Origin of the sequence: Flavobacterium flavipallidum (assembly GCF_038289905.1) — a bacterium.
Taxonomy (GTDB): Bacteria; Bacteroidota; Bacteroidia; order Flavobacteriales; family Flavobacteriaceae; genus Flavobacterium; species Flavobacterium flavipallidum.
Map to the genome: position 1 here is coordinate 1 of NZ_JBBYHU010000016.1, position 57671 is coordinate 57671.

50 protein-coding genes and 1 tRNA gene (1 of these 51 running past the window's edge) are annotated in these 57671 nt (G+C 33.3%); 19 read left to right on the plus strand and 32 right to left on the minus strand.

Going from position 1 to position 57671, the window contains the following annotated elements; translation table 11 throughout:
• Positions 1-41: 41 nt before the first annotated feature.
• From AAEO59_RS09135 to pdxA, 8 genes are all read right to left on the minus strand, one after another.
• Positions 42-344, minus strand: a complete 303-nt coding sequence (locus AAEO59_RS09135) for a hypothetical protein (RefSeq protein ID WP_341700431.1) — start codon at positions 342-344, stop codon at positions 42-44.
• A 35-nt stretch (positions 345-379) separates the two neighbouring features.
• Positions 380-682 carry a hypothetical protein gene (locus AAEO59_RS09140; RefSeq protein ID WP_341700432.1) on the minus strand — a complete coding sequence of 101 codons (303 nt, stop codon included), beginning with the start codon at positions 680-682 and terminating at the stop codon, positions 380-382.
• Between the two features lie 246 nt (positions 683-928).
• A complete protein-coding gene (accC, locus tag AAEO59_RS09145) occupies positions 929-2275 on the minus strand; it encodes an acetyl-CoA carboxylase biotin carboxylase subunit (protein WP_341700433.1) in 1347 nt (448 codons plus the stop codon).
• An 86-nt stretch (positions 2276-2361) separates the two neighbouring features.
• Positions 2362-2847, minus strand: a complete 486-nt coding sequence (gene accB, locus AAEO59_RS09150) for an acetyl-CoA carboxylase biotin carboxyl carrier protein (protein ID WP_341700434.1) — start codon at positions 2845-2847, stop codon at positions 2362-2364.
• Positions 2848-2871: 24 nt separating this feature from the next.
• Positions 2872-3870 (minus strand): beta-ketoacyl-ACP synthase III, encoded by a 999-nt coding sequence (locus AAEO59_RS09155; protein ID WP_341700435.1) that lies wholly within the window; start codon positions 3868-3870, stop codon positions 2872-2874.
• A 175-nt stretch (positions 3871-4045) separates the two neighbouring features.
• On the minus strand, positions 4046-4243 hold the full coding sequence (gene rpmF, locus AAEO59_RS09160) for a 50S ribosomal protein L32 (protein ID WP_026715365.1): 198 nt from the start codon (positions 4241-4243) through the stop codon (positions 4046-4048).
• Positions 4244-4252: 9 nt separating this feature from the next.
• Entirely contained in the window at positions 4253-4795 is a 543-nt protein-coding gene (locus tag AAEO59_RS09165) for a YceD family protein (protein WP_341700436.1), read from the minus strand.
• A 90-nt stretch (positions 4796-4885) separates the two neighbouring features.
• Positions 4886-5929, minus strand: coding sequence for a 4-hydroxythreonine-4-phosphate dehydrogenase PdxA (gene pdxA, locus AAEO59_RS09170; RefSeq protein WP_341700437.1), 1044 nt, complete (start codon positions 5927-5929; stop codon positions 4886-4888).
• Between the two features lie 56 nt (positions 5930-5985).
• Between pdxA and AAEO59_RS09175 the strand changes: the two genes are divergently transcribed.
• Entirely contained in the window at positions 5986-6573 is a 588-nt protein-coding gene (locus tag AAEO59_RS09175) for a riboflavin synthase (RefSeq protein WP_341700438.1), read from the plus strand.
• Between the two features lie 19 nt (positions 6574-6592).
• On the opposite strand, the gene AAEO59_RS09180 is transcribed toward AAEO59_RS09175, so the two are convergent.
• From AAEO59_RS09180 to AAEO59_RS09200, 5 genes are all read right to left on the minus strand, one after another.
• On the minus strand, positions 6593-6886 hold the full coding sequence (locus tag AAEO59_RS09180) for a hypothetical protein (RefSeq protein ID WP_341700439.1): 294 nt from the start codon (positions 6884-6886) through the stop codon (positions 6593-6595).
• 195 nt (positions 6887-7081) lie between these two features.
• Positions 7082-7155 (minus strand) — tRNA-Ile (locus AAEO59_RS09185).
• 118 nt (positions 7156-7273) lie between these two features.
• Positions 7274-7672, minus strand: a complete 399-nt coding sequence (gene mce, locus AAEO59_RS09190; RefSeq protein ID WP_341700440.1) for a methylmalonyl-CoA epimerase — start codon at positions 7670-7672, stop codon at positions 7274-7276.
• Between the two features lie 30 nt (positions 7673-7702).
• On the minus strand, positions 7703-9994 hold the full coding sequence (locus AAEO59_RS09195; protein ID WP_341700441.1) for a hypothetical protein: 2292 nt from the start codon (positions 9992-9994) through the stop codon (positions 7703-7705).
• On the minus strand, positions 9954-10958 hold the full coding sequence (locus tag AAEO59_RS09200) for a hypothetical protein (protein ID WP_341700442.1): 1005 nt from the start codon (positions 10956-10958) through the stop codon (positions 9954-9956). The genes AAEO59_RS09195 and AAEO59_RS09200 overlap by 41 nt, the downstream gene beginning before the upstream one ends.
• A 177-nt stretch (positions 10959-11135) precedes the next feature.
• On the opposite strand from AAEO59_RS09200, the gene AAEO59_RS09205 reads away from it, so the two are divergent.
• Entirely contained in the window at positions 11136-12812 is a 1677-nt protein-coding gene (locus AAEO59_RS09205; protein WP_341700443.1) for an Ig-like domain-containing protein, read from the plus strand.
• Between the two features lies 1 nt (position 12813).
• On the opposite strand, the gene AAEO59_RS09210 is transcribed toward AAEO59_RS09205, so the two are convergent.
• From AAEO59_RS09210 to AAEO59_RS09225, 4 genes are all read right to left on the minus strand, one after another.
• The gene (locus AAEO59_RS09210) at positions 12814-13578 is read right to left on the minus strand and encodes an amidohydrolase (protein ID WP_341700444.1); all 765 of its coding nucleotides are present in this window, start codon (positions 13576-13578) and stop codon (positions 12814-12816) included.
• A 134-nt stretch (positions 13579-13712) separates the two neighbouring features.
• Positions 13713-14459, minus strand: a complete 747-nt coding sequence (locus tag AAEO59_RS09215) for a succinate dehydrogenase/fumarate reductase iron-sulfur subunit (RefSeq protein WP_278034628.1) — start codon at positions 14457-14459, stop codon at positions 13713-13715.
• A 52-nt stretch (positions 14460-14511) separates the two neighbouring features.
• Positions 14512-16512, minus strand: a complete 2001-nt coding sequence (locus AAEO59_RS09220) for a fumarate reductase/succinate dehydrogenase flavoprotein subunit (protein ID WP_341700445.1) — start codon at positions 16510-16512, stop codon at positions 14512-14514.
• Positions 16513-16524: 12 nt separating this feature from the next.
• Positions 16525-17190 carry a succinate dehydrogenase cytochrome b subunit gene (locus tag AAEO59_RS09225; protein ID WP_341700446.1) on the minus strand — a complete coding sequence of 222 codons (666 nt, stop codon included), beginning with the start codon at positions 17188-17190 and terminating at the stop codon, positions 16525-16527.
• A gap of 370 nt (positions 17191-17560) precedes the next feature.
• Between AAEO59_RS09225 and AAEO59_RS09230 the strand changes: the two genes are divergently transcribed.
• The 3 genes from AAEO59_RS09230 (at position 17561) to AAEO59_RS09240 (ending at position 21472) form a co-directional block, all read left to right on the plus strand.
• Complete coding sequence (locus tag AAEO59_RS09230; RefSeq protein WP_341700447.1) at positions 17561-18922, plus strand: hydroxymethylglutaryl-CoA synthase family protein; 1362 nt, start codon at positions 17561-17563, stop codon at positions 18920-18922.
• A gap of 140 nt (positions 18923-19062) precedes the next feature.
• Positions 19063-20355, plus strand: a complete 1293-nt coding sequence (locus AAEO59_RS09235) for an aminopeptidase P family protein (protein WP_341700448.1) — start codon at positions 19063-19065, stop codon at positions 20353-20355.
• Positions 20356-20671: 316 nt separating this feature from the next.
• Positions 20672-21472 carry a TIGR00266 family protein gene (locus AAEO59_RS09240; RefSeq protein WP_341700449.1) on the plus strand — a complete coding sequence of 267 codons (801 nt, stop codon included), beginning with the start codon at positions 20672-20674 and terminating at the stop codon, positions 21470-21472.
• A 124-nt stretch (positions 21473-21596) separates the two neighbouring features.
• On the opposite strand, the gene AAEO59_RS09245 is transcribed toward AAEO59_RS09240, so the two are convergent.
• Positions 21597-22793, minus strand: coding sequence for an AbiH family protein (locus AAEO59_RS09245; RefSeq protein WP_341700450.1), 1197 nt, complete (start codon positions 22791-22793; stop codon positions 21597-21599).
• Between the two features lie 133 nt (positions 22794-22926).
• Here AAEO59_RS09245 and AAEO59_RS09250 point away from each other — a divergent pair, with 133 nt between their 5' ends.
• Positions 22927-23709: an alpha/beta fold hydrolase gene (locus AAEO59_RS09250; RefSeq protein ID WP_341700451.1), complete on the plus strand. Its 783-nt coding sequence runs from the start codon at positions 22927-22929 to the stop codon at positions 23707-23709.
• A gap of 99 nt (positions 23710-23808) precedes the next feature.
• Here the strand turns inward: AAEO59_RS09250 and AAEO59_RS09255 are convergent, their stop codons facing one another.
• The 3 genes from AAEO59_RS09255 to AAEO59_RS09265 all read right to left on the minus strand — a co-directional run bounded on the left by AAEO59_RS09255 (position 23809) and on the right by AAEO59_RS09265 (position 31438).
• Positions 23809-26571, minus strand: a complete 2763-nt coding sequence (locus AAEO59_RS09255) for a PD-(D/E)XK nuclease family protein (protein ID WP_341700452.1) — start codon at positions 26569-26571, stop codon at positions 23809-23811.
• Between the two features lie 63 nt (positions 26572-26634).
• Complete coding sequence (locus tag AAEO59_RS09260) at positions 26635-28038, minus strand: OmpA family protein (protein ID WP_341700453.1); 1404 nt, start codon at positions 28036-28038, stop codon at positions 26635-26637.
• A gap of 232 nt (positions 28039-28270) precedes the next feature.
• Positions 28271-31438, minus strand: coding sequence for a UvrD-helicase domain-containing protein (locus AAEO59_RS09265; RefSeq protein ID WP_341700454.1), 3168 nt, complete (start codon positions 31436-31438; stop codon positions 28271-28273).
• 159 nt (positions 31439-31597) lie between these two features.
• Here AAEO59_RS09265 and rbfA point away from each other — a divergent pair, with 159 nt between their 5' ends.
• The 3 genes from rbfA (at position 31598) to AAEO59_RS09280 (ending at position 34744) form a co-directional block, all read left to right on the plus strand.
• Entirely contained in the window at positions 31598-31990 is a 393-nt protein-coding gene (rbfA, locus tag AAEO59_RS09270) for a 30S ribosome-binding factor RbfA (RefSeq protein WP_341700455.1), read from the plus strand.
• Between the two features lie 4 nt (positions 31991-31994).
• Positions 31995-33194, plus strand: a complete 1200-nt coding sequence (locus AAEO59_RS09275; protein ID WP_341700456.1) for an ABC transporter permease — start codon at positions 31995-31997, stop codon at positions 33192-33194.
• Positions 33195-33628: 434 nt separating this feature from the next.
• On the plus strand, positions 33629-34744 hold the full coding sequence (locus AAEO59_RS09280) for a TlpA family protein disulfide reductase (protein WP_341700457.1): 1116 nt from the start codon (positions 33629-33631) through the stop codon (positions 34742-34744).
• A gap of 19 nt (positions 34745-34763) precedes the next feature.
• Here the strand turns inward: AAEO59_RS09280 and dusB are convergent, their stop codons facing one another.
• Positions 34764-35756, minus strand: a complete 993-nt coding sequence (dusB, locus tag AAEO59_RS09285) for a tRNA dihydrouridine synthase DusB (RefSeq protein ID WP_341700458.1) — start codon at positions 35754-35756, stop codon at positions 34764-34766.
• 326 nt (positions 35757-36082) lie between these two features.
• On the opposite strand from dusB, the gene lepA reads away from it, so the two are divergent.
• Entirely contained in the window at positions 36083-37879 is a 1797-nt protein-coding gene (lepA, locus tag AAEO59_RS09290; RefSeq protein ID WP_341700459.1) for a translation elongation factor 4, read from the plus strand.
• Between the two features lie 68 nt (positions 37880-37947).
• On the opposite strand, the gene AAEO59_RS09295 is transcribed toward lepA, so the two are convergent.
• Positions 37948-38880 carry a 1-phosphofructokinase family hexose kinase gene (locus AAEO59_RS09295; RefSeq protein WP_341700460.1) on the minus strand — a complete coding sequence of 311 codons (933 nt, stop codon included), beginning with the start codon at positions 38878-38880 and terminating at the stop codon, positions 37948-37950.
• Positions 38881-39026: 146 nt separating this feature from the next.
• On the opposite strand from AAEO59_RS09295, the gene thiL reads away from it, so the two are divergent.
• Positions 39027-40073 carry a thiamine-phosphate kinase gene (gene thiL, locus AAEO59_RS09300; protein WP_341700461.1) on the plus strand — a complete coding sequence of 349 codons (1047 nt, stop codon included), beginning with the start codon at positions 39027-39029 and terminating at the stop codon, positions 40071-40073.
• 74 nt (positions 40074-40147) lie between these two features.
• On the opposite strand, the gene AAEO59_RS09305 is transcribed toward thiL, so the two are convergent.
• The 5 genes from AAEO59_RS09305 to AAEO59_RS09325 all read right to left on the minus strand — a co-directional run bounded on the left by AAEO59_RS09305 (position 40148) and on the right by AAEO59_RS09325 (position 46374).
• Positions 40148-40837 (minus strand): response regulator, encoded by a 690-nt coding sequence (locus tag AAEO59_RS09305; RefSeq protein WP_341700462.1) that lies wholly within the window; start codon positions 40835-40837, stop codon positions 40148-40150.
• Positions 40838-40844: 7 nt separating this feature from the next.
• A complete protein-coding gene (locus AAEO59_RS09310) occupies positions 40845-42896 on the minus strand; it encodes a tetratricopeptide repeat-containing sensor histidine kinase (RefSeq protein WP_341700463.1) in 2052 nt (683 codons plus the stop codon).
• A 114-nt stretch (positions 42897-43010) separates the two neighbouring features.
• On the minus strand, positions 43011-43298 hold the full coding sequence (locus AAEO59_RS09315; RefSeq protein WP_341700464.1) for a 3-oxoacyl-ACP reductase: 288 nt from the start codon (positions 43296-43298) through the stop codon (positions 43011-43013).
• Positions 43299-43643: 345 nt separating this feature from the next.
• On the minus strand, positions 43644-44480 hold the full coding sequence (locus AAEO59_RS09320) for a LytR/AlgR family response regulator transcription factor (RefSeq protein WP_341700465.1): 837 nt from the start codon (positions 44478-44480) through the stop codon (positions 43644-43646).
• Between the two features lie 352 nt (positions 44481-44832).
• Positions 44833-46374, minus strand: coding sequence for a glycine--tRNA ligase (locus AAEO59_RS09325; RefSeq protein WP_341700466.1), 1542 nt, complete (start codon positions 46372-46374; stop codon positions 44833-44835).
• Positions 46375-46469: 95 nt separating this feature from the next.
• Here AAEO59_RS09325 and AAEO59_RS09330 point away from each other — a divergent pair, with 95 nt between their 5' ends.
• Both AAEO59_RS09330 and AAEO59_RS09335 read left to right on the plus strand, forming a co-directional pair.
• On the plus strand, positions 46470-47153 hold the full coding sequence (locus AAEO59_RS09330; protein WP_341700467.1) for a ComF family protein: 684 nt from the start codon (positions 46470-46472) through the stop codon (positions 47151-47153).
• 120 nt (positions 47154-47273) lie between these two features.
• Positions 47274-47882, plus strand: a complete 609-nt coding sequence (locus tag AAEO59_RS09335) for a superoxide dismutase (protein WP_341700468.1) — start codon at positions 47274-47276, stop codon at positions 47880-47882.
• 253 nt (positions 47883-48135) lie between these two features.
• Here the strand turns inward: AAEO59_RS09335 and AAEO59_RS09340 are convergent, their stop codons facing one another.
• The 4 genes from AAEO59_RS09340 to purN form a co-directional block, all read right to left on the minus strand.
• A complete protein-coding gene (locus AAEO59_RS09340) occupies positions 48136-50034 on the minus strand; it encodes an amidophosphoribosyltransferase (RefSeq protein ID WP_341700469.1) in 1899 nt (632 codons plus the stop codon).
• 184 nt (positions 50035-50218) lie between these two features.
• On the minus strand, positions 50219-51142 hold the full coding sequence (locus tag AAEO59_RS09345) for a PfkB family carbohydrate kinase (protein WP_341700470.1): 924 nt from the start codon (positions 51140-51142) through the stop codon (positions 50219-50221).
• 76 nt (positions 51143-51218) lie between these two features.
• On the minus strand, positions 51219-51698 hold the full coding sequence (rnhA, locus tag AAEO59_RS09350; protein WP_341700488.1) for a ribonuclease HI: 480 nt from the start codon (positions 51696-51698) through the stop codon (positions 51219-51221).
• Positions 51699-51707: 9 nt separating this feature from the next.
• Entirely contained in the window at positions 51708-52271 is a 564-nt protein-coding gene (gene purN / locus AAEO59_RS09355) for a phosphoribosylglycinamide formyltransferase (RefSeq protein WP_341700471.1), read from the minus strand.
• A gap of 176 nt (positions 52272-52447) precedes the next feature.
• Between purN and AAEO59_RS09360 the strand changes: the two genes are divergently transcribed.
• The 6 genes from AAEO59_RS09360 to AAEO59_RS09385 form a co-directional block, all read left to right on the plus strand.
• Positions 52448-52684, plus strand: a complete 237-nt coding sequence (locus tag AAEO59_RS09360) for an acyl carrier protein (RefSeq protein ID WP_007137004.1) — start codon at positions 52448-52450, stop codon at positions 52682-52684.
• Between the two features lie 171 nt (positions 52685-52855).
• A complete protein-coding gene (gene fabF / locus AAEO59_RS09365; RefSeq protein ID WP_341700472.1) occupies positions 52856-54109 on the plus strand; it encodes a beta-ketoacyl-ACP synthase II in 1254 nt (417 codons plus the stop codon).
• Positions 54110-54118: 9 nt separating this feature from the next.
• Positions 54119-54859 carry a ribonuclease III gene (gene rnc / locus AAEO59_RS09370; protein ID WP_341700473.1) on the plus strand — a complete coding sequence of 247 codons (741 nt, stop codon included), beginning with the start codon at positions 54119-54121 and terminating at the stop codon, positions 54857-54859.
• 114 nt (positions 54860-54973) lie between these two features.
• A complete protein-coding gene (locus AAEO59_RS09375; RefSeq protein ID WP_341700474.1) occupies positions 54974-55462 on the plus strand; it encodes an IPExxxVDY family protein in 489 nt (162 codons plus the stop codon).
• An 8-nt stretch (positions 55463-55470) separates the two neighbouring features.
• Positions 55471-56904 carry a pyruvate kinase gene (gene pyk / locus AAEO59_RS09380; protein WP_341700489.1) on the plus strand — a complete coding sequence of 478 codons (1434 nt, stop codon included), beginning with the start codon at positions 55471-55473 and terminating at the stop codon, positions 56902-56904.
• 185 nt (positions 56905-57089) lie between these two features.
• A protein-coding gene (locus AAEO59_RS09385) for a Bax inhibitor-1/YccA family protein (protein ID WP_341700475.1) crosses the window boundary here: on the plus strand, positions 57090-57671 show its 5' portion. 186 nt of this gene lie beyond the right edge of the window; 582 of the gene's 768 nt are visible here — the first part of the coding sequence; its start codon is at positions 57090-57092; its stop codon lies beyond the right edge, outside the window.

Here is a 57671-nt window from a genome sequence, read left to right on the forward strand (position 1 = left end):
AAGACAGTCTTTTTAAATAACAATAAGCTAATTCGCGAAGCTTATTTTTGAATCCAGTTCCCATTAACATCTGAATAAACAGTAGCTGCCTGGTCTTTAACCGATATTTCTAATTTATACTCTTTCTTATCATTAACGAAAGCTTTTGACAAAACAGCATCAGGATACGATTTTTTTAAAGCTTCGGTAACAGCGGCTGGAAGTTCTTCGATTTTAATTTCAGTAAAGGCATCCGTAGCGGGTGTTTCTTGTTGTGCTGGAGTTGTTTCTTTCTGTTCCGTTTGGGCGTTTATTGCCGTTAAACTTCCTAATACAATTGCTATGGTTAAAACTATTTTTTTCATGTTGTGTAATTTTTAATTTAAACTTATTTTCTTAATTATTTTTGAATCCATTTTCCATTTTCGTCTGCATATAATGCACCTACCTTTTCTCCCACTTTAACTTCCAGCTTATACTCTTTTTTATCACTTACATAAGCCTTATTAATTATTGCTTCTGGATATGCTTTCTTTAAAGCATCAGTAATTGCCGCAGGAATTTCTTCGATTTTAATTTCTGTATAAGAATCTGTTGCTGGCGTTTCTTGTTGAGTTGGAGTTGAATCTTTCTCTCCCGTTTGAGCATTCATTGCTGTTAAACTTCCTAATACGATTGCTGCTGTTAAAACTATTTTTTTCATGGTATATAATATTTAATTGTTATTAATGATTTATACATTCTACAATGAAATTTTCGTACCACATTTTTAAAGCAAACAAGCAAATACCTAAAAAACTAATTATCAAATAATTAAAAAAATTAATCGTTTACACAAAATGTATACTACTGTGTAACACCCTTAAAAACTGTATACTTATTACACACTTTTAGCTATAAAAAAAGCCGCATCAAACGATACGGCTTTCGCAAAAATTTATTTTTTTACTTATTCTGGGTCATTCATTTTGAATGATTCCATAAAGGCAGTAGTATAATCACCCGAGATATAACGAGGATCATCCATTAATTGTCTATGGAAAGGAATAGTAGTTTTGATACCTTCGATTACAAATTCATCCAAAGCTCTTCTCATTTTACTAATTGCTTCCTCACGCGTTTGCGCTGTAGTAATCAACTTAGCAATCATTGAATCATAGTTAGGCGGAATTGTATAACCTGAATACACGTGAGTATCTAAACGTACTCCGTGTCCACCTGGCATGTGTAAAGTTGTAATTTTTCCAGGTGATGGTCTAAAATCATTATATGGATCTTCGGCATTGATACGACACTCGATAGCGTGTAATTGTGGTAAATAGTTTTTACCAGAAATAGGAATTCCTGCAGCTACCATAATTTGCTCACGAATCAAATCGTAATCAATAACCTGCTCCGTAATAGGGTGTTCTACCTGAATACGGGTATTCATTTCCATGAAGTAGAAATTACGGTGTTTATCTACTAAGAATTCTACCGTACCAGCTCCTTCATATTTAATATATTCAGCTGCTTTTACAGCTGCTTCACCCATTTTTTGACGTAATTCATCGGTCATGAATGGAGAAGGTGTTTCTTCAGTTAATTTTTGGTGACGTCTTTGAACAGAACAATCTCTTTCAGAAAGATGACAAGCTTTTCCATAAGAATCTCCTACTACTTGAATTTCGATATGACGTGGCTCTTCAATCAATTTTTCCATGTACATTCCGTCATTTCCAAAAGCAGCAGCCGCTTCCTGACGAGCACTTTCCCAAGCTTTTAGTAAATCCTCTTCTTTCCAGATAGCACGCATTCCTTTACCACCACCACCGGCAGTAGCTTTCATCATTACTGGATATCCAATTTCTTTAGCTACTTTTTTTGCTTGTTCATAAGACTCTAAAATCCCTTCTGAACCTGGAACACATGGAACTCCTGCTTCAATCATAGTTGATTTTGCAGTAGCTTTGTCTCCCATTCTGTCAATCATTTCCGGCGCAGCTCCAATGAACTTAATTCCGTGTTCCTGACAGATTTTTGAAAATTTAGAATTTTCAGAAAGGAAACCATATCCTGGGTGAATTGCATCAGCATTTGTAATTTCTGCTGCAGCAATAATATTTGACATTTTCAAATAGGACAAGTTGCTTGGTGCAGGTCCAATACAAACCGCTTCATCAGCAAACTTTACATGCAAACTTTCTGCATCAGCAGTAGAGTAAACAGCAACTGTTTTAATTCCCATTTCCTTGCACGTTCTGATTACACGAAGTGCAATTTCTCCTCTGTTTGCAACTAATATTTTTTTAAACATCTCTTTTATATTAAAAATTACAAATTCCAATCTCCAAATTCCAAATGCTTGGATTTTGTGATTTGTCTATTGGAATTTTTAAAAAATTATGATGGGTCTACTAAGAATAATGGTTGATCAAATTCTACTGGAGACATATCATCAACTAATATTTTAACGATTTTTCCAGAAACTTCAGATTCGATTTCGTTAAATAATTTCATTGCTTCAACAACACATAAAACATCACCTTTAGCAATAGAACTTCCTACTTCAACAAACATTGGTTTGTCTGGAGATGGTTTTCTGTAAAAAGTACCAATCATTGGTGACTTAATAGTGATATATTTTGAAGTATCATCTGCAGCTGGAGCTGCTGCCACCGGAGCCGCTGCAACTGGAGCTGCTGGTGTAGCTACAATTTGTTGAACAGGAGCTGCTGCAGGTAATTGTTGTACATAAGCTGGCTCAGGAGTATTACTTTCTAATACAGTTCTAATAGTAATTTTTACATCATCCATTTCTAATTTTACTTCAGCAACACCAGAATTGGATACAAATTTAATTAGGTTCTGAATTTCTTTTAAATCCATAATATTTACGATTTTAGTTTAAATTTATTGTTTGTTATATGCCCATTTAAGGTAAATAGATCCCCAGGTGAATCCTCCTCCAAATGCAGCAAAAATAATAGTATCTCCTTTTTTAAACAAATGTTCGAAATCATTTAAAACCAAAGGCAAAGTTGCCGATGTGGTATTACCATATCTTTCAATATTCATTAAAACTTTAGATTCCTCTAAATTCATACGATTTGCCGTAGCATCAATGATACGTTTATTCGCCTGATGAGGAACTAAAAAGTCTACATCTTCATTTGTTAAATTATTTCTTTTTAAAATTTGCTCACTAGCATCAGCCATATTTGTTACAGCATATTTAAATACTGTTTTACCATCTTGTCTGATACTGTGTCTTTTCTCTTCAACTGTTTGAATTGTAGGCGGATGCAAAGATCCTCCCGCATCAATTTTTAAGAAATCACGGCCAATTCCATCACTTCTTAAATACTCATCTTGCAATCCAAGACCTTCAGTATTAGGTTCAAATAATACAGCTCCTGCACCATCACCAAAAATAATACAAGTTGTTCTATCAGTATAATCAACTATGGAAGACATTTTATCAGCCCCAATTAATAACACTTTTTTATATCTTCCTGATTGGATGTAGGCTGCAGCTGTAGACATTCCGTATAAAAAACTGGAACAAGCTGCCTGTAAGTCATATGCAAAAGCATTGGTTGCGCCTATTTGAGTAGCAACATAAGCACCAGTAGCAGAAACCTGCATATCAGGTGTTGCTGTTGCCATTAAAACCAAATCAATTTCTAAAGGGTTTATATTAGCTTTAGCAATTAAATCTTCAGCTGCCTTTATAGCTAAAAAAGAAGTTCCTTTGTCAGCATCTTTTAAAATTCTTCTTTCTTTTATTCCTGTACGAGAAGTAATCCACTCGTCGTTTGTGTCAACCATCGTTTCAAGCACCTGGTTTGTAAGCACAAAATCTGGAACATAAGCTCCAACAGCAGTAATTGCGGCCGTAATTTTATTCATTTTATTCGGATATTTTCCCTTCTGTTTTTACACAAAAGAAAACGTTTAAAAAGGGGTTAAAAGTACAAAAAAAATCCAAACCCTCTATCTTTAAAAACTTCTAATTTAACGAAAATCACAAACAATAAAAAACTCTCACTAATGTGAGAGTTTTTGTATTTTTTATAAAAACATATTATGCAAAAGTAGCTTCTGACTTGTCAATAACCACTTGCCCTCTGTAATACATTTTTCCTTCATGCCAGTAAGCTCTGTGATATAAGTGAGCTTCTCCTGTAACAGGACAAGTAGCAATTTGAGCTACAGTAGCTTTATAATGTGTTCTTCTCTTGTCTCTTCTTGTTTTCGAAGTTTTTCTCTTAGGATGTGCCATTTTACTATATTATTTATCCGTTAATAGTTGCTTTAATTTGTCCCAACGCGGGTCTATATTCTCTTCTTTATTCTCTTTTTTCTCAACTTCTTTGACTTGCAATTCATTCAGTTTATCTAAAGCTTCAGTTTTTAAACTTCCATCTTTTACTCCTGGATGAATTCGTTTTTGGGGTACCGAAAGAGCAATCATTTCATAAACATATTGTGCTATATTTATTTCAAATTCTCCAAAAGGCAAAATTAGCAACTCCTCATTATCATCATTATACACTTCACCAAAACGAACAATCAATTTCATTTTACCTTTTATTGGCAAATCAAAATCTTCTCCCGTTAAGTCACAAGGAACATTTACGGTTCCTTTATGCTTAAAATTCAACTCAAGCATATTGCTATTTTTCTCCAAAACCACCGATACTTTGACACCTGAATTCTGAAATTCATCATACTCAAAGTTATCAAAGAACGCATTATCTATCTGATACTCAAAATGATGTTTTCCTAACTTTAAACCTACAAAAGGAATTAAAAATTCTTTAGTCCTGTCCATTTCAACAAAATTTTGCCCGTAACTTCGGGAGTGCAAAGATATAAAATTATTGTAAAACCAATAACGTTATTAATCTTTTTTTATTTACATTTATTTTTCCTTAACTTTTAAGGGATTTTCAACCATCTCCGCATGCTGAATCCTTGAACGATAGACATCTATAGCTAAATACACCGCTTCTTTAAAAGAATTAAAATCAGCGATTCCTTTTCCTGCAATATCATAAGCCGTTCCATGATCCGGAGACGTCCTTACCTTACTCAAACCAGCCGTAAAATTAACCCCTTTACCAAAAGACAAAGTCTTAAAAGGAACCAATCCTTGATCATGATAAGTAGCAATAACGGCATCAAATTTTTCGTAATGACCACTTCCAAAAAATCCATCAGCAGGGAAAGGCCCAAAAACCATTGTTCCTTCATCAAACATTTTTTTCAAAACCGGACGAATTAATTCTTCATCCTCTTTACCTATAACCCCACCATCTCCACAATGCGGATTCAAACCTAAAACAGCAATTTTTGGATTATTTATACTAAAATCCTTTATTAAAGACTCCTTAACCGTCTTTATTTTTCTAACAATCAAATCCTCAGTTAAACGAGAAGCAACTTGGTTAATAGGCACATGATCTGTAAGCAAACCCACTCTTAAATCGTCATGCACCATAAACATCAAAGCATCACCTTCTAATTCTTGATCTAAATAATCCGTATGCCCTGGAAATTTAAAATCTTCCGATTGAATATTATACTTATTAATAGGAGCAGTCACCAAAATATCTATCAAATCTTCTTTCAAAGCCTTAGTTGCCGCAACGAAAGACTTAATAGCATACTCCCCTACTTTATCATCATTAACTCCTAAATTTAAATCGACACCTTCTTTCCAAACATTCAAAACATTAATTTTCCCCGGAACGAGCTGATCCAGTTTATCTATCCCATGAAGCGCTACGGTAAGTTCTAAATTTCTTTTAATAAAAGATAAAATTTTAACATTAGCAAAAATAACAGGCGTACAAAGCTCCAACATTCTTGTATCTTCGAATGTTTTTAAAACTACTTCGCTTCCAATACCATTTAAATCTCCTATTGAAATTCCTACGATAATATTTTCTGCCTTTTTAACCATATCCACGAGTTTTTATTGCTAATTTTGATGTGCAAATTTAGTAAAATAAAACAAGAATGTTTACAGGAATCATAGAAACCCTTGGAACTATCCAAGAAATAAAACAAGACAAAGACAATATTCACGTAACAATTGACTCTGCCATAACAAATGAACTCAAAATAGACCAAAGTGTCGCTCACAATGGAATATGCTTAACCGTAGTAGCTATAAAAGATAACTCCTACACCGTAACCGCCATAGACGAAACCATAAAAAAAACAAATTTAGGCAGCTGGAAAGAAGGCGACATAGTCAATCTGGAAAGAGCTATGAAACTAGGCGATCGTTTAGATGGCCATATTGTTCAGGGTCACGTAGACCAAACCGGAAACTGCATTGCGATTTCAGAAACTAACGGAAGCTGGCTTTACACCTTTGAATACGATGACCAACTAAACAATCTAACAATCGAAAAAGGCTCCATTACAGTTAACGGTGTAAGCTTAACAGTTGTAAATTCACAAAAAAATCAATTTAGTGTAGCCATCATTCCTTACACTCACGAACATACAAATTTTAAAAATTTCGTAGTTGGATCAAATATAAATCTTGAATTTGATGTAATAGGAAAATATGTATCACGACTTATCGAATTGAAATAAGACATAAAAAAACTCTAGTCTACACTGGAGTTTTTTTATGTCTTATTTCAAATATCACAAAAGAAGCCAACACTATCCCGAAACCTATTGCGAATACCAAAAAATAATTAGAGTGATCAACCGGCAAAGCAGCGGTACAATACGCTCCAGGATTAGAACTATTCCTACACTCATTATAAACATTCATATCTCCGGTTATTTCCAATAATTCATCACAACACTCTAAACCCGGAGGCGGAGGCTGAGTAACTGCTTTAATACTCACTAACAAAAGCGCTATTAAAACAATATATTTAAATCGATTTTTTTTCATCCCAAAGACAAATCATCACAAAAGAACAAAGATATACCAATAAAAGGATTCACCCCAAAAGAAACCTTGTTTAAAACGTTAATTTTAAAGGCTTTTCATCGATTATATTCATCATTTTGCCTTTTTTGTAAAAAAAAACACATTTTAAACAAAAAAGCCCTCATATTACTATGAAGGCTTGATTTTGCTAGTTAGTGGTCCCACCTGGGCTCGAACCAGGGACCACCTGATTATGAGTCAGGTGCTCTAACCAGCTGAGCTATAGGACCGGTTAAGAGTTTGCAATATTACTACTAATTTTTGTTTGCTCCAAATATTTTTGACTTAGTTTTACACTTCTGCTTTAGATAAAAAAACAACACAAAAGAAACGCATTGATTATTAGAATCATATACTTTGACAAAGCTCAATCAAAACTCCATTTGTACTTTTGGGATGCAAAAAAACGACTAACTTATTGTCCGCACCTTTTTTAGGAATTTCGTTCAAAACAACGAAACCCTCTCCTTTTAGCCTTTTAATCTCATCCTGAATATTTTGTACCTCAAAAGCTATATGATGAATCCCCTCACCTTTTTTTTCAAGGAATTTAGCAATAGGACTATCAGGATTTGTGGCTGCTAAAAGTTCAATTTTATTGGTATCTGTCTTGAAAAAAGAAGTCAAAACACTTTCGCTTTCCACCTCTTCTAACTTATAAGGCGAAACTCCCAATAATTTTTCAAACAAAACATTTGAAACTTCAATATCTTTTACAGCGATTCCGATATGATCAATTTTTTTCATTTTTCTGTTTTTCCCAACTTCAAAAACCTACTACTGATTAATAAAGGTATTAAAATAACCGCATTCCCTAATCACATCTTGATAATATTTAGTATCCGAATAATCTTTTTGCAAAGTTTTGAATCCATTCCATGCTAAAAAATTAAGCTTGTCTCCGTAGAATTCCCAATAATCTTTATTTTTAAAATAATAACGTTCGTTATAAAAATCATTACGCTCACATTTAGCTAACAAATAACTACATTTTGCTTTTTGTTCTTTTGTAGTTGCTGCCAATAATGCTTTTTGATAATACATTTTAGACACTGAACAATCAACAATCATCTTTTTCATTGATTCTCTAAAATAAGTCGGACTAGATCCATAGCCTACAATGCTAATCTCGTAAAACGTTCTTGCATTTCCAAAATGAGAGATATTGTAAAACGCATTTCCTAACAACAAACTATTATTGTAAACATCTTCATTTGCCGCTAATTTTTCCTGCATTAATTGGATAGTATTCAAAAAATCAATTTGAGAATATTTCTTTTTTTGAAAAGCCAAATGTTCACAATCGTGACAATCTTTTATATTTCCATTAAAGGGATTTCCATACAACAACTGGAATTGAACAGCATCCGTTTGTTTCAAAAACACTATTGCTTCAGGAATTTTGTTTTGAAATGCGGCCTTCACAGCTTGAAAATTAATAATATCTTTCAACTTTAAATTATAAATCCCTTCGGCAATTTGTTCCAATTCTGTTTTTTTAGATTTTGATAAAAAAGTCTTCATATCCAGAAGATTCTTTTCATTATCATAAAACGAATTACCCATATTACCCGCATAATATTCGGTGGTTTGCGAAAACAACTCAGCCATAACCGCATTATTTTGAGCTTTAAACAAAGAAGACAAATAGTGTCGGCTCCAATTAGAAGCATGATCAAATCGGAAATTTTCAATTTTAGTTCTAGGCAACTCCTGATACAACCACTTCAAATCCTTTAAAATGGTTTGGGCTGAACTCTCATCAATTTTGGATATTTTATTCAAATTATTCACAAAACGAAGCAATCGCAATTGATTGCTAGCCAAAACTGTTTTTGGCATATCCTTTTCAGCCTGATTATAGTTTTGGTCTGCCTTTGCATATTCACCATGTAAAGTTTGCAAATAACCCAAAGCCATATTCCACAAATAAGGTTTAGCAGTAGCATTGGAAACATTAATCTTAGTTACCAACTCCAAAACGGAGGGATTCAATTTAGAAATTTGTTCCTTTTTACTTAGTTCTTTTGAAGGATTTTCCCTGTCACCTCCTATTTTATTTTCCTGATTATTTATCAATCGGGTCAATAAATAATCTAGGTGAGAACTTTTAGGATCTAACTCAAATATTTTGGCAATAGCTTCTTCTTCGTCATTATAATAACCTCTTATTGCCCAAAGTGCTGCTTTTTCCTGATTGGTTTTTGCCATTACTAATGATTGTTTCCAGTCGCTTTCTTCCTGCGGACGAAAACTATAGGCCGCGACAACACGCATTTCGGGACATTTGTCAAAAACCTGACTGTATAAATAATTAGAAACAGCGTAATTTCCCTGTTTATGATGAATTCCTGCCAAATATCCAATAGCTCTGTAATACAAAGTGTTTTTAGGAATTAAGCCCTCAGTTTTATGGAAAAAATCAATTGCTCTTTGTTTAGTATCACTATAAAAATTAGCCTTTATGGTTTGAAACCAATAGCGGTTTTTCAGAAAGGAATCTTTGGTTCTATTGTATTTATTTTCTATTTCCTCGATAACGTCCGAATTTGTAAATTCTTTTGAAACTACCGGATCATAACCCCAATTTTCTTCCCCAATTGAAACGGTTTCTATTTGCTGTGCTAAGTATAAAAAATTAATAAATTCTTTAATTTTCGCCTCTTTCAAATTCATTTTAGAAGCAAATCCTAACGAAGATTCATTTTCCTTTTTAGTCTTAAAAAAGAAATACAACTCTTCCACCGTTATCCTACGGTTGTTTTCCAATAAAAATTCTTTTACATATTGAGGATTCATTTTTCCTTTCAAATAAGACTGCCACTCGGATACAATTTGATCATTGAACCTTGAATTATGTCCTTTGTCAAAACCAATTCCGTAAAAAACATCTCCTGATAAAAACAAAGGCGAATAGGATTTATCAACAAAGGTTTCCGGAGTAAAATTAGAATTGTAATACCAATTGTCAAACCAATCTCCGCCGCCACAAGCATAAATCACGCCATAGGCAAACATCAAAACAGCACTAAAAACAACTACTAACTTGCTTAAAAATATTCTTTTCATAATTTTTCAAATTATCCTGATCTAAATCGTAAAATATAATTTCTTTGGGCTTTTGTGCCACATTTTCCTCTAAATCTTCGGCCATTTCTTTTAAATCCCCAGCTGTTACTGTTTCTATTTTTACCAAATCCTCTTTTTTATAAAAAACTCCTTTTCGGTAATTAGATTGTATCACTTTGAAAGTCGTTGCATCAATAGCTAGAAAATTTTCATCTTTCTGTAAATCCTCCACAGTCAATTTACTCCGCAAACCCAAAATAGAATTATCTCTGCTATGAATTCCCCAGGAATAAATAGGCAAGGCAACATTTAAAACCAAAGGATATTGATTTAAACTTGAAATATAACGTTGCGCAATGCTTCTGTCATAAATAGAATTCCCTGATTTCATAGAAATTGTACCCATGTTATAGTACATTAAAACTCCGGAATCGACATTTGGAATCTTTGTTTTTTCAAAATATTTTACCTGATGCAAACGAATTGTTGCGGATATTTTTTTCTTCGAAATAGATTTAAACCGCTCTATAAACGCTAAATAATTATACTTTGAATCTAAACTCCAATCACAATCAATTTGAATTTCATTACAATTTATACCATTTGTACGGTTAATAGTTGCAATAAAACGTACTGTTTTTTGTGCTAAATCATCAACATCTAAAGCAGCTTGTAACATCACGTTATTTTTAATATAAACTACTGGCACAATATTCTTAACAGTTGGTTTCTGAATAAAATGAATCGGACTTCTGGGAAAAGCCGCTTTTGTATTGGAATTCCAATCAATATCAAAATAGCGGATATAAATTTTTTGAACATTATTGTCCCGAATCGCTTCTTGTTCTGCAGTAGTCAATTCATAATTGGTTTTCCAATAATAAAATGAAACACAAGTCTTCTCTTTTTTATCACAAGAAAAAAACAACAAAATCAAAAGAAGATATAAAGTGTGTAGTTTCAAAAAAAGTAGTTTAATATCGCTAAAGTAAGAATTAGCTTCGAATTACAACATAGTATTCCTGGATAAAACGCAAGAAATCCAATTTTAAACCAAACAAATACTACTTAATAAATCCATAAAAAGTTTTAATTCCAGTAATTATAATTGTTATTTTGTAATCTCTAAATTTTAAATTTCATGTTGAAAGACAAACTAAAATATATCTCGGTAATAATAATACTAATCACAATTTTCAGTTGTGCCAAAAGAGGTTCTATCACAGGTGGCTTAAAAGACACTATTGCTCCTAGTTTAAGTAATAGTTTCCCGAAAAATTTTAGCACAAAATTTAATTCCAAACAAATCAAATTAGAGTTTGATGAGATAGTTATTCTAAAAAACCTTAGAAAACAATTAGTGATTTCGCCACCAATGAAAAATGAACCGCTCATTATACCTACAACAGCGAGCAAAGTTATTACAATAAAAATTGCAGACACACTTCAGCCTAACACTACTTATAGTTTTAATTTTGGTCAAAGTTTAACCGACAACAATGAAGGAAACCCACTAAACCAATTCAAATATGTATTTTCTACCGGAGACTACATTGATTCCTTAGCGTTACGTGGAAAAGTAAAATACGCTTTCGAAAAAGAAGCAGAATCCTTTATTTCAGTAATGCTGTACGAAGCAAACGAAACTTACAACGACTCTATCATTTATAACCAAAAAGATTCTAAAGGAAAAATCCCTGGACCAAGATACATTACTAATACTTTAGACAGTTTAAAAACCTTCCAACTTGAAAATCTAAAAGCTGGAAAATACCGTTTGATTGCTTTAAAAGATTTGAATAACAACAACAAATTTGATCCAAAAACCGAAAAAATAGGTTTTATAAAAGACTTTATTACCATTCCAAACGACACATTATTTGAAGTAGAATTGTTCAAAGAAAAACTCCCTTTTAAAGCTTTTAAACCGTCACAGGAATCAGCTAATAAATTATTCATGGGATTTGAAGGAAACTTTTCTAAGGCAACATCAAAACCTAAAGTCACATTAAAAAATAAAAATGAAATTCTGGAAAGCATTGTCACTAAACTACCAAAAAAAGATTCATTACAAATTTGGATGAAACCAATTAAAACGGATTCTTTAAAAGTAGAGGTTGCTCATGGAGAGTACAACAAAACTTTTGCATTAAAAATCAGAAATCAAAAGAAAGACAGCTTAACAATTAACGCTGTAAACCCTGCTGGATTTTATGATTCTTTTGGATTAGAAGCATCCACTCCTTTAGTGAAATTTGACGAATCAAAAATAAAATTAATTAACAAAGATTCTGTTGCCGTAAAATTCACTACTGCTTACGATGAATTCAATCAAAAATTATTTTTTGACTTCAAAAAAGAAACTGCTCAAAAATACTCAATCAACATTTTACCTGGAGCATTAACTGATTTTTTTGAGCATACCAATGACACTTTAAATTATCAAATTAGCACAAAAGAATTAGAAGAATATGGTAATTTAAAAATCAAATTAGAAAAGGTCAAATCTTTCCCTGTCATTGTTGAACTTTTAAAATCTACAGGAGAAGTAGTCGCTAGTTATTATACCGAAAGGGAAACCTCTGTTAATTTCACCTTATTAGATCCTGCTCAGTTTTCTTTGAGAGCAATTTACGACACTAATAAAAACAAACAATACGATCCGGGAAATTTTCTGGAAAAGAAATATGCTGAAGAAGTAATTTATTTTTCAGGAGAAATAGACGTAAGAGCCAATTGGGATGTCGAACAAACATTTGATTTAAGCATCCCTTACACACCACCAATTAAAAAAGAGGACAAAAAGAAAAAAAAGTAAATTATAATAACTGAAAAGCATCTCTATCATTCAAAAAGCCCATTGCTTTTCGGATTGCAAGCATATTTTCACGATTCAGTTCCTCTATAACTACAGCTTCCGATTCCTGTGGATTTACTAAATAATCTCCGAGGAAATCAACTAGCTGTGAGTGCCCATTATACGGATGTTGATTTCCGTCAACACCTGTGCGGTTCACACCTACAACATAACTCATATTTTCTATAGCACGTGCTTTTAACAAAGCATCCCAAGCCTGGATTCTTTTTTCGGGCCAACTTGCTACATACAACAGCAAATCATAATTTTCCACATTTCTGGAAAATACCGGAAAACGCAAATCGTAACATACCAACGGACATATTTTCCAACCCAAATAGTCTACTATTAATTTCTGTTTGCCTGCTGTATAAACCTTATCTTCTCCTGCCAACGTAAACAAATGCCTTTTATCATAAAACTGAATTTCTCCCGAAGGAAACACAAACAGCATTCGGTTATAAAAATTCCCAGCTTCTTCAATTACCAGACTTCCGGTTATGGCTGTATTTTTGGCTTTCGCCAAAGATTGCATCCATTGTACCGTTTCTCCCTGCATGGTCTCAGCCACCTTAGCCGGATTCATAGTAAAACCTGTAGCAAACATTTCAGGAAGTACAATTAAATCAACAGATTCATCAATTCCATTGATTTTTTCTTCGAAATGAACTCGGTTTGCCTTTGGATTTTCCCAAATTAAATCGGATTGAATAAGTGCTATTTTCATAGAAAAAAGTTATTACACAAAGATACGGAAAGTTACCACAGAGAAACTCAACATTTAATTCAACAAAAAAACGCATCCTTAATGAATGCGTTTATATATAGAAATCTTGTTCCCCTTTAGGGGCTAGGGGCATATTATCCTTTCAAACTAGCAGATAAATATTCTCTATTCATACGAGCGATGTTTTCAAGAGAAATTCCTTTTGGACACTCGATCTCACAAGCTCCTGTATTAGTACAGTTACCAAAACCTTCTTCATCCATTTGTTTTACCATGTTCAATACACGGTCAGCAGCTTCAACTCTACCTTGTGGCAACAAAGCATATTGAGAAACTTTTGCAGAAACAAATAACATAGCCGAAGAGTTTTTACATGTAGCTACACAAGCTCCACATCCAATACAAGTTGCAGCATCAAAAGCTTTGTCAGCATCATCTTTATTTACCGGAATTGTATTTGCATCGATTGTGTTTCCTGAAGTATTAACAGAAATAAATCCTCCAGCATGTTGAATTCTGTCAAAAGAACTTCTGTCAACCACTAAATCCTTCACAACTGGGAAAGCAGCAGCACGGAATGGCTCGATTGTGATAGTATCACCATCTTTAAACATACGCATGTGTAATTGACATGTAGTTACTCCTCTGTCTGGTCCGTGAGCTTCTCCATTGATGAATAAAGAACACATTCCGCAGATTCCCTCACGACAATCGTGGTCAAAAGCTACTGGTTCTTCTCCTGCATTGATTTGTTGTTCGTTGAATACGTCAAGCATTTCAAGGAATGACATATCAGGTTCGATTCCGTCGATTTTATAATCGACCATTCTCCCTTTATCTTGAGCGTTTTTTTGACGCCATATTTTTAATGTAAGTTTCATTTTGTCTAAGTATTAAGTATTAAGAAACAAGTATCAAGACTTTCCCGAAATACTATTTATAACTACGTTGAACTAATTTAATGTTTTCGTAATTCAATGCTTCTTTGTGTAACACTGCATCACTTGGTTTTCCTTTGTATTCCCAAGCAGCAACATACGCAAAGTTATCATCATCACGAAGCGCTTCCCCTTCTTCTGTTTGGTACTCCTCACGGAAGTGACCTCCACAAGATTCTTTACGGTGTAAAGCATCTTTAGCAAACAATTCTCCTAATTCTAAGAAATCGGCAACACGAATTGCTTTCTCTAATTCCTGATTGAATTCTTTATCTGTTCCAGGTACTTTTACATCTTTATAAAACTCTTCACGTAAAGCAGCAATTTCAACAATCGCTTCATTTAATCCTTTTTCGTTACGAGCCATACCTACTTTATTCCACATAATTTTACCTAATTTTTTGTGGAAATAGTCAACTGAGTGCGTTCCTTTATTATTAATAAAACCTGAAATCAATTCTTTAACTGATTTTTCAGCCTCATCAAATTCTGGTCTGTCAGTAGAAATAGGACCCATTTTGATATCTGGTGCCAAGTAATCACCAATTGTATATGGCAATACAAAATAACCATCAGCCAAACCTTGCATCAAAGCAGAAGCTCCTAAACGGTTAGCACCGTGGTCAGAGAAGTTAGACTCTCCAATAGAGAAACATCCGGGAATAGTAGTCATCAAGTTATAATCAACCCAAGTTCCACCCATTGTGTAGTGAACTGCTGGATAAATCATCATTGGCGTAGTATATGGATCCTCGTCAACGATTTTGAAATACATTTGGAATAAGTTTCCGTATTTACTTTTTACAATTTCTGTACCTAATTTAGTTACCAAAGCTTTGTCATTAGCATCTAAACCTTTCACATAAGCAGCTTCTGAACCATAACGTTGAATAGCTGCAGCAAAATCTAAATAAACAGCTTCTCCTGTTTTATTCACACCAAAACCAGCATCACATCTTTCCTTAGCAGCACGAGACGCTACGTCACGAGGTACTAAGTTACCAAAAGCAGGGTATCTTCTTTCTAAGAAATAATCTCTGTCTGCCTCAGCAATATCAGTTGCTTTTTTCTTTCCTTCACGAATAGCCTGTGCATCCTCTAACTTTGCAGGAACCCAGATACGTCCGTCATTACGAAGAGATTCAGACATCAATGTTAATTTTGATTGGTGATCTCCTGAAACCGGAATACAGGTTGGGTGAATTTGTGTATAACAAGGGTTTGCAAAGAAAGCTCCTTTTTTGTGGATTTTCCATGCAGCAGTAGCATTAGAACCCATTGCGTTAGTTGACAAGAAAAATACATTTCCGTAACCTCCTGAAGCAATAACAACAGCGTGAGCTGAATGTCTTTCAATTTCTCCTGTAATTAAGTTACGAGCGATAATACCTCTTGCTTTTCCGTCAATTTTAACTAATTCAAGCATTTCGTGACGGTTGTACATTTTGATTTTTCCACGACCAATTTGACGGTTCATTGCAGAATAAGCTCCTAACAATAATTGTTGTCCTGTTTGACCTTGTGCATAAAATGTACGAGATACCAATGTTCCTCCAAAAGAACGGTTATCTAATAATCCACCATACTCACGAGCCAATGGCACCCCTTGAGCCACACATTGGTCAATAATATTAGCAGAAACTTCAGCCAAACGATATACGTTTGCCTCACGAGCACGGTAATCTCCTCCTTTTACAGTATCGTAGAACAATCTGTGAACAGAATCACCATCTCCTTTATAATTTTTTGCTGCATTGATACCCCCTTGTGCCGCAATAGAGTGCGCACGACGTGGTGAATCCTGAAAACAAAATGCTTTTACGTTATATCCTAATTCTGCTAATGTAGCCGCTGCAGAACCTCCAGCTAAACCTGTTCCAACAACAATAATATCTAAATTACGCTTGTTAGCTGGGTTTACTAAATTAATATGATCTTTATAATTTGTCCATTTGTCCGCAATTGGACCATTTGGAATTTTTGAATCTAATGCCATTATAATTGAATATTAATGATTGAAATGATGAAATAATGCAATAAATACGAAACCTAAAGGAACGATTACAGAAAACCATAATCCGAAACCTTTCATCCCTTTTGTATATTTATTGTTTTGTCCTACTGATTGGAAAGAAGAACTAAAACCGTGACGTAAGTGCAAAGACAATAAAATAAAAGATAAGCTATATAAAGCAGTACGAACCGGACTTTCGAATTTCTCTACTAATTCAGGGAAATATCTTGTTTCCTCTGCAGCATTAAATTCTACATACTTATATACCATTTCCGGAAACCAGAAATCATAAAAGTGTAATGCTAAGAAAGCTAAGATAACCGAACCAGAAATAATCATGTTACGTGAAGCCCAACTTGCATTGGCAGCTCCATTGTAGCTCGCATATCCTACTGGTCTAGCTTTTTTGTTTTGAATATCCAAAACAAACCCCATGATGAAGTGAAATACAACACCTATAATAAGGATTGGCTGAATAACAAACTGAACCAAAGGATTCAATCCCATGAAATGAGAAATCGAATTAAAAACATCAGCACTGAAAACTGACATCAAATTGATAAAAAAATGCTGTGCTAAGAACAACATCAAAAAAAGTCCTGAAAGTGCCATAGCTACTTTTTTTGCTATTGACGATTTCAATAATCCAGATTTTGCCATAATTTTTTAGAATATAGTTTTAAAAAGTACACAAAAATAGAGTAATTAGTAACGAACTACAACCTTTTCGCTCTTATTTAGAAACGTTATAAAGTTTTTAACTAAAAAAGATCTTTTTAAACCAGAAACAACAATTCAAAATATTGATTATCAATTATTTAAAATATAAAAAACAAATAAAAAACATAAAATAAACACAAAAAACAAATAAAATATTAGCAATCAAAGGCTTAAAAAATACACATTTGATAATTTTACAGATTAAATACATAAAAATCAACAAAAAACACAAAATCAAGCTATTTTGTGTACTAAAAAAAACAGCATTTTCAAAGTGTCATTTTATCTTTGCAAACTCAAAAAAATGACAATGAAAACAGGAATTGATGCACTATCATTTGACGTTGCTAAACTACATTTACCTATAAAAACATTGGCGGAAGCCAGAAACATAGAACCTGAAAAACTAGAAAAAGGTTTAGGATTAATCAAGATGACTTTGCCTGACACCCATCAGGACAGCGTGGTTTTCGCTGCTAATGCTTTGACCAAATTAATTCAGGACAACCAAATTGACTTAAACGAAATCAGCAGAATTTATGTTGGTACCGAAAGCGCTATTGACAATGCTAAACCTATCGGATCTTATTTAGTGGATTTAATGGAGCAAAAATTTGGTAAAGATTCTTTAGCCGAATGCGATGTGGTTGATTTTACTTTTGCCTGTATTGGCGGTGTTGATGCAATGCAAAACTGCCTTGATTATATCAAATTAAACCCAACAAAAAAAGCCATCGTAGTCACTACTGACTTTGCTAAATACGATCTAAATTCAACTGGAGAATACACTCAGGGCGCTGGAGCAGTTGCAATGCTGATTACAGCAAACCCAAAAATAATTGCCTTCGAAAACCATTGGGCGACTAATACAAAAGGTGTTTTTGACTTTTTCAAACCGCACCGAACAATTACAAAAGAAGCCATTACAGGAAACTCAAATAACGAAAACTGGTTTGACAATCTGGAAGCAGAAATCAAAATCCACAAAGACCAACCGGTTTTTGACGGACAATATTCGAACCAATGTTATATGGACAGAACCCGAAATGCCTATTTCTCGTTCAAAAAATTAAAAGAAACTTCAGCCACTTTATACCAAAGCTGGAACAGTATCATCATGCACTTGCCTTATTCTTATCAAGGTCGTCGTATGTTATCTGAAATCTACGCTTTGGATGCCGAAAATTCAATTATTTCAGGCGGAGAAACTCCGGCTGAATACCAAAACAAACTGAAAGAAACCAGTAAAACCGAAGAATACAAAAACTTTGTTCAGGAAAAATTAATGCCGGCTGAATTAGCTTCTTCATTAATCGGAAACTTATACACAGGATCCATTTTCATGGGATTCCTTTCAACTTTGGCACATTTTTATGATTCGAAAAAAGAAATCACAGGAAACACTTTTGGCTTCCTGGCTTACGGAAGCGGATCCAAATCAAAAGTATTCGAAGGAATTATTCAAGACGAATGGAAATCGGCTTTAGCCAATGTAAAACTGTTCGAAAACTTAAAAGAGAGTTTCGAAATTGATTTTGACACTTACGAGAAACTTCATAAAAAAGAACAAAAACAAAGCGTTCAAACTCCTAAAAACGAATGGATTTTAGACCGAATTGAAAAAGAAATCCCTACATTAATTGGCGCACGCTATTACAAATGGATTGACTAAAACCACAAAAAAAACACCATATAGCCGAAGTATTATCGATACTTCGGCTTTTTTTATGGGAAAACTTTAAGAATTCGAATATACGCTACTATTTAAAAAACAGTAATTTTGTTTCTATTGAAACGAAAAACTCTACAATTATGAAATATCATCAAATAAACCATAATCTTTTTGTGAAAAACCGCAAAAAATTTACGGCTCAAATGAAACCAAAAAGTATTGCGGTTTTCAACTCCAACGATATTTATCCAGTTAGTGCCGACAGCACTTTGCCTTTTGCACAACATCGTGACATTTTTTACTTAAGCGGAATCGATCAGGAAGAAAGCATTCTTTTACTTTTTCCAGATGCTCCTTACGAACATCAAAAAGAAATGCTATTCCTTAAAGAAACCAGCGAATTAATTGCCATTTGGGAAGGCGCTAAATTAACTAAGGATCAGGCTTTTTCAGTTTCAGGAATTAAAACTGTTTATTGGTTACAGGATTTCGAAAAAGTATTAGCCGAATTAATGACGTATTCAGAAACGATTTATATCAATACAAATGAACATTATCGTGCTAAAATTGAAACCGAAACCCGCGAAGCCCGTTTTGTAAAATGGTGGAAAGAAAAGTATCCGGCACATCAGGTGGCTAAAAGCAATCCTATCTTGCACCGTCTTCGTTCGGTAAAAGAAAGCGAAGAAATCGATTTGATTCAACAAGCTTGTAACATTACTGAACTTGGTTTCCGTCGTCTATTATCTTTTGTAAAACCAAATGTAATGGAATACGAAATCGAAGCTGAGTTAATCCACGAATTCGTTCGTAACCGTTCTAAAGGTTTTGCGTATACACCCATCATTGCTTCAGGAAATAATGCCAATGTTTTGCATTATATCGAAAACAACCAACAATGTAAAGAAGGTGATTTGTTATTGCTTGACGTTGCTGCCGAATATGCAAACTATTCAAGTGATTTAACCCGAACCATTCCGGTTTCAGGACGTTATTCCGAAAGACAAAAAGCAGTGTACAACGCTGTTTTAAGAGTAAAAAACGAAGCGACTAAAATGCTGACTCCGGGAACACTTTGGAAACAATACCATATCGAAGTGGGCAAAATCATGACATCGGAATTATTAGGATTAGGACTTTTGGACAAAGCCGATGTTCAAAACGAAAATCCGGACTGGCCGGCTTATAAAAAATATTTCATGCACGGTACTTCGCACCACATGGGACTGGACACGCACGATTACGGAATTTTAACCGAACCAATGCAAGCCAATATGGTTTTCACTGTTGAACCAGGAATTTACATTCCTGCCGAAGGTTTTGGTATCCGAATCGAAGATGATGTTGTCATTCAACAAAACGGAGAACCTTTCAACTTAATGAAAAACATTCCAATTGAAGTAGAGGAAATTGAGCATTTGATGAATAGCTAGTTTGCATTGATCAGTAATCGGTTAATATAAAAAAACGGCTCGCAGTAATGTGAGCCATTTTTGTATAGGCTTGAGTTGGCAAAAATATTTTACCGCAAATTCACAGACAATAAAGTTAATCAACTATAAAAAAATCTGCGAATCTGAGGTTATTTTTTATGGCACATCCCTTCGGGTCGGGCTGTACGCTATATCTTTTATCTCGTTCTGAAAAACGAGATAAAAGGATGCCGCTTCCATCCCCTGTGCAAAACCCTATAAAATTGAAAGATTTTTACTAAATTAGTCGCTATAAATTTTATCAATCCAATAAAAAATGAGAGCACACGAAATAGATTACGAGATTTTTGGCGAAGAAATGCAATACGTTGAAATCGAATTAGACCCACAAGAAATTGTCATTGCCGAAGCAGGCAGCTTTATGATGATGGACAATAACATACAGATGCAAACCATTTTTGGCGATGGTTCTCAGGAACAAACCGGAATTTTTGGCAAACTACTCAGTGCCGGAAAACGAGTGCTTACTGGTGAAAGTCTTTTTATGACTGCCTTTATTAATCAAAATTATGGCAAAGCCAAAGTATCTTTTGCCTCACCATATCCGGGAAAAATTCTCCCGATTGATTTAACCCAATTCAGTGGAAAATTCATTTGTCAAAAAGATGCATTTCTTTGTGCTGCCAAAGGCGTTTCGGTAGGAATTGAATTCTCAAAAAAACTAGGTCGCGGACTTTTTGGTGGTGAAGGTTTCATCATGCAAAAAATTGAAGGAGACGGAATGGCTTTTGTACATTCTGGAGGAACTATGGCCAAGAAAGAATTAAAAGCCGGCGAAATCCTAAAAGTCGACACCGGTTGTATTATTGGATTTACACAGGATATCGATTATGATATTGAATTCATTGGCGGTATCCGAAATTCTATTTTTGGAGGCGAAGGTTTATTTTATGCCACACTTCGCGGACCAGGAACCGTGTACATACAATCCCTTCCTTTTAGCCGTCTTGCCGACAGAATCATCGCCTCGGCACCAAAAGCCGGTGGAAACAGTCGTGACGAAGGCAGTTTACTGGGCGGATTAGGAAACCTATTAGATGGAGATAATCGTTTTTAAAACAATACTCTCCCTGTTTGTCATTCCGACGGAGGAGGAATCTCATTAACTGGATACCTTATGAGATTTCTCGTTCCTCGAAATGACTAAACAGCTTTATGAAATATAAAAATCTATAAACCAACTAGAAAACCACATTATGTTTATACAATTCTTTATTAAACTCAATATCTAAATTCTCTGTATTCAATTCCACAAAACAAAGTCTGTTTTCTCTATGTAACCTCGAAACAACTTCCTCCTTTTGAATACTTAATAAATTTCTAATTTTACAATCTTTATCAATATCATTATAATAAAAAATATAAATTTTGGATTTATTTAAAATATCATGTTCTAAAAATTCAAATAAAGCTACAATATACTCTTTATCAGACATGTCTAACGAATGTCCAATTACATAGAAAAAAGTTTCTTCATGATAAGCAACTTTTTTTAAAGGAATTGAGACGTATTTATTATTTGAGTTTTTCTTTATTTTTTGATAATACTTTGTGAAACTATAAGATTTATATTGCTTTAATTCATCTAAGATATCACTAACACCAAGGACCAAATTCTGTTTATAAGAATCATCATTTATTTCACCGTGCAAATAAATCACTTTTGATTCATCAACTCCATATATATTCTCTAAAGTTGGAGTGTAATTAAAAGTATAAATCTCATCAATTAAATGAAATGGAATCAATATTTTTTGTTTTAAGAAAGGATAAAAGACACTAACTATATCTACTAAATATCTATTGAAAATAATGATAAAGTCTTCAAATGATTTTGATAAATCTTCAAGAATTAACTTCATTTCAATTGAAAATTTTCTTTTGTTAAAATATCTATCCTGTAACTTTATAATTCTATTTGAAATAATCTTAATAACACCTAACAACTCAAGATCATAATATGTATCAGAACTAACTTCAATAAAATTTTCTTTTAAATATAGTGTATTGATATTATTCCTAAAATAATTTAATCTATTTAAAACGACTTCAATTTCACTTTCAAAATCAATCCAAGTTTCTATTTCTAAAACAGTTTTGAAGTATTCATACCACGGATTTTTTTGTAACAATTCCTCTAAACGTTTAATTTTTGAATTATCGAATTCAATTTTCTCAACATCATAATTTTCTATAATTAAATCAAAATCTTTTGGAAAATTATCTTTAAAAAATCTACCAAATAAATCAGTAAAAGATACTTCTTTCTTAAATTCAAACTTTTCAATAGTTTTCATTATCGAAATAAAATGATTGTATTTGGTTGGTAAATGATGGAATAAATCAAATCCGTTTCCTGTTATTAAAATCTTACTCATAAATAAAAAATCCTTTTCTCAAATATACTACTTTTAATACAAGAAAGGCGCTAAAAACTTTGATGAACTTACAAAACTTATATGGTTTAAAAAAATAAAAAAACTATTTTTGTCTTACTAAATTGCGTCAAAATTGAATTCCATTCTCTATAAAAACACTAAAATCGCTTATACTGATTCTGGCAAAGGAACTGCTGTTGTCTTACTGCATGGTTTTTTAGAAAACCAACAAATGTGGAACAACTATATTGAGGTATTTTCGAAAAAAAACCGTGTCATTACCATTGATTTATTAGGGCACGGCGCAACAGAGTGTTTGGGTTATGTACATACTATGGAAGACAATGCCGATGTAGTTCACGCTGTTTTAAGTAAATTACACATTAGAAAAGCTGTTTTTGTAGGTCATTCGATGGGTGGTTATGTAGCTTTGGCTTTCGCCGAATTGTATCCGGATAATGTAAAAGGTATGGTTTTGCTTAATTCTACTTCACGTGCCGACAGCGACGAAAGAAAAGCAAACCGTGACCGTGCGATTAAAGCGGTGAAGCAATCTTTTTCTAATTTTATTTCGCTTTCTATTGCCAATTTATTCAGCGAAGAAAACAGAGAACGCCTGAAAGAACAAATTGAATTAGTAAAAAAAGAAGCCTTAAAAACACCTCTTCAGGGAATCGTTGCAGCTTTGGAAGGCATGAAAACCAGAATGGACAGAGAAGTCATTTTGCATTTGACACCTTATCCAAAAATGTTGATTCTGGGTCAAAGAGATCCTGTTTTAAATTACGAAGAAAATTTAGAACAAATTGAAGAAACCGATGTACAATTAGTCACTTTCCCTGACGGACATATGAGTCATATTGAGAATGAAGAAGAATTGACTAAAGTTTTGCTGGACTTTTTTAAGAAGGTTTAGCGCATTCTTATAAAAAATTTAACCACAGATTACACAGATTAACACAGATTTTTTTCAAAAAATTTTTTGTTCTTTGCGAAAGCTCAGTAACCTTTGCGGTTAAACCTTTTCCTCAAATGGAATACTTACATCAAGAATCTCCTTCAATAACAACACCATTTGTTCCAAATAATTAGTCATTATTTCCTGATTAATAATTTGCTGTACGTCTTTATCTTCTTTAAAATTAAAAGGCAAAAAACCGGATTTTAAATTCTTAAAAGAAATAATTCCGGCTTCAATTGGTTTGCCATTAGCTTCTTGATCAAACATGAACACATAAGCTAAAACCTGGATGATTTTATCGTTTTTTATTTCTTTAGTCAAACCTTCCCAGCTTTTTAAGGTCACATTTGTTTTCTCAACTTTTCCGGTTTTATAATCAATAATTCTGATAATTCCGTTGCGCTCTTCGATTCTATCCACATTTCCTTTGATTTTGATAGGAAAAGGCAAATCAGGATGTGGTAAAATGCGTTCAAATGTTTGCTCCAACGCTATAATTTTAATTGCATCCCCTGATTTTATACTTTCTAATTCTACTTTGAGAAAATTAGAAACATTGCGTTTAGCCACTTCAAAAGCTAAAAGATTACGTCCTTTTTTGATCTCGCCCTCTTTGTAAACGATTTTAAACTGCTTTAAAACCTCATCATCGATTAATTTAAAAGCGTTTTCAATAGCTGCCTCAGATATAAATTTACCGATAAAAGGAGTGTATAAAGCCAGTAAAGTCTCGTGGATAATCGTCCCTAAAGTATTCAACGCAATATTTTCTTCCACTTCTTCTACTTCACGGATACGCAATATTTTTTGAAAATAAAACTGAATCGGATTTCGAATATACGATGTCAATGCCGAAGGAGAAAAACCTTCATCAGCAATTATTTTCAAGCGTTGCATAACCGAATCGGATTTTTCAATTATCATCGGAGTATAAGCCGTTTCAGGTAAAATAGCATTGTAAATTTCGTGAGTCAAATTGTGTTTTGGCTGTTTTTCAACTTCTAATTGGGTTATAAAACGGCTTTTTTCACCTGCGTCTAAACCTTCACTTTCTGTATTATACAACAAATACACATTTTTGGCACGTTGCAACAAATGATAAAAGTGGTAAGTATAAATGGCGTCTTTTTCTTTAAAAGTAGGCAAACCTAATTCACGTTTTACATCATATGGAATAAAGGAATTTTGCGATTTACCCGCTGGAAATTTTCCTTCATTCAATGAGGTCACAATCACAGTTTCAAAATCTAAAACACGACTTTCTAAAACTCCCATTATCTGTAAACCATTTAAAGGTTCACCTTCAAATGAAACCTCAGCCAAATCAATTACTTGTTTGTAAATGGCATGCAAAGTTTCAATTTTATCAATATGTTCATGCTGCGAATAATAATTGATAAGCTTATTGATTACTTTAAAAATAGAAAACACGAAAGCTTTCGTAATTTTATCTTCTTCAATATCATTACTTAAATTCTCTTTTACAGTCAACAATAATTTCGAAACAGATTGCAATACGGAAATCGAACCCGAATCCCATTTTTGAAATAACAACAAAAATAAATCCGTAGCATTCTCGTTTAATTCCATCAGCTTTTGATGACTGATAAAAGTATAATTATTAGTGTTTATTCGGTTTACCAATGTCGCTGTTTGAGCATAGGCTTCCACCAAAGGATGCGTCAAAATATCCAAAACATCTTTGTAATAAAAAACATAACTTGATGATTTCCTTGACAAAGCATTGGTATGCATTTTAAATAATTTGGCAATCAAAATCTGCGCAGGATTGTTTTTACTGGAATAGCCCATTGTAATATTCAAAGCTCCAACCGAAGCAGGCAAAGAATACAAAAGCGGAACGAGAAGATTCTCCTCACCCAAAACCACCGCTACTTTATCCAGTTTTGATGCTGGATTTTCGGTTATAATTTGCTCAATTATTTTCCCTGAAATTTTAGCTTGTCCAATACTCTTAGAAGTACCAATTAGCTGAATATTTTTAGACTGTGAAAAATCATCCACAATCCATTCAAAAGGATGCGATTTATAATACTTCCAATTTTCTTTAAATCGACGTAAAAACAATGCAGCATCATGATACGGATCATTTAGGAAGGTCTTATCGGCATCCCAATAGATTTTAGCCAAATCATTAGCCATCAAATGCTGAACAATTTTCTCTTCTGAAGCGTTTAAAGCATTAAATCCAGCAAAAACAAATTGTTTATTCGTAATAGAATTAGTAAAAAGATTCAAATTTTCAACTGCTTCACGATAAATCAAACCTTGATACCCGACGCCTTTTTTTAACAAATGAGCATATAATGACTGATAATAAAGCGGAAGCAACTTCCAAAAATCGATATATTTTTCAAGTAAAGCTGTTTTATTTTCGACTTCTATACCCCATCTTTTGATATCTTCAATATCTTTCAAATAAGACAAAACATGCGTTGGATCCAGCAAATAACGATCTATTTCATTAAAATCCTGTAATAATGTTTTTGCCCAATTAGCAAACAATTCAAAAGACTGTTGATTGTTTGTTTCTGTAACCGACAAATAAACATTATAAAACTCAAAAAGTAATTCTATTGCATCAATACTACGAATACCAGCAATATCCTGAATAAAATCTTCTATACTAATAATTTCGGGTGCCAAAATATTATTTTGAATCCGTTTTTTAAGTGCTTCAATCAGGAAAATTTTAGCCCTTTTATTAGGAAGTACCACCACGGTATGAGCTAAATTAGCGGTATTATTTTCAATTAGAACCTGTGCTATTTTATCTAAAAAAGTAGTATTTGTCATAGCATAAAAATAAAAAAACGCCCCGATAATTCGGGGCGTTTCTTGAAATTATTTGAAAAGAAATTATTTCACTAATTTCACTTCAGTTCTTCTGTTTAATGCTTTACCAGCAGCAGTTTTATTAGTAGCAACTGGCATAGACTCACCATATCCAACAGATTTTAATTTGCTGTCAGAGATACCTCTATCGATTAATGCTTTTCTAACAACACCAGCTCTAGCCTCAGAAAGTTTTTGGTTGAATGAATCAGAACCATCGCTATCAGTGTGACCTTCGATTAAGAATTCAGAGTTAGGGTAGTTTTTAAGTAAAGCAGCCATAGCATCTAATCTCTTAGGCACATCAGCAGTTTTGAAAGTAGATTTTCCTGTATTGAAATAGATAAATCTTGCTTGAGATTTCAATTCATCCATAGCCTCTTGTGGAACTTCTGGACAACCTTTGTTACTTGCTGGACCAGCAACTTCTGGACAAGCATCATCTTTATCAGCTACACCATCATTATCAGTATCTGGCCATGGGCATCCTGCATTTTCTTTAGGACCAGCAACATTTGGACATTTGTCATCTTTATCAGCAACTCCGTCTTTATCAGCATCTGGACATCCTTTTAATGAAGCTAAACCAGCAACATTTGGACAAGCATCTTCAGCATCAGTGATTCCGTCACCGTCAGCATCTGGACAACCTTTTAAAGCAGCGATACCAGCAACTTCTGGACAAGCATCTTCTGAATCAATGATTCCGTCACCATCAGTATCAGGACAACCATTGAATTGTTTTAAACCAGCAACTTCTGGACAAGCATCTTCTTTATCATAGATTCCGTCACCATCTGTATCTTTTCCACCAAATTTGAAAACGATACCAGCTGTGTGTTGGAAATGAGATGGAGCAATTGGTGCACCAATATTACTCATTCTGTCTCCAAATGATTTTTTATAAGTTGAACCTAATTCAATACCTACATTTTCAGATACCCATAAAGTTAAACCTAAACCTCCATTTACTGTACCAAAACTGTTATCACCTAAGAAAGTATAACCCCCTCCTAAATTCACATTAGGATCAATAACTTTAGAATTGATTAATTTAGCAAAACTATATTTTACAAAACCATCAATTCCATAGTACATTAAATCCCCAGGATTTTGAACTAATAAAGGATTAACATCTACCACGAATTTATCCATTTTATTAACAGACCCCTGAAGTCCTACTGTAAAATTGCTTCCAACATATCTGGAAACTTTTAAATAAGATACTGAAGGAAGAATATTCCAGTGATCTTTTACATCGAAAAACTGATCAAAATGATTCCCAATTTTATCGTCACCAGCACTAGTTCTAGTGTCAACGGCATTTACCCCAAAAGCAATTGCCCATGGGTTGTTACTATCCTGAGCCTGAGAGCTTACACCCATCGCCATCAACACAGCAACAAAAAGTTTGTTAAGATGTTTCATACTTGAATTTTTTAATTACAATTTAGTTAATTATCAACAAAAATAGCGCGTAATTTTTTAACTACAAAATAGAATGTTAAAAAAAATGCAGTAACAAACTCATATTAAAATTGCTGACTACACTATAAGCCCTTGAAATGCCTCACAAAAAGACATTATAATTTAATCCAAAAACGAATTAAAAAGTTAAATTAAACCAATCATTTCACTTGCTGTTTCAAAAAACAAACATTCACAACTGCACAACACCAACATCTTCAGCAATATACACCAATGATTTTCTCTCAACGACATAACCCATTAACTCAATTGCAGCTGCATAGTCTTCTAATTGTTTTATGTATTTTTTATTATGAACACCTGTTTTATAATCTAATAAGAAAACTTTTTTATCTTCAACAATAACTATTTTGTCAGGTTTTACTACTTTACCTTCTCGTTGTATTATAGTTTGTTCGTTCAAAATCTGATTTCCTTCAACAAAAAACATCTCCAAAAGTGGGTGATTTACAATTTTAGAAATCGTATTATTTACAATATTTTTTTGTTGAGCATTAATTAATCCATTTTCGATTGCTTTTTCCACAGCTAAATCTACATCCTTTTTTGTTTTTACAAAGGACAAAATCTCATGTATTACATTTCCATATTCTATCGATTCCTGCTGATGCGTTCCCCACATCAAAGCTTCCCGTTGCGCAATCTTAACGTTCTTAGGATTTAAAATTTCGTTTACTTCACTAATTAACCTAGAAGTATCAAGGAGTTTCTCTTTTAAAGAAAGCTTAGTTTTATCACCAATCTCGTATTCGAACTTATTTTCATCAAAAAGATTTTTTGAAATCAAATAATTAATAAAAAAAGCCGACATATCTTCTTTTTTAACCTCTCCTTTAGAAGTTAAATTCATATTTGAAATCACATACAATTGTTCTTCGGCTCGGGTTAAAGCTACATACAACACATTAATATTGTCTAATAATTCTTCCTGTTTTTTCTGCTCATAAATCATCTTCGCATCTTCCCCAAAACCTTCTACAGCTTTACTATTATCCACCAAAGCTTTAGGCATATCCACCTCTTCTACATCAAGCCACAATTTATCTTTTGGTTTCTTGACATAATCTTCCTCTGCAAAAGGCATAATTACCACTGGAAATTCCAAACCTTTGGATTTATGAATGGTCATTATTCTCACTGCATTATTCCCTTCCGGAGACGGAATACTGTATTTGTGACCACTTTTGTCCCAAAATTCAAGAAAATCAGCAATTCCTGCCTGATTACGCACATCTCTTTCCAGAACGATATCCAAAAAATATTGCACATAAGCATTTCCACCTTGATTCTCGCTTGGCAAAAAATTAGACACTATAATTTCGACCGTTTCATATAAGGACTTCTTCCTAATTTTTTGAAAAGAAAGAGAAATACCGAAATCCTGTAACCATGTTTCAAAATCTTCTTCTTTTTGAAACGCCATTCCTTGCGCAATAAAATCATGAACCGCTAATTGATTCTGCAGATTACCTGCAATGGAATACAAGAAAAACGCCTTTGACTCTAAATCGGCGTTGTTTTTCAAATATTTTAAAAGATGAATAATAAAACGAACTTCCGTTGCATTTTGAATCATTAAAGTTTCCGAAGACAACAAAGGAATTCCCTGTTCAGTCAAATAATTTGCAATTGCAATTCCCTGATCTCTCTTTCGGGTTAGAATAACAATATCTCTGTACTCAAATCCTTCCTTTAGAACATTTTGAATCGTATTTAATGTAGCTAATACATACAAATCCGTTTTATCCGGAACTTCCTCATCATTATCAGTATTTTGGATTTTAGGAATAAACGAAATATTGACATAGCCTCCTTTTTTTGCATTGGTATACTGAAAGCTATGATTTTCATATAAATCTTTATAATCTAAATGCTCAAACTCTCCGGAAATTAATTTAAAAAAGTCATTATTAAATTCAATTATTTGAGAATACGACCGATAATTTCGATCTAAATGTTCAATTTTTTTATCCGGATTATTGAACGGATTTTTATCCTTACTCAACTCAATAAACTGCTCTGCTTTCCCTCCACGCCAACGGTAAATAGATTGTTTTGGATCGCCCACAATCATCAAAGTTCCTTTATTACCATAATCATCCTGACCCGAAAGTGCATTATCAATCAGCGGAATTAAATTTTGCCATTGCATCTCAGAAGTATCTTGAAACTCATCAATAAAAAAATGACGGTAGCGCTCGCCCAAACGTTCATAAATAAAAGGCGCTGGTTGATTTTGAATTTCACGATGAATAATAGCGTTAAACTCTGAAATAGAGAGCACATTTTGTTCTTCCTGAATTTTAGCCAATTCATTATTTACGGTATTCAACAACGAAAGCGGTGTGATATTTTTAAGGAAGGCTTTGTAAAAATCTCTCTTTTCAAAATTTTTATAAATCTTCGCCAGCATTTGCAATAAATCAGGAATGATATTTTCAATTAAAGCGCTGTCTTTGGCTGTTTTATTAATTGCAATATCTTCAAATTCATGAAAAGTTTTATTTTTAGGATTGAATTTACCGTCACGAATACTCACAAGATGATTTGGAAAAGTCCCTCTGGAAAAAGATTTCAAATCAATTCCGTTATTTTCAATTAGTTCTAATGCACCGCCAGCTATAGCTGCATTTTCTTTTTCTATATCCTTACAAACAGCATTTAATTTCTTTTTAATTTCAACAAATTCAGCAATGGATTTATCCTGAAATTGCAGAATTTCGTTGCGATTATTTTCATTTTGAACCAATTTTCCGGTTTCCAAAATTTCTCTTGAAATATCCCAGGATTTATCGTCATCGGTTTTTTCCATGGTAAAATCGATGAGTAATTTGGTCAAAGTTTCATCTTCACCAGCTTGTGCAATGATAGCATCCACAGCTTCCATCAACAAATTTTCGGTATCCAAAGTCACCTCAAAAGTCATAGGCAAATTCAAATCATGAGCAAAAGCACGAATCACTTTATGGGTGAATTTATCAATGGTAGAAATGTCAAAGGCGGCATAATTATGAATAATATGCTTGATAATTTGTTGCGATTTGGCTTTGATAAAAGGCAGCGACAATTTCGTTTCCCAATCAGCGGTATCTTTAATCAAATCCTGCATCAAATCCAAAGCTTTTGGAGAAGGCTCGTCTTTAGCAAATTCAGACAAACTGCCCACAATTCGGCTTTTCATTTCGTGCACTGCCTTATTGGTAAAAGTGATAGCCAAGATATTACGATAGGCATCATTTTTAGGCGAAGTCAATATAATTTTAAGGTATTCTTTAACCAAAGTATAGGTTTTACCCGAACCTGCCGATGCGTCGTAAATTGAAAAAGAGTGTCGTTGCATGAAATGTTAATTATTGAATTCTAAACCCCTAGCCCCGATAGCAGTGGAAATCCTCTGCTTGTCTCTTTTTTTGAGACAAGCAGAGATTGAAACGAATAGCGGGAATAGCTCCTGAAAAAACTTTGCTTATTTAATGCTTAAAAGTAGTATTTTTGCACTATGGAAACAAACAGACAGAAAAAAATAGGCGGCGTTATCCAAAAAGATTTGGTGGATATCCTGCAAGGTGAAGTGAGAAAAAACGGTGTGAGTAATTTGGTTATTTCGGTATCCAAAGTTTCAGTAACTACCGATTTATCTGTGGCAACGGTATATTTAAGTATTTTTCCTCAGGAAAAAGCTCAGGAAACATTAGACGGTATTAAATCGAATACTCCATTGATTAAACATGATTTGGCGCAACGTGTTCGCAAACAATTACGCCGTGTTCCTAATTTAGTTTTCTTTATTGATGACTCATTGGATTATATTGAAAAAATTGACAATGCTTTGAAAAACAAAGAAAATCCAATTGAAAACAGAGATTTATTAGAAAGAAGAAAACAATTTTAAGAATTTGAATTTTCCGCTATACATAGCCAAACGCTACATTCGTAGCAATAGTAAAAACAATGCCATCAACATTATTAACCGCATTGCCAGTATGGGAATCATTGTGGGCGCGATGGCTTTGTTTGTGGTTTTATCAGTCTTTAGCGGACTTAAAGTTTTTAGTCTTTCGTTTAGCAACGATATTGACCCTGATTTAAAAGTTACAAGTACAATAGGTAAATCATTTTTTGTTACACCGGAACAAGAATCCGAAATCAGAAAAATGGAAGGTGTAGCCGCTTTTTCGAAAATCATTGAGGAGCGCGTTTTATTTACTTTTGACAACAAACAGGAAGTTACCTACCTAAAAGGGGTTGACCCAAATTACAGTAAAGTCAACAACACTAAAAAAATCATTTACAACGGCCAATGGATTGAAGAAAACACGTATCAGGTGGTTGTCGGTTTTGGTTTAGTCCAAAAGCTATCTTTAGGCTTGATGGATTTCAATAAACACCTGGAAGTTTTAGTTCCAAAAGCTGGAAAAGGAAACATTGAAAACCCAGAAGAAGCTTTCAATAAAGCTGAAATTTTCCCTATTGGAATTTATGCCATAAACGAAGATTTAGATTCCAAATATGTCTTTGCCGATATAGGCCTAGCTCAGGAATTACTGGAATACAAAACCAATCAGGTTTCCGGAATTGAGCTGAAAGAAAAACCAAATGCTGATGAAGCAGCAATCATAAAAAAATTAAGCGAAATCTTCAAAGTGAAAGTCACTATTCGAAATCGGGCTCAACTCAACGAATCTTTGTATAAAATGTTGAATACTGAGAATGTCGCGGTTTATTTAATTTTTACTTTGGTAATTATTGTCGCGCTTTTCAATCTTATAGGTGCACTAATTATGATGATTCTGGACAAAAAAGGAAATCTGAAAACCCTTTTCAATTTAGGGACAGAAATTAAAATTTTGAGAAAAATATTTTTGCTTCAAGGTACTTTATTAAGTTTTTTTGGCGGCCTTATAGGTCTTGCAATAGGAATCATTATCGTGTTGATTCAACAGCATTATGAATTGATTATGATTACACCTACACTGGCTTATCCTGTTGTTTTTTCGATTGAAAATGTTGCAATTGTGATGGCTACTATTACCACTCTTGGTTTTATTGCTTCGCTAATTGCAAGTAGCCGCGTGAGTGAGAAGTTATTGGAGTAAACTTTTTACAATAAATTTCTTTTATACAAAAACCATAGTAAGAATAAACTTATTATAAAAAATAGCTGCGGCCACATTTCTTTGAATCTTCCTTTTATTTTTGAAATGAAACTTTCTCTATTGTATTTTAATTCATAACCTACTTTTAAGAAAAGATACAAAACCAACAATACAAGGAATATTTTTGAAAAACCATCATACATTTCTCTTGAATAATAATCTCTAAAAAATATTCTGCAAAAACCTGAAATAAGAAAAATCCAAAAGATTATAATTCCAAAAAACTTTAGATACTTTTTTAACTGTAGATTTTCCATAGCAAATTCTTAAAAAACACTTTTACAAATAAATTTTTACTAAAAATAAATAAAATCGTACTAATTATCAAAAAAAGATTATTTTTATCAAAAAGATAACTCTTACAATTAGTCACGATGAAAACAAAAAATAGCTTCCTAAAAAACTGCTTAACTTTAATCGTAATTTTAATAAACTGCAATGGTTTTTCACAATGGAAAACTGTTGAAGCCAACAATATTAAAGACGATATTATAATTACTTATGAAGTAATTTATGATAGAGAATTGTCATTACAGGAAAAGAATTCAGCTGAATTTTTAAGCGAAATCGTAATTGCGTTCAACAAAAACACAGTAATTGAACGCCGATTTGGAGACAAATTGAAACCTTTTAACAACTTTGGATTTTTGGATTATGAAAACAAAAAAGGCTACAACTGTTCTATATCAACAAACTCCAAAAATGCCTTATCTTATGATTTTAAAAATCCAAACACAAAAGTAGCAATTTCACCTACTGACAATTCAAAACAAATTCTAGAATTTCCTTGTGAAAAAGGAACTGTAATAATCAATAACACGCCTAAAGAAATTTTTTATACTAAAAAAATCGGGTTAAGATATTGTAAACAATTTGATGTGGATGGATTCATCTTAGAATATCCTGGATACAATAAGAATTTAGGTCATTACACTATTGTAGCCAAAAAAATTACTCATACTAAATTAGCACCTAACTATTTTTCATTAGCAAATTTTACTATTCAAACGGAAGAAGAGTACACCAAAAAACTTGAAGAAAGTAAACAAAAAATCCATGATACCAGAATGAAATTCATTGGAGAAAAAGCGGAAACTTTTAAAGAAATAAGCATTAATCAAAAAAAGATTGACACTAAAAAAATCAATGGAGAAATCATTGTATACAACTTTTGGTTTACAACCTGTGGTCCATGCAAAATGGAAATCCCCAAACTAAACGAGTTAAAAGAAAAATACAAAAACAAGAATATTCATTTTATTGCAATTGCTCTGGATCCTGAATATAAAATCACTCCATTTTTAGAACAATACCCTATCAACTATGAAATTATTCCAGAAGGCAGATGGATAGCTGAAAAATTTGGCGTAAGTTCTTATCCTACAAACATCATTGTTGACAAAGAAGGTACTATACAATTCTATGAAATAGGATACAAAACCGATATCCTTGAAAGAATGAGCAATACTCTGGATAAATATCTAAATTAAAACTATTGCTTTTAACTAATTACACACATTCATAATCGGCATAAGCCTGAATAATCTCATCTAAAACTGCAAACAATTCCTCCGGATGATCTAGGGTTACCAGTTTTTGTTTATAGGTTTTGAATGAATGAATTCCTTTGAAGTAATTGGTATAATGCGGACGGGTTTCTACAATTCCTAATCGTTCGCCTTTCCAGTCCATAGCCCAGGTCAGGTGATTGCGCACTGCTTCCACTCGGTCGGCAACAGTAGGTTTTGCTAAATGTTCACCTGTTTTGAAATAATGCTTGATTTCATTAAAAATCCAAGGATATCCAATAGCAGCACGACCTATCATTATACCATCAATGCCGTATTTATTCTTATATTCCAATGCTTTTTCAGGCGTATCAATATCGCCATTACCAAAAATTGGCATCGTAATTCGGGGATTGTTTTTTACTCTGGCAATATGTGACCAGTCCGAATGTCCTTTATACATCTGAGCTCGGGTTCGGGCATGGATACTTAAGGCCGCCACCCCAATATCTTGTAAACGTTCAGCGACTTCGTCAATATTGATGGAGTTATCATCCCATCCTAAACGGGTCTTAACCGTAACAGGCAAATGGGTACTATCAATAACAGCTTTGGTTAAACGCACCATCAAATCTACATCTTTCAAAACTCCTGCACCAGCTCCTTTACAAACCACTTTTTTTACCGGACAACCAAAGTTGATATCAATCAAATCCGGATTTACTGTAGATACAATTTTAGAAGATAATCCCATTGCCTCTTCATCACCACCAAAAATCTGAATTCCTACAGGTCGCTCATAATCAAAAATATCCAGTTTCATACGGCTCTTGATCGCATCACGAATTAAGCCTTCCGAAGAAATAAATTCAGAATACATCATATCGGCTCCATGCATTTTGCACAAACGACGAAATGGCGGATCGCTCACGTCCTCCATAGGCGCTAATAATAGTGGAAAATCAGGTAATTCTATGTTGCCAATCTTAATCATCTTCTCAAATTTGCTGCAAAATTACGTTTTTTAAACGAAATGATAAAAGAAGAATTAGGAAAGACTTATCACTTAAGCAATTAGTTTACTAATTATACGCTTTGAACGTATAGAATTTAGCGTATATTTGCAGATTAATTGTCTTGTTTTTTTGGGATTGCGTTAGGGAGTACTTCACAATACTTTTATTCTTAATATGAGTTCAGTGAATTCATTTGCAGCGGCATCCTTTTATGGAATGAAATGGAATAAAAGATAGAGCGGAAAGCCCGACCCATAGGGGAACGCCCAAAACAGGCAAGACAAAAAATTGATACAAAGAAGAAATGAAGCACATTAGAAATTTTTGCATTATTGCACATATTGACCACGGAAAAAGTACGTTGGCTGACCGATTATTAGCAGCTACGCAAACCGTTACGGCTCGTGAAGAAAAAGCACAGCTTTTGGACAACATGGATCTTGAGCGTGAGCGTGGGATTACCATTAAGAGCCACGCCATCCAAATGGAATACAAATACAAGGGAGAAGAATATATCTTGAACCTTATTGATACTCCGGGACACGTGGATTTCTCTTATGAAGTTTCCCGTTCTATCGCTGCCTGCGAAGGTGCTTTGTTGATTGTAGATGCTGCTCAGAGTATTCAGGCACAAACTATTTCGAACTTATATTTGGCTTTGGATAACGATTTGGAAATTATCCCGGTCTTAAACAAAGTGGATTTACCAAGCGCTAATCCGGAAGAAGTTAGCGACGATATCATTGATTTATTAGGATGCGACTTAGAAGATATTATTCACGCTTCGGGAAAAACCGGTTTTGGAGTTGAAAACATCTTGGCTGCCATTATAGAAAAAATCCCTGCTCCAAAAGGAAATACAGAAGAGCCTTTACAGGCTTTGATTTTTGACTCGCATTACAACCCTTTCCGCGGTATCGAAGTTATCTTTAGAGTGGTAAATGGTGAAATTTCCAAAGGTCAAAAAATTAAATTTATGGCTACCGGAAATGAATATTTTGCCGATGAAGTAGGTACTTTAAAATTAAATCAGGTTCCTAAAAACAAAATTTCGACAGGTGATGTAGGTTATTTAATTTCGGGAATTAAAGAAGCTAAGGAAGTAAAAGTAGGTGATACTATTACCGATGCTAAAACACCAACCAGCAATATGATTACTGGTTTTGAAGATGTAAAACCAATGGTATTTGCCGGTATTTATCCTGTAGATACTGAAGATTTTGAAGATCTTCGTGCTTCAATGGAAAAATTACAATTAAACGATGCCTCTTTAGTATTTTCTGCTGAGAGTTCGGCGGCATTAGGATTTGGTTTCCGTTGTGGATTCTTAGGAATGTTACACATGGAGATTATCCAGGAGCGTTTAGAGCGTGAGTTCAATATGACTGTAATTACTACAGTTCCTAACGTTTCGTATTTGGCTTATACTAAAAAAGAACCAGATACTCCAATTATTGTAAACAACCCAAGTGACTTACCTGAAGCAACAAAATTAGACCGTGTAGAGGAACCGTTCATCAAAGCAACTATAATTACTAAAGCGGATTTCGTGGGTAACGTAATGAGTTTGTGTATTGAAAAACGTGGCTTGATTACGAATCAAACGTATTTAACTACAGAACGTGTGGAATTGAATTTCGACATGCCTTTAGCTGAAATTGTATTTGATTTTTACGATAGATTGAAAACAGTTTCAAAAGGTTACGCTTCATTTGATTACCACCCAATTGGAATGAGAGAATCGAAATTGGTTAAAATGGACATCTTATTAAATGCCAATCAATTAGATGCTCTTTCTGCCCTTATTCACGCCGATAACGCCTACACTATTGGTAAAAAAATGTGTGAAAAACTGCGTGAACTAATCCCAAGACAACAGTTTGAAATTCCAATTCAGGCTTCTATTGGAGCAAAAATTATTGCCCGTGAAACCATTAAAGCTTTGCGTAAAGACGTTACGGCAAAATGTTACGGAGGTGATATTTCCCGTAAACGTAAATTATTGGAAAAACAGAAAAAAGGTAAAAAACGTATGCGCCAAGTTGGAAATGTTGAAATTCCTCAAGAAGCGTTTATGGCTGTACTTAAATTAAATGATTAAAAGATTTTAAGATTGAATGATTGAAAACCTGACGATAAAAATTGTCAGGTTTTTTTGTGTCTATAATTTTATTTTGTCATCAACCAATCAAATAAACGCTCCGCATCTTCTTTCTTAAAAAGTTGCGTTCCTTCGTTCATGGTTGCTGCTGATCCACAGGCAACTCCCCATCGAATAACCTCTTTCAAGCTTTTATTTTGCGAAAGCGCCCAGGTCATTCCTCCTACCATACTATCTCCGGCACCTACCGTACTTTTTTTCAAGACATTTGGAGCAGGTACATATTCATAAACATCTTTAGTTACCAAAACAGCACCTTGAGGACCTAATGAAACTACCACTATCTCAGCGCCGCCTTTGTTAATAATTTCTTTAGCAGCATCATTAATATCATTCAATTCTAAATGTGATTTTCCAACTAATTTTGCCAATTCTCCAACATTGGGTTTGATTAAATAAACTCCGGTTTCTAAAACTTTTTTTAAAGCTTCTCCGGAAGTATCTACAATGAGTTTTGTATTCGTATTTTTCACTCTTTGTGCAATTTCCTGATAAAAACCTGCAGATAAACCTTCGTTCAGACTGCCGCTTAACACTAAAAATTTAGCATTTAAACCAACAATGGTATCCAGAATAATTTGCACTTCTCCCTCCAATAACGCTGCTCCCGGGAAACCAAATCGATATTGAGAATTCGTATTATCATCTACAGCTATAAAACTCTCCCTTGTCCAAGCCTGTACTTCAATAGCTTTTGTAGGAATTGTTTCTTTTTCTAATAAATTTTCGAGCATTATCCCTGTTGGGCCACCTTTAGTAAATACAGCTAAAGAGACCCCACCTAATCTGGAAATAGCTTTAGAAACATTAATTCCTCCTCCCCCAGCATCATATCTGGGAACTTCGCATCTTATTTTTTGCTCCGGAACTAATCCTTTTAAATGCGTACTTTTATCAACAGCGGGATTTACGGTAAGTGTAACGATATTGAAAGAATTCATTTTTGCTTTTTTTAGTTTTCTAAAGATGCAAAAAATCAAATTGCTAACCAAAGTAATTTAACTGATTTTATGATTTTTAAAATAATCTAAAACCTTTGTTCCCGAAGCTTCGACATTGTATCTTTGTAGCTTTGAAAATTCACGCTATGATTGAAGATAAAAACCCGCAACGAACCAGTATTGCTCAATTGGGCGAATTTGGCTTAATAGAACATTTGACAAAACATTTTGAAATCAACCAAACTTCCACTTTAAAAGGAATAGGTGATGATGCCGCTGTTTTAGATTTTAAAGATAAAAAAGTAGTGGTTTCAACTGATATTATGGTGGAAGGCGTTCATTTTGATTTAGCTTACATGCCCTTAAAACATTTGGGATACAAAGCCGTAGTAACCAATGTTTCTGATATTTGTGCCATGAATGCCAAAGCAACACAAATCACAGTTTCAATTGCAGTTTCCAATCGTTTTACTCTGGAAGCTTTAGAAGAATTGTATGCAGGAATTTCATTGGCTTCAAAAGAATACAATGTCGATGTTATTGGTGGAGATACCACATCTTCTCAAAAAGGATTAATTATCAGTGTTACCGTTTTAGGCGAAGCTGATGAAGAAGAAATTGTCTATCGAAATGGTGCCAAACCAACAAATTTATTGGTAGTTACAGGAGATGTTGGGGCTGCATATATGGGATTGCAGGTCTTAGAAAGAGAAAAACAGGTATTTCAGGTTAATCCAAATTCGCAACCTGACTTAGAATTATACACTTATTTGATTGAACGTCAATTAAAACCGGAAGCCCGAAAAGACGTCCGTACCTTATTGCACGCTTTAGAAATAAAACCTACTTCAATGATTGATATTTCAGACGGTTTATCATCAGAAATCATTCATTTGTGTAAACAGTCAAACGTGGGTTGCAATTTATACGAAGAAAAATTACCTCTTGACCCGCAACTCATTAATGTATGTGAGGAATTTAATATTGACAGTACTACTGTAGCGATAAATGGTGGTGAAGATTACGAGTTACTTTTCACTATGCCGATTGAAGATTTTGACAAAATTAAAGGAAACCCAAATTTTTCAATAATTGGACACATGACTGAAGAAAGCGAAGGAATTCATCTTGTTACCAGAGCCAATACAAAAATTGCATTAAAAGCAAGAGGCTGGAACGCTCTTAGCGAATAAAATTCATCAAAAAAAAACCGCAAATTCAAAAAAACATTTCTGAATTTGCGGTTTTGATTTTTAAAATATATTTTTTAGAAAATCAGCCCTTTATTTTTAGCTGCTCTTACAAGATCGCTATCTTCCCCATCAATAACCTCTAGAAGTTCTTTTAAATTAGCTTTTCTCGATTCAATAGCGTTCAAGGAAATTGGCACAAATTGAGGAATATCCTGCATCTTAGTTCCTTTTGAAAGATGAAATAAAATTTGCTTATCAAATAAATCAATTTCTATGGAATTATCATGTGAGCCAAGCATTTCCATAATTGACTTACTATAATAGAGTTCATCATTTATAACCTTACCGAATGCGGTTAACAATTCATCAAAAGTCAAATCATTTTTGATAACTATTCCTCTTGGATTTACATTATTTATCAAAGTTTTTAATTTTAAAAACTCTGTAAACATAGTCAGCATAATAATTTTACAATTTGGCATGTACTCTAGGACTAGTTTAGCTATATCCTCTCCCGAATACAATTCTTTCTCTTCATATGAAGGCATACTTATATCCAAAAATGCGATATCAAATTTAGGAGTACCTGCATTCGTTATTAAATCAAATGCCGAACGACAATCTTTTGCATCCAATATTAAAAACTCATAATCATTTGGATTATATCTTGTGATCGCATTTTTATATCCTTGAATTATAAATGGATGATCATCAACAATTAAGATATTTTTTTTTAGCCTAGTTGCAACCGATTCAATTGTCATTTTTTTTTTAAGTTGTTTGATTTTCTAATGGTATACTTACCGTAATTGTAGTTCCTTCCCCAACTTTTGATTTAACATAAAACTCACCACCACATTCTTTAGCACGTGAAATCATATTTTGCAAACCAATTCCTTTCTTTTTAAGATTCACATTAAATCCGGCTCCATCATCAGTTATTATCAAAAGTATACTATTCTCCTGTTTTTTCAAATCAACTTTAATCGTAGTAGCATTAGCATACTTATTAATGTTTTGCAATGATTCCTGAATAATTCGATACAAATTAATTTTAACCGAATTGACCGCAAGATCCCATTTGATAGTGGAGTCGATACTTGACAATAATTTTGCAGAGAAAGTCTTTCTTTGCTCTTCAAAAAGATTATCTACAATTGCGACGAAGTTATTAATTAATTCTGATTTTTCCCTATTCAAGTCATGTGAAATTTCACGAATATCTTGTTCAATTTTTTTTAGTTCTACTAAATAATCTAAACGTTGCGTAATTGCTAAATCATCATTAAATTGATTTAAGCCTTCCAGATTCATTCTAACTCCAAACATTCTTCCCAAAACACCATCGTGCAGTTCCTGTGCCACACGTTTTTTCTCCTGAACCCTGTTGGCTTCAATAGTATTTTGCTGAGATATCATCAAATTATATATATCTTCATTCGCTTTTTGTTGTTGTTGCTTATACAAAAGTTCTCTATTCTTAGCCTTCTGTGATTTGACGATATAAATAAACATCCCTAAAATTGTTATAGCAGAGAAAAAGTAAAGTAATTTTCTATTCTTTGCTTCTAAGTCCGTATTTTCGCCTTTAATTTCGTCCGTTTCGTATTGAATTCTAGAGAATTTTTCTCCTATTTTTCTTTCCTCCTTCTGCAAGTCCTCATTAATATGAATGTATTCTTTCGTATAAACTGTAGCTTTTTGCGGATCTATTGTGGCTATATGCTTTAAAGCTACCAAAATATCATGTCTTTCATTCGTTTTACGAACGAATGCTAATGCCTGATTAGCAAAATCTAAAGCCTTAGACCTATCATTTCTTGATTCATAATATTCAGACAAATGAATTAAATTTAAAAATCTTCCAGAAGAATTTTTTAGTCCATTTACTATATTCATAGATTGAAAAAACAAATCCGGCAAATTATTTGTCTCATTAAGCTTAAATTTACTATAACCTAAATTATCTAACAACATCGCATATATACTTGGATCTTGATTATCAATTAACTGTTGTTCAATTCCATTTTGAAAATAAAATTTGGCATTTTCATAATCCTTTAAATTCATATAAACTAAACCTAAATTCAAATTTGAAATAGCCTTTGTTTGACTTTTAGCAATAATATCACTATTTTCAAGTACTTTTAAAGCTTTTTTGTGGTATAAAATAGCCTCTTCATATTCCCCTAAACCATTATAAACTAAACCCAGTGTATTGTATGCGTCATAATTTATTTCATCAGAATCTGTTTTTTCATCATCTTTAAGTAATCGCAAAACCTTAAAAACCTCCTTTTCACTACCGATAAAATCACCAACTCTAAACATCAACGCGGCTTTATTTACCAAAGTTTTAGCCAACTCATATTTGCTATTAAGTTTATCATATAATTTTTCGGCTTTGTAGTAATAAAAAAAGGAAGAATCCGAAACCGATTTTACACGATAATAATCTCCTAAATAAGTATACGCTTTTGCCATACTAACAGTATCAGCTGCTTTTTCAGAATTTTCTAAAACTAAATTGACGGTTTGAGAATACTTTTTTAAAGAATTGGTATTATAAAATCTATTTGCTACTTTAAAAAGGTTTACACGATTCAATGAATCATTTTCATCCTGCAATACTATTTCTAAAGCCTTATTCGTGTAGTTATATCGCTTTTCAACTGGTAAATTAAAATCATTGGCTAATGAAAAATAAACAGACAGACTGTCATTAGGAATAATTATACGCTTATCATTTGACTTTTTTTGTGAGCAACCTACAAGCACAAAAAAAGGCAACCAAAAAAAAATCTCCCTAATATTAGTCTTCAATAGCATTTAATTTTTTCAAAAATACTAATTTAAAATTTTCGACATAAAAAAAACCATCAAAATGATGGTTTTTTTTAAATCACTCTAAAAGTGCATGAATATATTGTTGTGATATTAATTATCAGATTTAAATTCTCTTGTCCCTCCAATATTTGAAGAATAATCAGATTTAAACTCTCTCGTTCCTCCGATGTAATCAGACTTAAACTCTCTAGTCCCTCCGATGTAATCAGATTTAAATTCTCTTGTTCCTCCGATGTAATCAGATTTAAACTCTCTTGTTCCTCCGATGTAATCAGATTTAAACTCTCTTGTTCCTCCAATGTTTTCAGTTGAAGCTGTGAAAGATGTTAACACTAACATTAATGAAAATAGTCCGATTGTTACGATTGATTTTTTCATGACTTGGGTTTTTATGTTTTAATACTTTTTTACTTGTTTATCGAAACCTTTTCTCGATTTCGTTGAAGTAAAATTACATAGCGAACCCGTTTTTCATTTGTGTTTTAAGTCGTTTATGGTGGAATGCCTTAGTTTATGAGTGAATAAACCTCAAATCTGGGTGGATGTCATTTTTTTGTTTAAAAGGAAGTTTCTGCATGATATATGAACAATGGTTAAAGTATAATCCCCGTAATAAATACGAATTATTGGATTATTAATACTCGAATATTTAACTCGAAAAGAACTCTTCTGAACGAATTCATGAAATTAAATCATATTTTATAAAGCAACAGAAGGGACTTGTTAGATTTCTAAATAATTTCCGTTTGAGATTTCAGAAATAATAAGATCTATATTTGCTTTATAAGATTTAGAGAAAGGCAATTTTATAGCAGTGTTTTTAATGTAACACAATGCATTACCTGTATGTATTCTGGAGATACAATTACTATTAACAATATAACTGTTATGAATACGAACAAAAGGATAGGGCAAAACACCTTCAAAAAGTTTTAGTGTTTTAAAAGCAGTAACCATTTCTCCATTTGTTAAATGAATATCGGTTGAATTATTATCTGCTTGAAAATAAGCAATATCTCTGGTATCAATATACCTGTAATCTCCGTAAGACTTGACACACAATATAAGGGGTTCCTGTTGATTTTCAACTGTTTCAGACCGAACAATATTTGGAACTATGATTTCATCAGGTTCAGTATCTATTATTTTAGGACTAACTGATACTGGTTCTGTTTGATCAATTTTATTAGATTTCCCAATTTTTAACAACGATTTGACCATATCAAATCGGGTTACTGGCTTGATAAAATAGTCCGACACCTCATACTGTATAGCTTCAAATGCCAATTCTTTTTTAGAAGTTGTTACTATAATCTTAGGAACAACATTTAAATACCTATACAATTCACTTATTAACGCCAATGACAAATTACTTTTTTTATCTGCCGGCTCAATTTCAAGAAAAATTAATTTTGGTTTGTGTTCAAGAATTAAATTAAGTCCTTCATCATAATTACTGGCGATACCCAAAAATATAAGTTCTGAAAAACCATCAGTGATGGTTTTCGTCTTTTCAGCACTTTCTTTATTATCATCAATTATGATGTATGAGTAATTCATATATGGCAATTACCACGATTAGGTATAAATAACTATAACAATCGAAACATAAATGTTTCAACCATTTATTAGAAAATTAATGTGGTAGTTTTGGGGAAACTATACCGAATATTTAGCTAAAAAAGCCAGCATTCTGAAAGTTAAAAATAAACATTTAACTTGTTAATTTTATTGCATCAAGATACAAATCGATAAAGTGTCAATACTATTTGATAAAAAGTAAATAAATCCGACAAAGAACAAAATAAACTTACTTTTCGAATCTCAATCAAGCGATTTATCCTAAAAATATGCTTAAAAAAACAAAAAAAGCCCTCCAAAACGGAGAGCTTTTAGTTAAAAATATTAAAATTTACATTTTCATTAACCAATTTTTCATTGAAACTTCATTTTCAATAATTGATTTCAAATCAGCAATTTTTACACGATCCTGCTTCATGGTATCTCTATGACGGATAGTCACTGTTTGATCTTCGATTGTTTGATGATCTACAGTAATACAAAACGGCGTACCAAGAGCATCTTGTCTTCTGTAACGACGCCCAACAGCATCTTTTTCATCATAGGCCACATTGAAATCCCATTTCAAATCAGCAATAATTTGATGCGCAATTTCAGGCAAACCATCTTTCTTAACCAATGGTAAAACAGCAGCTTTAGTAGGCGCTAAAACCGCAGGCAATTTCAATACTGTTCTTGTAGATCCATCTTCTAGAGTTTCTTCTTTTAAAGAAGTAGCAAAAACTGCTAAGAACATCCTATCTAATCCAACAGAAGTTTCAACAACATAAGGAACATAGTTCTCATTCAGTTCAGGATCAAAATATTGTAATTTTCTACCCGAATATTGTTCGTGTGCCTTTAAGTCAAAGTCTGTACGAGAATGAATTCCTTCCAATTCTTTAAATCCAAAAGGGAAATTAAATTCAATATCGGCAGCAGCGTTAGCATAGTGTGCTAATTTTTCGTGATCATGGTAACGATAGTTCTCTTTTCCAAGTCCCAATGACAAGTGCCATTTTAAACGAGTTTCTTTCCAATGCTCATACCACTTCATTTCCTCTCCCGGGCGAACAAAAAATTGCATCTCCATTTGTTCAAACTCACGCATACGGAAAATAAATTGTCTTGCTACAATCTCATTTCTGAATGCTTTACCAGTTTGAGCAATTCCAAAAGGGACTTTCATTCTCCCTGATTTTTGAACATTTAAAAAGTTAACAAAAATCCCCTGAGCCGTTTCCGGACGTAAATATAAGTCCATTGCATTATCTGCAGATGCACCTAATTTAGTCCCAAACATCAAGTTAAACTGTTTTACTTCAGTCCAGTTTCTTGAACCTGATTCCGGACAAGCAATTTCTAATTCTTCAATTAATGCTTTAACATCAGCTAAATCTTCATTCCCTAAAGAACGCCCCATTCTTTCGAGAATTTCTCTTTCTTTAGCTTTATATTCTTTTACGCGAGCATTTGTAGCAACAAATTCGGCCTCATCAAATGCCTCACCAAAACGAACTCTTGCTTTCTCAATCTCTTTAATTGCTTTTTGATTTAGCTTTTCAGCATAATCTTCAATTAAAACATCAGCTCTATATCGTTTTTTCGAATCTTTATTATCAATTAATGGATCGTTAAATGCATCAACATGTCCCGAAGCTTTCCAGGTGGTTGGATGCATTAATATTGCTGCGTCAAGCCCAACAATATTTTCATTCATCTGAACCATTGCTTTCCACCAGTACTCACGGATGTTCTTTTTTAACTCTACTCCGTTTTGTGCATAATCATATACTGCACTTAAACCATCGTAAACTTCGCTTGACGGAAAAATAAATCCATACTCTTTTGCATGCGAAACTACATTCTTAAAAATATCTTCTTGTTTTGCCATAGTGGTGCAAAAATATAAAAAGTGAATTTAAAAAAAAGAAAAAAATCAAAGTTTGAAGCATTGATTTTTATATTTTTAGAATAAAAATTCTATCTATGTTGAAAAGCATCATTAATCTATTCTTTCCCAAAAGCTGTTCTGGTTGTGATGCTATTTTATTAGCTAACGAAGAAATCATTTGCAGCATTTGCCGACACAACGTCCCTATCACTAACCATCATTTGCTTTTAGAAAATGAAGCTTTCAAGAAATTTTATGGACGAATTCCGGTCGAACATGCCTCGGCCTTTCTTTATTTCCATAAAAAAGGGATTGTTCAACAAATGATTCACAATTTAAAATATAAAGGACACGAAGAAATAGGAACACTTTTAGGCGAATGGTATGCTGATGAATTAAAAGAAACACTAAAACATTTTAACGCTTACGAGATAATTCCTGTACCCTTGCACCCAAAAAAATTCAAAGAACGAGGCTACAACCAAGTTCATAATTTTGGAAAAACACTTTCGGAAAAACTTAACCTAAACTACAACGATAAAATCCTGTATCGGAAAATATATTCTAAAACGCAATCCAAAAAAAATCTACTTGGAAGAACAGAAGGAATTGAAACTATTTTTGATGTTCGTTTTTACGAAAAAGACCACAATAAACATTTTATTATTGTTGATGACGTCATCACTACCGGAGCTACACTAGAAGCCTGCTCAAGAGCATTATTAAAAATTCCCGGGGCAAAAATCAGCATTATTTGCATGGCAATGGCTCAATCATAAGTAACTGAAAAATAACAAAAAACCTCATTACTCCATTTATTTAACGAACAAGTGTTTCGGATTCCAAACTTAAATGTTTATTTTTGGATAAATTTTTATAAATCTTAAACAAAAAATATCATGGCTTTTGAATTACCTCAATTACCTTATGCGTATGACGCACTAGAACCACATATCGATGCACGCACGATGGAAATCCACCACACAAAGCACCATAACGCATACACTACGAACCTTAATGCTGCAATTGCTGGTACTGATATGGAGGGTAAAACAATTGAAAACATCTTAATCAACCTTGACATGGCAAATGCTGCCGTACGTAACAACGGTGGAGGTTTTTACAACCACAATCTTTTCTGGACTGTAATGACTCCAAATGGTGGCGGACAACCAACTGGAGATTTATTAGCTGCTATCGAAGCTGCTTTTGGATCATTTGAAGAATTCAAAGCTAAATTTGCTAAAGCTGGAGCAACACAATTTGGTTCAGGATGGGCTTGGTTATGTGTTCAAGAAGGTGGAAAATTAGACGTTTGTGGAACTCCAAACCAAGACAACCCATTAATGCCAGGTGTAGGTTGCGGTGGAACTCCAATCTTAGGAATGGATGTTTGGGAACATGCCTACTACTTAAACTACCAAAACAGAAGACCAGACTATATTGAAGCTTTTTTCAATGTAATTAACTGGACAGAAGTTGCAAGAAGATACGCTTCAGAGAAATAGTTTAAAAAATCAGAATACAAAAAAAGACTAACAATTGTTAGTCTTTTTTTTGCTTCAAAGCTCAAAACATATTTCTTAATTGGAAATTTTCTAAAATAAAAAAGGTGGAATTACTTCCACCTTTTTTGCCCCAAATCTACCATAAACTTAACCTACTAATATTATGGTATATCAAATGTATTCCAGTTATTATTTAATAACAAATATTTAAGACAAACAACCTAAAAAACCGATAAATAACTTAATTTACCTTTTAATAAGCTCTAGCATCCTTACCTTCGTAAAAATTCATGAAAGCTCGGTTTACAACTCTATTTCCTCCTGGCGTAGGATAATCTCCGGTAAAATACCAATCTCCTAAATTTTTAGGACAAGCCACATGTAAATCTGCCACTGTTTGGAAAATAATTTTTACTTCTGCTTTTATCTCAGGAGAACTTAACATCTCAGCAATTTTATCTGAAATTTCCTGATCAGTAAATGGCTCATAAATAGCCGTAACATAATTCACCACATCCACATCTTTAAAGTCTTCCTGCGCTTTACATTTAGCATAAACTTCATCAACAATATGATATAAGTTTCTTTCTTTCAAAAGATCTAAAGCAGCTCTAAAAGCAACTAAACCTTCTAACTTAGCCATATCAATTCCATAACAATCCGGATAACGAATTTGTGGTGCCGAAGAAACAATAACAATACGTTTAGGATTTAAACGATCCATCATCTTAATAATACTCTTTTTAAGAGTTGTTCCCCTAACAATACTATCATCAATAATTACAAGATTATCTTCTGGCTTAATAACACCATAAGTCACATCATATACGTGAGCCACTAAATCATCACGACTATCATCAGCAGTAATAAATGTTCTTAGCTTCGCATCTTTGATAGCTACTTTTTCAGTTCTAATTTTAACCTCTAACAACTCTTTTAGAGTTTCTGCTGTTAAAATATTTCTGTTTTCTAAAATGTAATTATTTTTTCTTTGATTTAAGAAATCCTGAGCCGCTTCAACTAATCCAAAGAAAGAAGTCTCAGCAGTATTAGGAATATATGAGAATACTGTATTATCTGTATCTTGATCAATAGCATTTAAAACTGCAGGCAAGATTAATTTTCCCAAATTCTTTCTTTCCTGATAAATTTCAGCATCACTTCCTCGTGAGAAATAAATACGCTCAAAAGAACAAGCTTTTTTAACTGTTGGAGTTAAAATTTCTTTCATCGAAACCACTCCGTTCTTCTTAATAATTAAAGCACTTCCCGGATCAATTTCTTTTACTTTATCAAAAGGAACATTGAAAACTGTTTGAATTACTGGTCTCTCTGAAGCCACTACAACAACTTCATCATCTTGGTAAAAATATGCCGGACGAATTCCTGCAGGATCTCTAAATACAAACGCATCTCCATGACCTAACAAACCAGCCATAGCATATCCTCCATCTAAATTTTTAGCCGAACGCGCTAAAATTTTAGCAACATCTAATCGCTCTGCAATAACAGGAGAAGCTTCTTGTTTTGAATAACCTTCTGCTTTACAATCCTGATACAACTGCATAACTTCTTTATCTAAGAAGTGACCAATTTTCTCCATTACAGTAACCGTATCAGCCATTTCCTTTGGATGCTGCCCTAACTCAACTAAATTTTGAAAAAGCTCTTTAACATTCGTCATATTAAAGTTACCTGCCAAAATCAAATTACGATGCATCCAGTTACTTTGTCTCAAAAATGGGTGCACACTTTCAATACTATTTTTACCAAAAGTACCGTAACGCACATGACCTAAAAACAACTCACCGATATAAGGAATATTCTTTTTTTGAGCCGCAACATCTTCAGCATACTCCGGATTAGTAGTCATCTCCTCATTTATTCTTTCATTGATCTGAGAAAAAACATCCTGAATTGGCTGAGACTGATTAGAACGAACTCTACTAATATATCTCTCACCTGGTTCTACATCTAATTTAATACTAGCAAAACCAGCACCATCCTGCCCACGATTATGCTGCTTTTCCATCATTAGATACATTTTTTGTATCCCATAAAAAGCAGAACCGTACTTCTCTTTGTAAAATTCAAGCGGTTTCAGTAATCTAACTAAAGCTATTCCACATTCATGTTTTAAAGCATCGCTCATTGTAGTTGTATTTGTTTTGTTGTGTTATCCTGTTTTTAAAACTTTATTTCTAAAGCTTACTTTATTATTTTTAGAATTACAAAATTCTATATTTCTCAGCTTGTTCTTTGTTAATCTAAATTAAGAAAATCCAATCTTTTTAGATATTGAACGAAAAAAGCCTCGTTCCCGAGGCTTTAAAGCATTATAATTCTATATCAAATTGTGTTAATGATTTAAATTGCTTTAATCGTGACACAACCTCTTCTTTTTCTAAACTAAGCATTCGTTCTGTTCCAAATTTTTCAACGCAAAAGGAAGCTAAATTTGAACCATAAATTATTGCATTTTTCATATTCTCAAAAGAAACATTTTCACTTTGAGCAATAAATCCAGCAAAACCTCCCGCAAAAGTATCTCCTGCTCCAGTAGGATCAAAAACTTCTTCTAATGGTAAAGCTGGAGCAAAAAACACATTGTTTCCATGAAACAATAAAGCACCATGCTCTCCTTTTTTAATCACCACATATTCAGGTCCCATAGCCTGAATTTTTGCAGCAGCTTTTACTAGAGAATATTCTCCTGAAAGTTGTCTTGCTTCTTCATCATTAACAGTAATCACGTCGACACGTTTAATTACATCTAACAACTCAGACAAAGCGCAATCCATCCAAAAATTCATCGTATCAAGAACTACTAACTTTGGCTTACTTTCTAATTGATCCAAAACACTGCTTTGAACTATTGGATGTAAGTTACCTAACATCACCACATCAGCATTTTTAAAATTTTCAGGAACTTTTGGCTGAAAATCAGCCAAGGTATTTAATTCAGTAACTAAAGTATCTCTTGAATTCAAGTCATTATGATAACGCCCACTCCAGAAGAAGGTTTTACCACCTTTTACAACTTCTAGCCCAGAAATATCAATATTTCTATCAGTCAATAAATCAATATATTCTTGAGGAAAATCATCTCCAACAACAGAGACAATAGCTGATTGCAGGTTGAAAAAAGCTGCTGAAAGTCCAATGTAAGTTCCCGCTCCACCTAAAATTTTATCGGTTTTTCCGAAAGGGGTTTCAATTGCGTCGAAAGCAACAGTTCCAACAATCAATAATTTATTCATTTTATGAATTTCAAATTAAAGATGCAAAGATAATTTATATGTTGCAAAGTTGCAAAAGTTAAAATCGACAAAATTATCACAAAATTTTCCCCTCTTCATTTTCATAAAAAGCATCAATCGACAAACTCTTTTGACTAGAGGCAAAAACAGCTAATGCATCACAACGTTCATTTTGAGGATGATTATTATGGCCTTTTATCCATTTAAAATCTACCTGATGTTTTCGATAAACAATTAAAAATCGCTTCCACAAATCAGCGTTTTTCCTTCCAGCAAAAGCCTTTTTCTCCCACCCAAGAACCCATTTCTTAACTACTGAATCAACAACATACTTAGAATCCGAAACCACCAACACTTTCATGTTTGGGTTTTTTAATTTTTCAAGTCCTACAATCACTGCCAGCAATTCCATTCTATTATTAGTAGTATATCGAAAACCCTCATAAAATTCTTTTCGATGAGCAGTTCCTACTAATTCCATAACAACCCCATAACCTCCTGGACCTGGATTTCCCTTTGCAGCACCGTCTGTATATATATGTACCTGATAATCCAATTTCAAATTTTAAGCTTTCAACAAATCCTCTATTACACCTGGAAAATATTTTTGCTCTAATTCGTGGATTTTCTCAGCTACCACCTCTGGAGTATCCGTCCCCAATACAACAACACTTTTTTGAAAAATTATTGCTCCTTCGTCATAATTTTCATTAACATAATGAATCGTAATTCCTGATTCTTTCTCTTTATTTTCTACTACCGCATTATGCACATACATTCCATACATCCCTTTACCACCATATTTAGGCAATAATGCAGGATGAATATTTATAATCTTATTCGGATAAACCTCTATTAATCTATCAGGGAATTTCAATAAGAAACCTGCCAAAACGATTAAATCAGGATTGATTACTTCTATTTTTTGTAAAAAACCACTTTCATATAGTTCACTTTTAGAAAATACTTCAACAGGAACATCATTATTTTTTGCTCTGTCAATAACTTTAGCATTCGCATTATTTGTAAAAACCCCTACAACATCAGCTACAGCACTTCCTTTAAAATGTTTTATAATATTTTCAGCATTAGTACCGGATCCAGAAGCAAAAACAACAATTTTTTTCATATTTTATTTAGTTTAAGTCACACAAAAAAAAGAATAAAAAACGAAACAAAATAGCTTTAATAACTCTTTGTTAAAAATTATTTTCTAATTTAGATGTCACATTTATCAACTTAATAGTGGTTTTAAAATAAAGTTTTTTATTTTTGCCACAAAATTAAATTCTAAAATTAAAGATTATGTCAGACATTGCATCAAGAGTAAAAGCGATTATCGTAGACAAATTAGGCGTTGACGAAAACGAAGTTGTAACAGAAGCAAGCTTCACTAATGATTTAGGAGCTGACTCATTAGACACTGTTGAGCTTATTATGGAATTCGAAAAAGAATTTGACATTCAAATTCCAGACGATCAAGCTGAAAACATTGCTACTGTTGGTCAAGCTATCTCTTACATCGAAGAAGCAAAAAAATAATACATACACACCCGATTATATAATCTATAAATCGGGTGTTATTATTTTTTAAAATTAAAATTAAGATTGATTTTCAATCCATTATACATAATACAGCACCCATGGCTCTTAGGTAAAACACAAAAGAAAGCGTGGGTTTTGTTTGTTTAAAGATAACAAAATACAAAATATATGGTATTAAGACGAGTTGTTGTAACAGGTCTAGGTGCTCTTACTCCTATTGGTAACAATATTGAAGAGTATTGGAATGGTCTAATTAACGGAGTTAGCGGGGCTGCACCAATCACTTATTTTGACGCGTCAAAATTCAAAACTCAGTTTGCTTGCGAATTAAAAAACTTCAATGTTGAAGATTTTATAGATCGTAAGGAAGCTCGAAAAATGGATCGTTTCACTCAATATGCTGTAGTTTCTGCAACTGAGGCAATGAATGATGCTAATTTTGATTTAGATAAAATTGATGTTGACAGAGCAGGTGTTATTTGGGGATCAGGTATTGGAGGTTTAGAAACTTTTCAAATTGAGATGCTAAACTACTCCGCCGGAGACGGTACCCCAAAATTCAACCCATTCTTTATCCCAAAAATGATTGGTGATATTGCCTGTGGACACATTTCAATTAAATATGGTTTTAGAGGTCCAAACTTCGGAACCGTATCAGCCTGTGCTTCTTCTACAAACGCTATTATTGATGCATTCAACTACATTCGTCTAGGTCATGCAGATGTTATGGTAACAGGAGGTTCTGAAGCCGCAGTAACCATTGCAGGTATGGGAGGATTTAATGCACTTCACGCATTATCAACTCGAAATGATGACCCAAAAACAGCTTCAAGACCTATGGACAAAGACAGAGATGGTTTTGTACTTGGTGAAGGTGCAGGGGCGTTAATTTTAGAAGAATACGAACACGCTATTGCACGTGGTGCTAAAATCTATTGCGAAATTGGCGGTGGAGGTATGTCGGCTGATGCGCATCATATTACCGCTCCTCATCCTGAAGGATTAGGTGCTAGAAACGTAATGTTAAACTGTCTACGAGATGCTGGTCTAAAACCAACTGATGTTGACGGAGTAAATATGCACGGAACTTCAACACCTCTTGGAGACATGGCTGAAAGCAAAGCTATTGAGCAAGTTTTTGGAGAACACGCTTATACCATGAATTTAAATTCAACTAAATCTATGACGGGTCACTTGTTAGGAGCCGCAGGAGCAATCGAAACGATTTCTGCTATTCTTTCAATTAAACACGGAATAGTTCCTCCTACAATTAATCATTTCACAGATGATGAAAAAATCGATTCTAAATTAAACTTCACGTTTAACACTGCTCAAAAAAGAGACATGAATATCGTGATGAGTAATACTTTCGGTTTTGGAGGTCACAATGCTTGTGTATTAGTAAAAAAATTAGGATTCTAATTTTATACTATGAGTATATTCAAAAAAATATTCACAAAATCCCGTTCTCAAGAAGACGGGATTTTTTTTGAAGCTATTCAAAAAATACTTGGTTTTCCACCAAAGGAACTAAACCATTATCATAAAGCCTTTACACACCGCTCTTCAGGTAAAACAGATTCAAACGGAAATCCTATAAGTTATGAACGATTAGAGTTTTTGGGCGATGCAATGCTTAGTTCAGTAATTGCTGCTCATCTATTTAACGAAGTACCACACGGAGACGAAGGCTACCTAACAAAAATGCGTTCTAAAATAGTAAGCAGAGAACATCTTAATGAACTAGGAAAAGACTTAGACCTTATCCGTTTTGTTGACAGCAAAGTCCCAGTACAACATTTTGGCGAAAATATACACGGTAATATTTTTGAATCACTTATAGGCGCTATCTATCTTGACAAAGGCTATCCATTTTGTGAAAGATTTATTCAAAAAAAAGTAATCATTCCTTATGTCGACATTCCAAGACTTGAAGGAAAAGTAATCAGCTACAAAAGTTTAATTATTGAATGGTGTCAAAAAGAAAAAAGAATATTTCATTATGACATATTCGAAGACAACGCAATAGATGGTCAACGCCTTTTTGGGGTCAAATTGAGTATTGATGAAAAAGTAGTCGCAAAAGCAAGAGCAACTTCTAAAAAGAAAGCCGAAGAAAAAGCATCTCAACGTGCTTATTTTGCTTTTCAGGAAAAAATGAACAAAAAATAGCATTAAATTCTATTAAGCTATAACGTTTTCGTTTCAAATTTAACGAATTCATCATGTTTTCAACACTTATACTTCGTCAGAAATAGTATATTTACATCTTTATTTTTAATGAAGATGGCTGTTCATAAATTAAGTCTTGATGAATTTGATGAAATTGACTATAATCTTATCGCAATTCACACATCTTTAGAAGATTACAGATTGGCATATTTTATCAATCAGAAACTTCCAATAAATCTAGCTAAAAGCAAAGATGAAGTTCAAATCAACATCAAAGAAGGTGAAACAAAATTCTCAAGGTTTTATTTTTATGACGAAGAAAATACAGTTGCATGGAATTTAGTTCAAAATATCAATGAAGTAGTTTCAGAAAAAAATCAGGAAATACAAAATTTATTTTCAGATACAAGTGAGAACATTTCAACAAAAGTATACTTACTTCCAGAATTTAAAAAAGCCGATTATTTTTTAAAAATAGAAAATACCGATGACAATATAGATGTCAATCAAATAAAAACAATATTAAATACTATAGATAACATCACAACGGTCTATACCGTTGAAACAAAACAAATAAAATCTAAAAACAATCTAATTTTTTAATGCAAATGATTACAACAAACAAGAAAACTAAAATTGTGGCGACCCTTGGACCTGCTTGCGGAACCAGAGAAATCATAAAAGATATGGTTGAAGCAGGTGTAAATGTATTCAGAATTAACTTTTCTCATGCTGATTACACTGATGTAGAAAACAGAATCAAAATCATCCGTGATTTAAATGCTGAATTCGGTTATACTACAGCCATATTAGCAGACTTACAAGGACCAAAACTTCGTGTTGGGGTTATGAATGACGGTGTTGTTGTTAATGATGGTGATTTAATCACATTTACCACAGCCGAAGACATCATTGGTACTGCTGAAAGAGTTTTCATGAAATATCAAAACTTTCCTAACGATGTAAATCCAGGTGAAAGAATCTTACTTGATGACGGAAAATTAATTTTCGAAATCGTTTCAACTGACAAAAAAACAGAAGTAGTTGCTAAAGTAATTCAGGGTGGAGAATTAAAGTCTAAAAAAGGAGTTAATCTTCCTAATACAAAAATTTCACTTCCTGCATTAACTGAAAAAGATATCGCAGACGCCATTTTTGCTATTAGCCAAAAAGTAGACTGGATCGCACTTTCTTTTGTAAAAACACCACGTGACTTACAAGATTTACAAGAATTAATTGCTGAACATTCTGAATACAAAATTCCAATTGTTGCTAAAATCGAAATGCCTGAAGCATTAGAAAACATGGATAAAATTGTAGCTTACTGTGATGCTTTGATGGTTGCTCGTGGAGACCTTGGAGTAGAATTACCTGCTCATGAAGTTCCATTGGTACAAAAAGACTTGATTCGCAGAGCTAAAACAGCTCGTATTCCAGTAATTGTGGCTACCCAAATGATGGAAACAATGATTACCAGCTTAACTCCAACAAGAGCTGAAGTAAATGACGTAGCAAACTCTGTAATGGACGGTGCTGACGCAGTAATGCTTTCTGGAGAAACTGCTGCTGGAAATTACCCTGTACAAGTAATTCAAAAAATGACTCAAATTTGTGAAGCAGTAGAAAACTCTTCATTAATTCAAGTTCCACAAAATACACCACAAATTAAAACAAACCGTTTTATCACTAAAACTATTTGTCGTCATGCTGCAGTTATGGCTAACTCTATTGAAGCAAAAGCTATTTCTACAATGACTAACAGTGGTTACACAGCATTCCAATTATCAGCTTGGAGACCAAGCACTGCTGAGATTTTAGTATTTACTTCTAATACAAGAATCCTTACTCAATTGAGTTTATTATGGGGTGTTAGAACTTATTTCTATGACAAAGAAGAAAGTACGGATACAACAGTAACAGATATTAATAATATCGCTAAAGAAAAAGGACATGTAGCAACTGGAGACTATATCATCAACTTAGCTTCGATGCCAATTAAAGATAAAGGTATGGTAAACACCTTAAGAGTATCTGAAATCATCTAAAAAGAATAGATTTATACCGAAATCCGTCTCGATAGCCATCGGGACGGATTTTTTTTATAAAGTTTTCTGTTTTTGTTTACAAAATAAAAAATGAGAGCGACACTTACTTCTAAAAATTAAGAAGAATTATACAAGTTCATTAAAAAATATGATTTATATTTGACTAACATAAAACACATTGTACTATGGAATTCAAATCAAAAAATCCTTTTTTAAACAATAAAAGCTTTTCTCCTACATCAAGAGCTGAACAAGTTCATGAAGCTACCGTTATAGGTTACGAACAGCAGATGACCATTTCTGGCACTATAAACAAAACAATTTTATTGTTTTTATTACTTACAGCCGCTGCTATGATTACGTGGTGGATGACTTTTAATGGAATGAATCCAATTGTTCCAACAATTGGCGGAGCTATTATTGGTTTTATTTTAGTTCTTATTTCAGTATTCAAACCACAATATTCAGGTTATTTAGCTCCAGGTTATGCCGTTTTTGAAGGACTATTTATTGGAGGGCTTTCAGCCATTTTCGAAGTTCGTTATCCAGGAATTGTTATTCAGGCTGTAGGAGCTACTTTTGCTACATTCGCAGTATGTTTAGGACTGTATAAATACCAAATTGTAAAAGTAACTGAACAATTCAAATCAGTTGTTTTGGCCGCTACATTGGCCATTGCTACTTATTACCTTATTTCGTGGTTATTTTCAATGTTTACAAGTTATCAGCCTGTACATTACGGAAACTCATTATGGAGTATCGGAATT

Excerpts from the sequence above, each read along its gene's own strand:
- AAEO59_RS09180 (WP_341700439.1), bottom strand. The coding sequence starts at position 6,886 with ATGAAAAAAAATCGATTTAAATATATTGTTTTAATAGCGCTTTTGTTA.
- AAEO59_RS09280 (WP_341700457.1), top strand. The coding sequence starts at position 33,629 with ATGAAAACAAAAAATAGCTTCCTAAAAAACTGCTTAACTTTAATCGTA.
- AAEO59_RS09235 (WP_341700448.1), top strand. The coding sequence starts at position 19,063 with ATGAAATATCATCAAATAAACCATAATCTTTTTGTGAAAAACCGCAAA.
- AAEO59_RS09335 (WP_341700468.1), top strand. The coding sequence starts at position 47,274 with ATGGCTTTTGAATTACCTCAATTACCTTATGCGTATGACGCACTAGAA.
- AAEO59_RS09140 (WP_341700432.1), bottom strand. The coding sequence starts at position 682 with ATGAAAAAAATAGTTTTAACAGCAGCAATCGTATTAGGAAGTTTAACA.
- thiL (WP_341700461.1), top strand. The coding sequence starts at position 39,027 with ATGATTGAAGATAAAAACCCGCAACGAACCAGTATTGCTCAATTGGGC.
- AAEO59_RS09135 (WP_341700431.1), bottom strand. The coding sequence starts at position 344 with ATGAAAAAAATAGTTTTAACCATAGCAATTGTATTAGGAAGTTTAACG.
- rnc (WP_341700473.1), top strand. The coding sequence starts at position 54,119 with ATGAGTATATTCAAAAAAATATTCACAAAATCCCGTTCTCAAGAAGAC.
- AAEO59_RS09295 (WP_341700460.1), bottom strand. The coding sequence starts at position 38,880 with ATGAATTCTTTCAATATCGTTACACTTACCGTAAATCCCGCTGTTGAT.
- purN (WP_341700471.1), bottom strand. The coding sequence starts at position 52,271 with ATGAAAAAAATTGTTGTTTTTGCTTCTGGATCCGGTACTAATGCTGAA.
- AAEO59_RS09230 (WP_341700447.1), top strand. The coding sequence starts at position 17,561 with ATGAAAACAGGAATTGATGCACTATCATTTGACGTTGCTAAACTACAT.
- AAEO59_RS09305 (WP_341700462.1), bottom strand. The coding sequence starts at position 40,837 with ATGACAATTGAATCGGTTGCAACTAGGCTAAAAAAAAATATCTTAATT.
- fabF (WP_341700472.1), top strand. The coding sequence starts at position 52,856 with ATGGTATTAAGACGAGTTGTTGTAACAGGTCTAGGTGCTCTTACTCCT.
- accB (WP_341700434.1), bottom strand. The coding sequence starts at position 2,847 with ATGGATTTAAAAGAAATTCAGAACCTAATTAAATTTGTATCCAATTCT.
- AAEO59_RS09260 (WP_341700453.1), bottom strand. The coding sequence starts at position 28,038 with ATGAAACATCTTAACAAACTTTTTGTTGCTGTGTTGATGGCGATGGGT.
- AAEO59_RS09325 (WP_341700466.1), bottom strand. The coding sequence starts at position 46,374 with ATGGCAAAACAAGAAGATATTTTTAAGAATGTAGTTTCGCATGCAAAA.
- AAEO59_RS09320 (WP_341700465.1), bottom strand. The coding sequence starts at position 44,480 with ATGAATTACTCATACATCATAATTGATGATAATAAAGAAAGTGCTGAA.
- AAEO59_RS09340 (WP_341700469.1), bottom strand. The coding sequence starts at position 50,034 with ATGAGCGATGCTTTAAAACATGAATGTGGAATAGCTTTAGTTAGATTA.
- AAEO59_RS09375 (WP_341700474.1), top strand. The coding sequence starts at position 54,974 with ATGGCTGTTCATAAATTAAGTCTTGATGAATTTGATGAAATTGACTAT.
- AAEO59_RS09255 (WP_341700452.1), bottom strand. The coding sequence starts at position 26,571 with ATGACAAATACTACTTTTTTAGATAAAATAGCACAGGTTCTAATTGAA.
- AAEO59_RS09205 (WP_341700443.1), top strand. The coding sequence starts at position 11,136 with ATGTTGAAAGACAAACTAAAATATATCTCGGTAATAATAATACTAATC.
- mce (WP_341700440.1), bottom strand. The coding sequence starts at position 7,672 with ATGAAAAAAATTGATCATATCGGAATCGCTGTAAAAGATATTGAAGTT.
- AAEO59_RS09330 (WP_341700467.1), top strand. The coding sequence starts at position 46,470 with ATGTTGAAAAGCATCATTAATCTATTCTTTCCCAAAAGCTGTTCTGGT.
- AAEO59_RS09225 (WP_341700446.1), bottom strand. The coding sequence starts at position 17,190 with ATGGCAAAATCTGGATTATTGAAATCGTCAATAGCAAAAAAAGTAGCT.
- rbfA (WP_341700455.1), top strand. The coding sequence starts at position 31,598 with ATGGAAACAAACAGACAGAAAAAAATAGGCGGCGTTATCCAAAAAGAT.
- rpmF (WP_026715365.1), bottom strand. The coding sequence starts at position 4,243 with ATGGCACATCCTAAGAGAAAAACTTCGAAAACAAGAAGAGACAAGAGA.
- AAEO59_RS09220 (WP_341700445.1), bottom strand. The coding sequence starts at position 16,512 with ATGGCATTAGATTCAAAAATTCCAAATGGTCCAATTGCGGACAAATGG.
- dusB (WP_341700458.1), bottom strand. The coding sequence starts at position 35,756 with ATGATTAAGATTGGCAACATAGAATTACCTGATTTTCCACTATTATTA.
- AAEO59_RS09360 (WP_007137004.1), top strand. The coding sequence starts at position 52,448 with ATGTCAGACATTGCATCAAGAGTAAAAGCGATTATCGTAGACAAATTA.
- AAEO59_RS09315 (WP_341700464.1), bottom strand. The coding sequence starts at position 43,298 with ATGAAAAAATCAATCGTAACAATCGGACTATTTTCATTAATGTTAGTG.
- AAEO59_RS09240 (WP_341700449.1), top strand. The coding sequence starts at position 20,672 with ATGAGAGCACACGAAATAGATTACGAGATTTTTGGCGAAGAAATGCAA.
- AAEO59_RS09215 (WP_278034628.1), bottom strand. The coding sequence starts at position 14,459 with ATGAAACTTACATTAAAAATATGGCGTCAAAAAAACGCTCAAGATAAA.
- AAEO59_RS09345 (WP_341700470.1), bottom strand. The coding sequence starts at position 51,142 with ATGAATAAATTATTGATTGTTGGAACTGTTGCTTTCGACGCAATTGAA.
- AAEO59_RS09165 (WP_341700436.1), bottom strand. The coding sequence starts at position 4,795 with ATGGACAGGACTAAAGAATTTTTAATTCCTTTTGTAGGTTTAAAGTTA.
- AAEO59_RS09175 (WP_341700438.1), top strand. The coding sequence starts at position 5,986 with ATGTTTACAGGAATCATAGAAACCCTTGGAACTATCCAAGAAATAAAA.
- AAEO59_RS09155 (WP_341700435.1), bottom strand. The coding sequence starts at position 3,870 with ATGAATAAAATTACGGCCGCAATTACTGCTGTTGGAGCTTATGTTCCA.
- AAEO59_RS09195 (WP_341700441.1), bottom strand. The coding sequence starts at position 9,994 with ATGAAAAGAATATTTTTAAGCAAGTTAGTAGTTGTTTTTAGTGCTGTT.
- pdxA (WP_341700437.1), bottom strand. The coding sequence starts at position 5,929 with ATGGTTAAAAAGGCAGAAAATATTATCGTAGGAATTTCAATAGGAGAT.
- accC (WP_341700433.1), bottom strand. The coding sequence starts at position 2,275 with ATGTTTAAAAAAATATTAGTTGCAAACAGAGGAGAAATTGCACTTCGT.
- AAEO59_RS09265 (WP_341700454.1), bottom strand. The coding sequence starts at position 31,438 with ATGCAACGACACTCTTTTTCAATTTACGACGCATCGGCAGGTTCGGGT.
- AAEO59_RS09245 (WP_341700450.1), bottom strand. The coding sequence starts at position 22,793 with ATGAGTAAGATTTTAATAACAGGAAACGGATTTGATTTATTCCATCAT.
- lepA (WP_341700459.1), top strand. The coding sequence starts at position 36,083 with ATGAAGCACATTAGAAATTTTTGCATTATTGCACATATTGACCACGGA.
- AAEO59_RS09210 (WP_341700444.1), bottom strand. The coding sequence starts at position 13,578 with ATGAAAATAGCACTTATTCAATCCGATTTAATTTGGGAAAATCCAAAG.